The organism is uncultured Sphingomonas sp. (assembly GCF_934560975.1).
Lineage (GTDB): Bacteria > Pseudomonadota > Alphaproteobacteria > Sphingomonadales > Sphingomonadaceae > Sphingomonas_I.
The window spans coordinates 163,991-207,198 of record NZ_CAKTFO010000005.1 but is presented as its reverse complement, the minus strand read 5'-3'; the positions used below and the strand labels follow the sequence as shown (position 1 = coordinate 207,198).

The window sequence follows — 43,208 nt, the reverse complement described above, 5'->3', positions numbered from 1 at the left end:
GCCCTGCTGCCGACGACGCAGGTGACGGGCGGTATCACTTATGGTCGCGGCGCTATCGGCCAGACCGGGCTCGGCGCCGCGATCGGCAACAACGGGGCGATCGGCAACGGCGGCGGGACCGGCACGGGCACGGGATCGGGCGGCGGCACCGGGTCCGGGACCGGGGGCGGCACCGGAACGGGCGGCAGCGGCAATGCGACCGGCACTACCGCCAACATCAACAGCACCCGCACCATCTATCGCGGCGGCTTTCAATTGTCCTACGAGGTCGACCTGTTCGGGCGCATCCGCCGATCGCTGGAGGCGGCGCGGGCCGACGTGGCGGCGGCGGAGGCGACGCGCGACGCGACGCGGGTGACGGTCGCGGCGGCCACCACCCAGGCCTATTTCGACGCCTGCCTGCTCGGCCGGCGGATCGATGTCGCGCGCCAGTCGACCGCGCTGGTGGAGGAAAGCTACGAACTGACCCGCCGCCAGGTGAATCTGGGCGCGGGATCGGACTACGAACTGAGCCGGGTGGGCGTGCTGGTGGAGCAGACCCGCGCCCAGGCCGAACAGCTGGAGGGGCTGCGCAACCAGGCGCTGGCGGACCTGTCGGTGCTATTGGGCCGGCCGGCGTCGCAGGTGCCGCAGGCCGCGCTCGCCTGCCGCGCCGCGCCGCGCCTCGTTCGTCCGATCCCGGTCGGCGACGGCGCGGCGTTGCTGGCGCGCAGGCCGGACGTGCGCTCGGCGGAGCGGACGCTGGCGGGCGACACGGCCCGCATCGGGCTGGCCACGGCCGACCTGTTCCCGACCATTTCGCTCGGTGGATCGGCCAATGCGATCGGCACGTCGCTGTCCGGCGCGACGTCGCGGCAGGGCCTGTCGTTCGGGGTAGGGCCGCTGATCAGCTGGTTCTTCCCCAACATCGCCGCCGCCCGCGCCCGGATGGAGCAGGCGGGGGCGCAGGCGCGCGCGTCGCTGGCGCGGTTCGACGGCACGGTGCTGACCGCTTTGGGTGAGGTGGAGCGCGCGCTGGCCGGCTATGACGCGGAGATCCGGCGCAACCGCGCGCTGGTCCAGGCGGTCGCCAACAGCGAGCGCGCCTATCAGTTGAGCGGGGTGCGCCTGACCTACGGCACGATCAGCCAGCTGGAGCAGATCGACGTGCAGCGTGACCTGATCTCCGCCCGCGCCGCGCAGGCGGAATCGGACGCGACGCTGGGGCAGACACAGGTGACCCTGTTCCGCGCGCTCGGCGGCGGATGGCAGGATGTACCCGCGGTGGACGAGCGTCCCCGCACGGTCGGCGCCACCATTCCCGGTCGGTAAACGGCGTCTTCAGCGTCATCCCGCCTTCCCCTCGCATCGCCGCCAAGCTACGATTTCGATAGGGGTAGCTTGGGGGAGTAGGCATGGCGGACCAGCAGCCGACACCACGATTGTGGGTTCCGCCGGGCAGCGCCGTGGGGGCGCTGATCGCCGCCCTCGACGGCAACACGCCGCTCGGGCCGCCTGCCGGCTGGCATCCCACGCTGGTCCGCACGCTCAACATGATGCTGGCGGCGCGGACGGAGATCGTGCTGTTCTGGGGCCCGGATTATGTCGCGCTCTACAATGACGATTATGCCCCCACGATTGGGGTGAAGCATCCGGCCGCGCTCGGCCGCCCAGCGCGCGAATATTGGGCGGAGCTGTGGGACGACCTGCGGCCGATGCTGGACCGGGTGCTGCATGGTGGCGAGGCGGTCAGCGCCAAGGACCGTCCCTTCTACATCGAGCGCGCGGGCTATGGCGAGGAGGTGTGTTTCGACATCTCCTATTCGCCGGTGCGCGAGGATGACGGGGCGATCGGCGGCGTGCTGTGCCTGGTGACGGACACGACCCAGCGGGTCCGCGCGGAACGCCGCGCCCATGCCGACCGTGACCGGCTCGCCCAGATGTTCGAGCAGGCGCCCAGCTTCATGGCGGTGCTGCGCGAGCCCGGCCATGTGTTCGAACTGGCCAATGCCGCGCACCTGCGGCTGGTCGGCGGGCGCGAGGTGGTGGGCCTGACCCTGCAACAGGCGCTGCCCGAACTTGCCGAGCAGGGGGTGGCGGATCTGCTGGACGAGGTGGTCGCGAGCGGCAAGCCTTTTTCCGGCCGGGCCGTGCCGCTCCGCCTGCGTGGGGTCGGCGGCAAGGCGGCGGAGCACCTGCTGGACGTGATCTGCCAGCCGATGTTTGACGACCAGGGCAGGGTTACCGGCATCTTCGTGGAAGGCAACGACGTATCCGAGCGGGTGCGGGCGGAGGCGCAGCTGACGCTCAGCCGCAGCTCGCTGGAACTCGCCGCCGACGTGGCGGAGATCGGCACCTGGGACGTCGACCTGGTGGCTAGGACGGTCGACTGGTCGGACCGCACGCGCGCCATGTTCGGGATCGCGCCGGGCGTGGCCGTGACGCTGGAGGACTTCTTCCGCGGCGTGCATCCCGACGACCTGGCGGATGCGCGCCGGGCGCTGTCGGGCACGCTCGACCCCCATCAGGCCGCGCCCTACGACGTCGAGTTTCGGACGATCGGGCGCGAGGACAATGTGGTCCGCTGGCTGTCCGCGCGGGGGCGGGGCTTCTTCGATCCGCATACCAACGCCTGCATCCGCGCGATCGGCACCGTGCTGGACATCACGCCCCGCAAGCTGCAGCAGGAGGCGCTGCGCGAAAGCGAGCAACGCTTCCGCACGCTGGCGGACAGCGCGCCGGCGCTGATCTGGATGTGCGACCAGGCCGGCGCGCTGATCTTCGCCAACCATTGGCATGAGGAGATGTTCGGCCGCGCGATCGACGAACTGATGGGCGGGGGCTGGCAGCAGATCATCCACCCCGACGACCGGGCCGCCTTTTCCGGCGATTTCGACCGGGCCTTCGCCGCGCGCGAACCCTTTACCCGCGACGTCCGGGTGATCGACCGCCACGGGGAAGTGCGCTGGCTGCATTGCGAGGCGCGGCCGCGCTACACCGACGACCACTTCGTCGGCTATGTCGGCTGCGACGTCGACACCACGGACGTTCACCTGGCGTCGGAGGGGCAGGAACGCGCCATCGCCGAACGCACGCGCGAGCTGGCCGCGACCAACCGCCAATTGTCGGCCCAGATGGAGGAGCGCGAGCGGGTGGAGGCGACGTTGCGCCAGATGCAGCGGCTGGAGGCGATCGGCCAGCTCACCTCCGGCGTGGCGCACGACTTCAACAACCTGCTGACCGTGGTGCTGGGCAATGTCGACCTGGTGACGCGGGCGGCGGAGGAAGCGGGGCTGGACGAGCGGACGCGCAAGCGGCTGGGCTACATCCGCACCGCCGCCGAGCGCGGGGCGGCGCTGACCGCGCAATTGCTGGCTTTCTCACGGCGGCAGCGGCTGGAGGCGCGGCCGATCGACCTCAACGGCACGGTGGCGGGGATGCGCGACCTGCTGCAAAGCTCCATGGGGGGATCGGTGAAGCTGGATACCCGGCTGCGGCCGGACCTGTGGCTGGCGCTGGTGGATCCGACCCAGATCGAACTCATCATCCTCAACCTGGCGATCAACGCCCGCGACGCGATGGAGGTGGGCGGTTCGCTGACGGTGGAGACCGACAATGTGACGCTCGGCCCGCCCCGCCGACCCGAGGAGCCCGCGCCCGGCGACTATGTCCTGATCGCGGTGACCGACACGGGCAGCGGCATGCCGCCGGCGGTGCTGGAACGCGCGTTCGAGCCGTTCTTCACCACCAAGCCGGTGGGCAAGGGATCGGGGCTGGGCCTGCCCCAGGTCTACGGCTTCGCCAAGCAATCGGGCGGGGGCGTCGCGATCGAGACAGAGGAGGAGCGCGGCACCAGCGTGCGCGTCTACCTGCCGCGCGCGCAGGACCGGCGGCGGGTGCCCCGCGTGGGCCCGAACCATGCCGCGCCGGACCAGGACGGCGATGTGCGCGGGCGGTGCGTGCTGGTGGTGGACGACGACGCGCCGGTGCGCGAGATCACCGCCGCCGTGCTGCGCGGGCTGGGCGCGGAGGTGGTCGAGGCGGGCAGCGGCGGCTCCGCTTTGGAATGGCTGACCGGCAAGGGCGGCGAGTGCGACATGATGGTGGTCGATTTCGCCATGCCTGGCATGAACGGCGCGGAGCTGGCGGCGGCGGTCGCCAAACGCTGGCCCGACATCATGATCGTCTATGCGACCGGCTATGCCGACCTGACCGCGATCGCCGGCGTCAGCGAGGAAAGGATCGTGCAGAAGCCGTTCCTCGGCGGCGAATTACAACGCAAGGTCGCCCGCCTGCTGAACGTGCGGGTCGGCTAGGGTCGGACATGGAGAGGGGCGAGTAGAGGGACGGGGAGCAGCGGCCGCCCTTGCTTCCGCCGGAGCCTGTTCCACCCGTCGCGCAACGTCCTTGTGCTCCCGCGCAGGCGGGAGCACGGGCGGAGGGTGTCCGGTCACTCCTCGTCGGGATAGGGGCCCTTGCCGCCGTCGGCGATGAAGCGGTCGATGCGGGCGGTGAGGATCGGCAGCGGCACCGAGCCCAGGTCCAGCACCACGTCGTGGAAGGCGCGGACGTTGAACTTGGCCCCCAGCGCGCGCTCCGTCTTGGCGCGGGCGTCGCGGATCGCCATCATGCCGAGATAATAGGACAAGGCCTGCCCCGGCCAGCTGATGTAGCGGTCGACCTCCGTCGTGACCTCATGCTCGCTGAGCGCGGTGTTGTCGCGGAGGAAGGCCTGCGCACGGTCGCGGGTCCAGCCCTTGGCGTGGATGCCGGTATCCACCACCAGCCGGCCGGCGCGCCACATTTGGTAGCTCAACATCCCGAACCGCTCATACGGCGTGGCGTAGATGCCCATTTCGTCGCCCAGCCGCTCGCAATAGAGCGCCCAGCCCTCGCCATAGGCCGAGATATAGAGGTGCTGGCGGAAGGCGGGCTGGCCCTTGTTCTCGGCCGCGAGCGGCATCTGGAAGGCGTGGCCGGGCGCGCTTTCGTGCAGGGTCAAGGCCGGCAGCTGATAGAGCGGGCGCGACTTCAGGTCGTAGGTGTTGACCAGATACTGGCCGGGTCCGCCGCGCCCGGCGGTGTAGAAGGGCGCGATGTCGTCGGGCACCGGCACGATCGCGAAGCGGCGGCGCGGCAGGTGGCCGATGTAGAGGCCGACCTTGGCGTCGACCTGCTTGGCGGTCCAGGCGGCGCGATCGAGCAGCGCCTGGGGCGTGGTGACGTAGAATTGCGGGTCGGTGCGCAGGAAGGTGAGGAAGGCGGGCAGGTCGCCCTTGAACCCCGTCTCGCGCATCACGGTCTGCATTTCCGCCTTGATGCGGGCGACCTCGGCCAGGCCGATGGCGTGGATCTGGTCGGCGGAGAGGTCGACGGTGGCGAAGGCGCGGATCTGGTCGGCATACCATGCCGTGCCGCCGGGCAGCGCGTCCGCCGCCAGGGTCGTGCGCGTATGCGGTACGTAGTCGTTGCGGAAGAAGGCGAGCAGCTTGGCGTAAGCGGGCTGGGCCTGCCCGGTGATGGCGGCGCGCGCCTCCTGCTTCAGTGCGGCCTGGGTCGCCGCAGGGATGTTGGCCGGCATCGTGCGGAAGGGCTGGAAGAGCAGGCTGTCCTCCGGCGACTTCGCGTCGGCCACCTGGGCGATGGCGGCGTCGCGCGCCTCCAGCGTGATGCGCGGCGGGGTCCAGCCACGGGCGAGGCCGGCGCGCATGTTGGCGATCTGATCGTCGAAGAAGCGCGGCACCTCGCGCAGCTGGGTGATCCAGTTGCGATAATCGGTTTCGGTGCGGAACTGGCCGCGCGCGACATAGCCAAGGTCGCCCCACGGCGAGCTGTCGGAATTGGCCGGCATCTCGTAATCGCGGGTGCGGAGTGCGGCGACGCGCCGTTCGATGTCGAAGCGGTAGACGGCATAATCCACCGCCGCCGCCTGCCCCAGGCTGGCCTTGGGCAAGGCGTCCAGCTGCCTCAGCACGCCTTGCAGATAAGCAAGCCGCGCGGTCTGCGCGGCGGGGCGCACGTCCGGCAGGTGGGCCGCGACGCGATCATTGTCCTCGCCGCCCGACTCCTGCGTTTCGCGCCACGCCTGCTCGCTGGTGTAGATCGCCTTGAACCGGGCATCGGCGGGGAGGGGCGCGGCAATCGCCGGGACGAAGAAGGCGCTGGCCGACAGCGCGAGCAGGAAGGATCGCATGACCGGCAGCGTAGCGAACCACGCGGCGCTGCCAAGCCCGTGGCGCGGCGGGCGCGCAAAGCCGCGATTGACTTGGCCCCTCGCCCGGCCCCAAGCGCCAACCATGCGCTTCTTTTCCGACAATGCCGCACCGGTCCACCCCGCCGTCCTGAAGGCCATGGCCGCCGCCGATGCGGTGGATACCGCCTATGACGGCGATGCGCTCAGCCGGGGGCTGGCCGCGCGCTTTTCGGCATTGTTCGGGCAGGAGGTCGCGGCCTTGTGGGTGCCGACCGGGACGGCGGCCAACGCGCTGGCGCTGGCCGCCTTGTGCCCGCCTTACGGGGGCACGATCTGCCACCGCGACGCGCACGTGCAGAATGACGAATGCGGCGCGCCGGAATTCTTCACCCATGGCGCCAAGCTGCTGCTGGCGGACGGCGAGGGCGCCAAGCTGACGCCCGACAGCGTGGCGGCGGTGGCGGATGCGATCGCCGACGACGTCCACCGGGTGCAGCCGCATGCGCTGTCGATCACCAACGCGACCGAATATGGCTGCGTCTACACGCCGGACGAGGTGGCGGCGCTGGCGGCTTTGGCCAAGGCGCGCGGCTGGGGCCTGCACATGGACGGGGCGCGCTTCGCCAATGCGGTGGTGCACCTCGGCTGCACGGCGGCGGAGCTGACGCGGGGCGTGGACGTGCTGAGCTTCGGCTTCGTCAAGAATGGCGGCATGTCGGCGGAGGCTTTGGTGTTCTTCGACCCCAAGCTGGCCGACGCCACCCGGCGGCGCCGCAAGCGCGCCGGGCACCTGCTGTCCAAGGGCCGCTATTTGGCGGCGCAGATCCACGCGATGTTGGACGACGACGTGTGGCTGGACACGGCGCGCGCCGCCAACGCCGCGGCGCAGGCGCTGGCCGGGGCGGCGGGCGCGCGGCTGATCCATCCGGTGCAGGCCAACGAATTGTTCCTGCGGATGACGCCGGAGGAAGCGGCGACGCTGCGGGCCGACGGCTTCGACTTCTACGACTGGGCGGCGGGCGAGGTCCGGCTGGTGACGCATTGGGCCAGCCCGGCGGACGAAGTCGCGGCGCTGGCCCGCGCCATCGCCGCCCTGTGACGAAGACCCCGACGGGCACACCGCCGCTGGATGCGGGCACGCAGGGGCGGATCGCGCTGCCGTTCGCGCTGGTGACCCTGATCTGGGGATCGACCTGGCTGGCGATCCACAGCCAGTTCGGGCCGGTGCCGACCGCCTGGTCGGTCACCTATCGCTTTGCGGTGGCGGCGGTGGCGATGTTCGGGGTGGCGCTGGCGATGCGGGCGCCGCTGAGGATGGATCGTACCGGGCATGGCATCGCCATCGCGATGGGGCTGTTCACCTTCGCGATCAACTACAACCTCGTCTACCTGGCCGAGCTGCACATCACCTCCGGGCTGGTGGCGGTGCTGTTCTCGCTGCTGGTGCCGTTCAACGCGGTGTTCGCGCGCCTCTTCCTGAAGCAGGGGCTGTCGCGGCCGTTCCTGATCGGATCGGCGGTGGCGATGCTGGGCGTCGCCTTGCTGTTCGCGCACGAGCTGGGCGCGGCGGATAGCAGCCGCGACGATGTGGTGCGCGGGATCGGCTTCACCGTGGTGGCGGTGCTGTTCGCCTCGTTCGGCAACGTGTTGCAGGGCAGCCGGCGGGCGCGCGCCTTCACCATGGCGACCCTGCTGGCGTGGGGGATGGGCTGGGGCGCGCTGCTGGATGCGGCGATGGCGTGGGCGACGTCCGGGCCGCCGGTGTTCGAGCTGCGCGCCGGCTATGTCGCGGGGCTGCTCTACCTCGGCATCGTCGCGTCGGCGGTGGCGTTCACGCTGTATTTCACCCTGATCCGGCGGATCGGCGCGGCGCGCGGCGGCTATGTCAACGTGCTGATCCCGGTGATCGCGATGGGCTTTTCGACCCTGTTCGAAGGCTATCGCTGGACCGGGACGGCGGGGGCCGGGGGTATGCTGGTGCTGGTGGGGCTGGTGCTGGCGATGCGGGCGCGGGGTGACGCGGCCGCGCCGAAGCGAGGTCAGGCGGCTTGATTCCCCCGCTTGGATGGTTTCCATTGAAACGATCCAAGGGCGAGACAATGACCCAGTTCGACCTGACCGAGGATCAGCGCGCCATCCAGGACATGGCGCAGCGTTTCACCGCCGATGCGATCACCCCGTACGCGGCCGGGTGGGACGAACGCCACCATTTCCCGCGCGACGTGGTGAAGGCGGCGGCAAACCTCGGCTTCGGGGCGATCTACGTGTCGGAGGAGGCGGGCGGGATCGGCCTGGGGCGGCTGGAGGCGGCGCTGATCATGGAGGCGATGGCCCATGGCTGCCCGTCGACCAGCGCCTTCCTCTCGATCCACAACATGGCCTGCTGGATGATCGACCGGTTCGGTTCGGACGAGCTGAAGCGCCGCTATCTGCCCGACATGGTGACGGCGGAGCGGCTGGGTTCCTATTGCCTGACCGAGCCGGGATCGGGATCGGATGCGGCGGCGCTGACCACGCGCGCGGTCCGGGACGGCGACGATTATATCGTGACCGGCAGCAAGGCCTTCATCTCCGGCGGGGGCGAGAACGAGGTCTACGTCACCATGGTCCGCACCGGCGGGGAGGGGGCGGGCGGCATCTCCGCTTTGGTGATCGACAAGGACATGGCGGGCGTCAGCTTCGGCGCGAACGAACGCAAGCTCGGCTGGCGCTCGCAACCCACCGCGCAGGTCAATTTCGACGGGGTGCGCGTGCCCGTCGCCAGCCGCATCGGCGCGGAGGGCGAGGGCTTTCGCATCGCCATGGCCGGGCTGGACGGCGGGCGGCTCAACATCGCCGCCTGCTCGCTGGGCGGCGCGCAACGCTGCCTGGACGAGGCGATGCGCTATACGCAGGCGCGTCGCCAGTTCGGCCGCGCCATCGCCGACTTCCAGGCGACGCAATTCGCGCTGGCCGACATGGAGACGGAGCTGCAGGCGGCGCGCGCCCTGCTCTATGCGGCGGCGGTGAAGGTGACGGAGGGCGCGGCGGACCGCACCAGGTTCGCGGCGATGGCCAAACGCTTTGCCACCGACACGGGCATGGCGGTGGTCGACCGCGCGCTGCAACTGCACGGCGGCTACGGCTATTTGCAGGATTATCCGATCGAACGCTTTTTCCGCGACCTGCGCGTTCACCGCATCCTGGAAGGCACCAACGAGATCATGCGCGTCATCATCGCGCGGGAGATGCTGAAGGCGTGAGCGAGCCGGTTCTGATCCTGATCGAGGGCAAGGTGGGGCGGATCCGCCTCAACCGGCCGCAGGCGCTGCATGCGCTGACCGAGCCGATGTGCCGGGCGATGATCGATGCGCTGGTGGCGTGGCGCGGCGATCCGGCGGTGGAGCTGGTGCTGATCGACCATGCCGAGGGGCGCGGCTTCTGCGCGGGCGGGGATGTGCGCGCGGTGGCGGAGAGCGCGGCAGGCGACGGAGTGGCGGCGCGCGCCTTCTTCCGCGCGGAATATCAGCTGAACCACCTGTTGTTCACTTTCGCCAAGCCGGTGGTGGCGGTGATGGACGGGGTGGTGATGGGCGGGGGCGTCGGCCTGGCCCTGCCGGCGAGATACCGGATCGCGACCGGGCGGACCCTGTTCGCCATGCCGGAGGCGACGATCGGCCTGTTCCCCGACGTCGGCGGCGGCTGGTACCTGTCGCGCCTGCCGGGGCGGATCGGCGCCTATCTGGCGCTGACCGCCGCGCGACTGGACGGGGCGGAGGTGACGGCGCTGGGCCTGGCCACCCATCATGTCGCGGCAGAGGCGGTGGAGCGGGTCAAGGCGGACCTGATCGCCCGCCCGCGGGAGGCGCAGGCGGTGCTGGATGCCGCCGCCGCTGATCCGGGCGGGGCGGCGATCCTGAGCCATCGTGACGCGATCGACCGGCTGTTCGCCAGCGAGGAGCTGGAAGGGGTCGTGGCGGCGCTGGAGGCGGACGGCGACGATTGGGCGCGCGAGACGCTGGCGACGCTCCGCGCCAAGTCGCCGCAGTCGGGCAAGATCGCGCTGCGCCTGCTGCGCCAGGGCGCGACCCACACCGACTTCGCGGACGAGATGCGGGTGGAATATGGCGTGATGTGCCACGTTTCCATGCGGCACGACTTCGTCGAGGGCGTGCGGGCGCTGCTGATCGACCGGGACAATGCACCGCGCTGGAACCCGGCCACGCCGGAGGATGTGACCGACAATATGCTCGACACGATCTTCGCGCCCTTGCCTGCCGACGAGGCGTGGGAGCCGGTGCGGGCATGAACGGAAAAGGGGAATAAGGGCGTGGCGGACTATCAGACGATCCTGACCGAGCGGCACGATGCGGTGACTTTGGTGCGGATCAACCGGCCGCAGGCGCTGAACGCGCTCAACAGCCAGGTGCTGGGCGACCTGATCGCGGCGTTCGCGGCCTATGACGCCGATCCGGCGCAACGCTGCCTGGTGCTGACCGGCAGCGACAAGGCGTTCGCAGCCGGGGCCGACATCAAGGAGATGCAGGCGCAGGGCTTTGCCGCGATGTATGCCGGCAACCACTTCGCCGGGTGGGAGCGGGTGACAGCGACCCGCAAGCCGTGGTTCGCGGCGGTGGCGGGCTTCGCGTTGGGCGGCGGGTGCGAGGTGGCGATGATGGCGGACTTCATCCTCGCCGCTGATACCGCCCGCTTCGGCCAGCCGGAGATCAAGCTGGGCGTGGGACCGGGCATGGGCGGGTCGCAGCGGCTGGCGCGGGCGGTCGGCAAGGCCAAGGCGATGGAAATGTGCCTGACCGGGCGGATGATGGGCGCGGACGAGGCCGAACGCGCCGGGCTGGTCGCGCGGATCGTGCCGGCGGCCGAGCTGCTTGACCGGGCGCTGGCGCTGGCGGCCGAGATCGCGGCGATGCCGCCGCTGGCCGCGATCGCGGTCAAGGAGATGGTCAATACGGCGTTCGAGGGCGGGCTGGCGCAGGGTATCGCCTATGAACGGCGGCTGTTCCACGGCCTGTTCGGGACCGAGGACCAGAAGGAAGGCATGGCCGCATTCGTGGAGAAACGGCCGGGCCGGTGGAGCGGGCGCTGACCGGGTGCTGACCGGAAGGGCCCGCAACAGCCGGAGATAATCGCCGCCTCCACCGTTGGTGGCGGGCGGGCCGCGCCCAAGCCGGTTCATCCGGCCCGCGCCGGCCCGCCGGGCAAACAGGATAGGGTGGCGGCATGGCGCGGATCGGCTTCATCGGACTCGGCAACATGGGCGGCGGCATGGCGGCGAGCCTGGTGCGCGCGGGCCATGCGGTGCACGCCTTCGACCTGGCGCAGGCGGCGATGGAGCGGGCCGGTGCGGCCGGGTGCACGCTGGCGCGATCGGCGCGCGACGCGGCGGCGGAGGCGGACGCGGTGGTCACCATGTTGCCCGCCGGCCCGCAGGTCGACCAGATCTATCGCGAATGCGTGGTCGGCGCCGCCCCCACGCGCGCGGTGCTGATCGACTGTTCCACGATCGACGGACCCACCGCCCGGGCGATCGCCGCCTATGCCGCCGACCAGGGATACAAGGTGGCGGATGCGCCGGTATCGGGCGGGATCGCCGCCGCCCGCGCCGGCACGCTGACCTTCATGGTTGGCGGCACGGGCGAAGCGTTCGCGGCGGCGCGGCCGGTGCTGGCGGGGATGGGCAAGGCGGTGGTCCATGCCGGGGCGAACGGCGCGGGGCAGGCGGCCAAGATCGCCAACAATTTGCTGCTGGGCGCGACCATGATCGCGACGTGCGAGGCGTTCCTGTTGGCACAGAATCTCGGCCTCGACCCCCAGACCTTCTACGACATCGCGTCGGAGGCGAGCGGGCAGAGCTGGTCCATGACCGGTTACTGCCCGGTGCCTGGCGTAGGGCCGGACAGCCCTGCCGACCGCGACTATGACGGCGGCTTCGCGGCGGCGCTGATGCTGAAGGACCTGAAGCTGGCGATGCGGGCGGTGCAGGAGACCGGCACCAGCGCGCCGATGGGCGCGGCGGCAGAGGCCTTGTACCAGTTGTTCGTCAATCAGGGCGGGGCGGCGAAGGACTTTTCCGGCATCATGCGGATGTTGCAGGGGGCGGGCAGGGCGTGATGTCGGGCGGCTAGGGTCGCCGGCTGGTCGGCTGACTGACATGGCGGCAAAGCCGGTGGTGCTGGGGACAGGGCACCGAGAGACTCGGCGGCCGCGTTTCGGACCACCCGGTAGGAACAACATCCGTACTCCCGCGCAGGCTGGAGCCGAGCAGCCTCATGCGACGCCCTCCCGATACCTGGGCTCCCGCCTGTGTGGGAGCACGAGTGGTGGTTCGGGATGGCGGCGGGCTGGCTGTCCCTATGGGGAGGATGCCGGGCGGGGCGGGGCGGGGCCTGCGGTGCCGCGGCGCGGATACGTCGGAGGCGCCCCTGGCGGAGTCGCCGGGGCGTGGTTTGGAGTAGCCTTGCGTGCAAAGCGTTGCGACCGACGCGTTCCGTCGCCTGCCGGTGACGGTGGGGGACGTGCGGATGACTGCCTGAACCGCGAAGGTTCCGAACGCCGCCCCGCATGCCCCGATGCGCGGCGTCCGACAGGATCGTGCCGCAGCGCGAAGCATGCGGAAGAGACGGACTCTTTTGGGCGAAGCTTCTGGTTCAAGCACCAGCAGGACTCCGCGTCGGTCGTTCTCCCCTGCCGAAGCGGGGGAGCAGGCTTTATCCCGCAACTCGGCCGATGCCACGGAACGGTCGGGTATGTACCCTATATGTTCTCATTTGTCAAGGACGGGTCGTGCGTCACCAAAGAAATCGACCTGCGTCACGAACGGCGCGGGAGGCTCCAGCATTTGCGGATGGACGATGCTTTCGACGATGCGGGGACGATACGGGACAGCAGCGTATCGGCAAGCTGCATCGTGGTCATGGATCGGGCCTGATCTAGCATCGGTTCGACAGGCTGCAGCGGGATGGCCGCAGCCAGCGCCAGGAGCATCAGCATAAGGCGATCCCTAGCGTCACCCTCTTACCCCAACGCCTTCTGTCGGCGGCGCTGGACGGAGGAGCCGAGGCCGATCGCCTCGCGATATTTGGCGACGGTGCGGCGCGCGATGTCGAAGCCCTTGGCCTTGAGGATCTCGACCAGTTTGTCGTCGGACAGGATGTCCTTGCCTTCGTCGGCGATCAGGCGGGCGATGTGGCTCTTCACCGCTTCGGCCGACACGCCTTCGCCATCGGCATTGGAGATGCCGCTGGTGAAGAAATATTTGAGTTCGAACAGGCCGCGATCGCACGACAGATATTTGTTGGAGGTGACGCGGCTGACGGTGGATTCGTGCATCTCGATCGCGTCGGCCACGGTGCGCAAGGTCAGCGGGCGGAGGTGGGCGACGCCGTTGCGGAAGAAGCCGTCCTGCTGCTTCACGATTTCAGAGGCGACCTTGACGATGGTGCGGGCGCGCTGGTCGAGCGCCTTGACCAGCCAGTTGGCGCTGGCGAGGCAATCGCCCAGCCACGCCTTGGCCGCGCGATCGCCGCCCGCCGCCAGTTCGGCATGGTAGCGGCGGTCGACCAGCAAGCGAGGCAGGGTGGCGCTGTTCAGCTCGATCGACCAGCCGCCGCTGCGCCCGCGCGCGACGAACAGGTCCGGCGTCACCGGGGCGGCGCGCTCTCCGCCGAAACGCAGGCCGGGCTTGGGATCATAGCCGCGCAGTTCGCGCAGCATGTCGCCGAAATCCTCCTCATCCACCCCGCACATCCGGCGCAGTTGGGGCAATTGCCCGCGGCCGAGCATCTCCAGATTGTCGAGCAGGCAGGCCATGGCGGGATCGTGGCGATCCGCCTCGCGCGCCTGCAAGGCGAGGCATTCGCCGAGTGAGCGCGCGCCCACACCGGTGGGGTCGAAGCCCTGGATCACGGCCAGCACGCGGGCGATCTCGGCATCGGGGACGTTCAGGCGCAGGGCGATGTCGTGCAGGGCGTCGGCGGGCAGATAGCCGGCATCGTCGATCGCATCGATGATCTGCCCCGCCAGCACCATGTCGCGCGGCGCGAAGGCGGTGCCGGCCTGGGCGAGCAGATGGTCGGCGAGCGAGGGCGCGTCGGCGGCGAGTGCGTCGAGGTCGGGCCCATCCTCCGGCAGCGCGCCGGACAGCCCGTCCATGCCGAGCCCGGCACCCGCGCCGCCGGCCATGTCGGCGGGTGAGTCGTGGTGGAAGGTCTCCGCATCATAATCCACGTCGAGCGGGGCGTCGGCGGTGGCGTCGCCATGTTCGACCAGGAGGTCGGCGGTGATCGCCTCTCCGCTCTCCATCGCGGCGGGGGCAGGTTCGGTCGGGGCGGCATCGCCGTCGCCGCCATCGATGCCGAGCAGCGGATTCTTCTCCAGCTCCTCCGCGATGACGCCTTCCAATTCGAGGTTGGACAAGGCCAGCAGCTTGATCGCCTGCTGCAGCTGCGGCGTCATCACCAGCGACTGCGTCTGGCGCAGGTCGAGGCGGGGGGCGAGGCTCATCGCGCGCGCCCAAGCCCCGCGTTGCCGCCCAGGACGAAAGGGGATCCTGAGGCGGGGCGCGGCATGGCCTAGAGCTCGAAACTTTCGCCGAGATAGAGGCGGCGGACGTCCTCGTTGGCGACCAGGTCGGCGGGGCTGCCCTGGAACAGCACGCGGCCGTCATAGATGATGCAGGCGCGGTCGACGATGTCGAGCGTTTCGCGCACATTGTGATCGGTGATGAGGACGCCGATGTCGCGCCGCTTGAGATCCTTCACCAGATCGCGAATGTCGGAAATGGAGATGGGATCGATGCCGGCGAACGGCTCGTCCAGCAGCATGATCGACGGGTCGGCGGCCAGCGCGCGCGCGATCTCGGCCCGGCGGCGCTCACCACCCGACAGCGCCAAAGCGGGCGAATCGCGCAGGTGGGTGAGGTGAAATTCGCCGAGCAGGCCGTCGAGTCGCTGCTGGCGCGCGGCCGAGTCCGGCTCCGACAATTCCAGCACGGCCATGATGTTCCTGGCGACGGTCAGCCCGCGAAAGATCGACGTTTCCTGCGGCAAATAGCCCAGGCCGAGGATGGCGCGGCGATACATGGGCAGGCCGGTGACGTCGTTGCCGTCTAGCAGGATGCGCCCCTCGTCCGGCTTCACCAGCCCCATGACGGAGTAGAAGCAGGTGGTCTTGCCCGCGCCGTTGGGGCCGAGCAGGCCGACCACCTCGCCCCGCGCAACGTCCAGGCTGACGTCGCGCAGCACCTGGCGCTTGTCATAGCTCTTGGCGATGGAGACGATCGACAGGCCGCAGCCGTCGTCGTTCGACGTCTGGCAGCTTCCCGGATCGGTCAAGGCGGCTTGGGTCATACCCTATCGTCATGTCCTCTTCGGCCCGGCGCAAGCGTTGGTTGCGCGGCGGGCCCGGTAATCGGCGGATAAGTTCAGCGCGGTGGGGTGGTGGTGGCCCGCTGCGGAACGGTGAAGCGCCCGGTCACCCGGCCGCCCTTGCCGGCGGTGGCGCCGCCGACGGCGCTGCCGTCGATGGTGGAGCGGCCGCTGGTCAGGTCGATCACCAGCCGCGCGCCGCGCACCGTGTTGGCGGCGCGGGTCAACGTGACGTTGCCGATCAGGGTGATCAGCCGGCGGTTGAGGTCGTAGATGCCGTAGCTGCCCTGGGCGCGCTCGCTGGGCGAGGTGACGGTGACGCCGCCGGATGCGTCGATGCGGTTGATCTGCGGATCGGCATTGGGCGTGGGCGGGCGCGAGTAGGCGACCGTCATGCGGGCCGCGTCCATGGTCAGGTCGCCCTGCGTCGCATGGACCCGCCCGCTGAAGATGGCGCGGTCGGCCTGATCCTGCAACTCGATCCGGTCGGCGGAAATGTCGGCCGGGGCATCGGAATTGTGGCCGCGCAACGCCGACAGCGCCTGCGCATCGGCGGACGTGGCGGCGAGCAGGCCCAGGAACAGGCCGGAAAGCGCGGAGGCGGGGGCGCGGATCATCGCGCGCCTCTGGCGTGGGCCTGCGTGATATGCAAGCGGGCACGACCGACCAGGTCCACCACGCGATCGTCGAAGCGGGCCTGCAACCGGTCGGCGGAGAAGCGGCCGAGCGGCATGGTGCCGGTCACGGGCTTGCGGCTGCGCATGTTGCGGTCGTTCAGATTGACCAGCACGTCGGCGGTGTCGACATGGAAGCCGCCGGCGCCGTTCAACTTGACCGGACCGTCGATCGCCAGCCTTTGCGTATCCAGGTCGTAGCGGCCGCGCCGGGCCACGATTTCGGTCGGCCCGCGACTCTGTCCGATCTCGGCGGTGAGCGCGTTCATGTGGACGATCGGATCGCGCGAACTGGCCTGCACCGCGCTGGCGGCGTCGAGGCGGAAGGGGTCGCCGCGCGAATCACTGCCGCGATAGACGGCGCGGGTGACGCGCATCCGCTCGCTCGCCACGTCCACCCGGTCCTTGGAGAGGACGAAGCTGATGTCGCGCCCGACCGTCAGCGGCGCCACCGCCAGGAATGCGGCGAGCACGCCGATCGCCACCGGCAGGACGATGCGGAGCGTCGCGATCAGGCGATCGTGCCGGCCCCCGGCCGCCGCCCATTCGCGCCGATTGCGCCGTTGCCGTTCGGCGAGCTGCGACATGGGGATCAGACGTGCGCGAAGATATCGACCTCGGGCCAGCCGGCGAGGTCGAGTTCGGCGCGCGCCGGCAGGAAATCGAAGCAGGCCTGCGCCAGGTGGGTCCGATTCTCCCGCGCGAGTCGCTCGTCCAGGATCGTGCGCATCTGGTGGAGAAAGCGCACGTCGGAGGCGGCATACTCCTTTTGCGCATCGCTCAGCTCGGCAGCGCCCCAGTCGGACGATTGCTGCTGCTTGGAAATGTCCTGGCCCAAAAGCTCGCGCACCAGCTCCTTCAGGCCGTGGCGGTCGGTGTAGGTGCGAATCAGGCGCGAGGCGGTCTTGGTGCAATAGACCGGCGCCGCGACCACGCCGAGATAATGGCGAATCGCCGCCAGATCGAACCGCGCGAAATGGTAGAGCTTCAGCCGATTCGGGTCGGCCAGCACGGCGCGCAGGTTGGGCGCGGCATAATCGCTGCCGGGCGCGAAGCGGACGAGATGCTCGTCCCCGCCGCCGTCCGAGATCTGCACCACGCACAGCCGGTCGCGCGGGGTCAGCAGCCCCATGGTCTCCGTATCGACCGCCACGGGCCCTTCGCCGAGCGCGTCCGCCGGCAAATCCTCTTGATGCAAGTAAACCGTCATGCCTCGCCAGATAGGCGGTGCGGCAACCCGGCTCAACCGGGGAAACGGCTATGGCGAGAATAGGGCAAAAGGGCTCGCCCCGAGTTGAAATTTTCTGTAAGGGTGCAAATTGGCTTGGGATGGCTTGTCCGGGCCGCGTTCGCGAGTGACCCCCCGTCGCACGCGAACTTGAATGAACAGGGGCGAAGTCGGGAAGATTTTGACGGCATGAGTTTCGATCGAGGGCGGCGCGGGCAGCGCGGCGGCAGGGACAAGCGCGACGGTTTTGGCGAAGACAACAGCTTCGGCGAATCCGGCGGCGGCTATGGCGGCGGCTACGGTGGTGGCGGCTTCGGCGGCGGCGGTGACCGCTTCGGCGGCGGTGGCGGCGGCTATCGCGGCGGTGGCGGCGGCGATCGCTTCGGCGGTGGCGGCGGCGGCGGCGGCGGCTTCGGCGGCGGCGATCGCTTCGGTGGCGGCGGCGGCGGCGGCGGCTTCCGTGGCGGCGGTGGTGGTGGCGGCTTCGGCGGCGGCCGCGGCATGCCGGCGCAGGTCGTCGGCGAGGCCAAGGGCACCGTCAAGTTCTTCAACGGCCAGAAGGGCTTCGGCTTCATCGTCCGTGACGATGGCGGCGAGGACGTGTTCGTGCACATCTCGGCCGTCGAGCAGGCGGGCCTGTCCGGCTTGGGCGAAGGCCAGAAGCTGGCGTTCAGCCTGGTCGATCGCGGCGGTCGCGTGTCCGCCACCAACCTCGCGCTGGAAGGCGACGTGGTCCCGGTGAGCGAAGGCCGTGCGCCGGCCGAGAATACCGGCGGCCCGCAGCGTCAGCTGACCGGTGAGCGCGCGAGCGGCACGGTGAAGTTCTTCAACGCCATGAAGGGCTTCGGCTTCATCCAGCGCGACGATGGCCAGCCGGACGCGTTCGTGCACATCTCCGCCGTGGAGCGTGCCGGCATGCCGACGCTGAACGAAGGCGACAAGCTGGAGTTCGAGCTGGAAGTCGACCGTCGCGGCAAGTACGCCGCCGTGAACCTGTCGCCGGCCAGCTAAACCCGGCCACACGGCGCAAGAATCAGCCCGGTCTGCCTCGCGGCAGGCCGGGCTTTTTCGTATGTGGCTTTTGGGGGCGAGGCAGATTGTAGCCGACACCGTCCTTCGCCCCGTGAGTGGGGCGACTTACCCTACTGCCCTAATCAGGCTTTTTACCTTGAGGGGCCACAGGACCTGCAAAGGCCTTGAGCGGCCCGGGATCAGGATAGGCCAGGACCCATGCGGGCGTTCGTGAAGATCGCAGCAGCTGAGACCTCTCTTCTCCAAGATGGCGCCTGTTCACGAAAGCGGGCCCGAGGTAGCGTGCTTAAGCAAAGCGGCGCGGGCTTTCATAAGAAGAATGGCCTCAATTACCCAATTAACTGCAACGACCGCAAACATGTACGTATGCTATTTTCAAGGTCTAGAAAGGATGACGACTGGCGGAGGGCATGTAGGCGCTGTCGTTGCGCGACTGCTGGGAAGATAGTATAAATATTCGGTCGTTTACGCCGACCAGAGATTATGCCTACAGCAGTGCTCAAAGTGTTCTTGGGGTCAACAAGGCGCTCCGCCTCACGTGCATTTGCCGGAAGTCCTACATCGGTAGGATCGCCCCTGTAGCCCAAAGCGTCAGTTACTGCCGCACCGTCGGCAAGCAGCCATGCTTCCGTTTCATGCCGCGGTGTAATGGTAACGCATCTGTCAGAAGGCCAATTGCACCGCTCGCTTAGCGCCCCGCAGTACGCATCCGCACGGCGGCTTAGACCCTGCTCTAGGCCTCTACCACCCGCGTCGGCGTGGACGAAGATGACATCAAAGGCCTTGCTAAAGTCACATGCCTCCCTTGCTACTGCATCTATCCAACGGTCTTTGGCGCCGACCTTAACAGCAGGTAAGTCAGCCACCTCAACCAGGCTGGTCCCTTCTCGAAGGATTAGATCTCTCACGATCCTTGGAAGCAGCACATCCAAATACATCCCATCCGACGATCCCTCGTAGAACACTGCCCAGCTAAGATACCTCATCCAGCGTCACCGGAGCGCTGTAGAAGTCGGTCCACTTCCGCGCGGACGAGATAACGGTCCGGCTCAATCAAGTCCCCGCTTGGCTTAACGCCCGAGCGCATCCGCGTACGCGAAGTTCCCTGCTCGTGCGCGGGATCAATTCTGGTAACAACATCAGCTGCGACAATCTCAGTGTCCTGGAGCGCCGCCATCACTTTAGGGGAATGCGTATTAAGTATGACCTGGAAGGTTGGATAAGCGGGGTCCGGATCAATCTCAGTGGCAGCTCTCAAAAACTGAATCAGGGTAGGAATGCGTCCTTCGTGCACGCCATTTTCAGGCTCCTCAAAGCAGAGTGTCCCTCTCCGATCAGGGTCATTAAGGATCGTCAACAGTGCCAAAATACGAAGCGTGCCATCTGATATCACCCGTGAGCTAAAGCTCATGTCGCCGGCGAAGCCAACGCTAAAAGAATATTGCTTTTGATCATCAGCTTGCACGCGCACGTTGCATACGGACGGTATAAGCGATGAAAGATCAGTCGCAATGTCAGCAAGCACGCCATCAGGGCGACGAGCAGTTCTTGTCTGATCACGAAGCCTATTTAAGACTGCCGCCAGATTTGATGCGTTTGGATGAAGCGTCGTTTTTTCAAATCGATCATTTGCGCTTCGTGCAGCATTTGGATTTATTTCCAGGAAACGAAGCGCGCGCAGAGTTTTGCGTAAGGCGTAAAGATGGGGAAATTCAGCTGTGGCAATTGTAGACAAAGCTGTGCGGGAAGCCTCGCGAAGTGACAATCGCATTGGACTGCCGCTCTTGCTGGGTCCATCCTGACGAACAAGTAGCGCGTCACCATTATCATCCCTTCGAATAAACGGTGTTGTGTACCGTCCATAACTCGGCTTGCGAGATTCCAGATAATCTGCGTTGTCGTCTGCGCGCTTTATCGCAACGCAGTGTTCGTTCTGAACGAACACGCCGCGGGGGCCGCCATCATGACCGTCCTTCATACCCAAGGTCAACTCGTAGCGCAGACGCTGCGCCGGAACCTTATATGCACGGCCAAAATCATCCGTCCCGTCGGCATCGAGTAGCACTTCAACAGCAAACGAAATTCTATCGCTTACAGTATCGGCAGTTTGTCGGAAGAATTCTTCCGGCTCACCTCGAAGACCTTGCATTGCGCTATGGATGTCATGGTCAGTCAGAGCCGCTAGCAGTTGCATGGCGTCGAAGAGGTTCGACTTGCCGCTCGCATTTGGCCCGACAACGGCCGTGAACGGCCGAAGATCGAGTTCGAACTTTTCGAACGTCTTGAATCCATCAATCTCAATGCGAGTCAGCATTCGTTGTTGCTACTTACGGTACGGAGAATCGGCAAGCGGCGCTGATTATCCCGCCTCTGCGATGGCGTCGTGCACAAGGGCGGATCAGCCGGAGAGGCGCTCGTCTTCGGTCAGGGCGTCGATCAGCAGGGCGCGGATGGCGCGGAGGTCTTCCACTCGGCCGGTTGTTGGGGCCGGGGGAGTGGGAGCGGGCGCGGATGATGCCTCCGGGGCGGGCAGGGGCGCGGGCGCGGTGCCTTCGTCCAGCAGCTTGCGGACGCCCTTGACGGTATAGCCTTCGCGGTTGAGCAGGCGGTCGATGCGGCGGACCAGCTCGACATCGGCGGGGCGGTAGTAGCGGCGGTTGCCGGCGCGCTGGAGCGGGCGCAGCTGGGGAAAGCGGGTTTCCCAATAGCGCAGGATATGCTGCGGCAGGTTCAGCTCGGCCGAAACCTCGCCGATCGTGCGGAACGCGCCCGCGCCCTTGGGCGTCGCGTCCTCCGCCACCTCAGCCCGCCTGGACGATCCGGTCGCGCAGCGTCTGGCTGGCCCGGAAGGTGAGCACGCGGCGGGGTGCGATCGGCACCTCGACACCGGACTTGGGATTGCGGCCGACCCGTTCCGCCTTGTCGCGCAGCACGAACGTGCCGAAGCCGGAAATCTTCACGTTCTCGCCCTTGGCAAGCGCGCCGCACATGTGGTTGATCACGTCCTCGACGATGGTCGCGCATTGCGATCGCGGCAGGCCGATATCACCGTGCAAAACTTCAGCAAGATCCGCGCGCGTCAACGTGGTCGATTCGGACATTTCAATCCCCCCGAATTGGGGCCTCTAACGCAATTCCGGTCGCCATAACAAGTGATTGCCACACGTCAGTAGCGGGCGACGGCAGCGCCCCAGGTGAAGCCGCCACCCATCGCTTCCAGCACGATCAGGTCGCCGCGCCGGATGCGGCCGTCGCGCACCGCCACGTCGAACGCCAGCGGCACCGACGCGGCCGACGTGTTGGCATGTTCGTCCACCGTCACCACCACGCGTTCGGCGGGCAGGCCCAGCTTGCGCGCGGTCGCGTCGAGGATGCGGGCATTGGCCTGGTGCGGCACCACCCAATCGACGTCGGTGACGGACAGGCCGGCCTTGTCGATCGCCTCCCGCAACACGGCGGCGAGGTTGACCACGGCGTGGCGGAACACTTCGGAGCCCTTCATCCGCAGCTTGCCGACCGTGCCGGTGGTGGACACGCCGCCATCGACATAGAGCAACTGGTTGTGGCGGCCATCGGCGTGGAGCGCGGTGGCGAGGATGCCGCGATCGCTGTCGGCCTCCGCCGTCAGCACCATCGCGCCGGCGCCATCGCCGAACAGGACGCAGGTGGTGCGGTCCTCCCAGTCGATGATGCGGCTGAACGTCTCGGCCCCGATCACCAGGGCCGTGCGCGCGCCGCCGCCGCGGATCATGTTGTCCGCGACGCTGAGCGCATAGAGGAAGCCGGAGCAGACCGCCGCCACGTCGAACGCCACGCAATCGACGATGCCGAGCGCATCCTGCACCTTGGTGGCGGTGGCGGGAAAGGTCTGGTCGGGGGTGGCGGTGGCGAGCACGATCAGGTCGACGGCGGCGGCGTCGATCCCGGCGGCGGCCAGCGCCTTGCGGGCCGCCGCCGTCGCCAGCGTCGCGGTGGTTTCGCCCTCGCCGGCAATGTGGCGGGCGCGGATGCCGGTGCGCTCCACGATCCAGGCGTCGGACGTATCGACGGTCTGCGCCAGCTCGTCATTGGTGACGCGGCGGACGGGCAGGGCCGACCCGCTGCCGGCGATGATCGCCCGCACGGTCACGCCGCCACCGATTCGCGGATGCGGGCGAGGTCGTCGGCGATGCGGTGGGTGATGCGGCCGCGCGCCAGCTTGGCCGCGACCTCGATCGCGTTGGCGAAGCCGGCGGCCGACGTGCCGCCATGGCTCTTCACCACCGTGCCGGTGAGGCCCAGGAAGACCGCGCCGTTGCGGGTGTTGGGGTCGAGCCCGCTGCGCAGCAGGGCGATGGCCGGGCGCGACAGCAGGAAGCCGAACTTGGAGCGCAGCGAACTGGTGAAGGCGCGGCGAATCAGGTCGCCGATGAAGCGGGCGGTGCCCTCCGCCGTCTTGAGCGCGATGTTGCCGGTGAAGCCGTCCGACACGATCACGTCCGCCTCGCCGGTGCCGAGGCCATTGGCTTCGATGAAGCCGTCGAAGCGCAGCGGCAGATGATCGGCGGCGCGCAGCATGGCGGCGGCGTCGCGCAGGGTTTCGGTGCCCTTCATCTCTTCGGTGCCGATGTTGAGCAGGCGTACGCGCGGTTCGTCCAGTTCATGGAGGATGCGCGAATAGGCAGCGCCCATCACCGCGAACTCGAACAGGTTGCGGGCGTCGCATTCCGTGTTGGCGCCGAGATCGAGCATGACCAGGTCATGCGTGCCGAGCGTCGGCAGCAAGGCCGCCAGCGCCGGCCGGTCGATGCCGGGAATGGTGCGCAGCGACACCTTGGCCATCGCCATCAGCGCGCCGGTATTGCCGGCGGAGATGGCGGCATCCGCCTCCTCCGCCTTCACCGCCGCGATCGCCATGCCCATCGAACTGGTCTTGGCACGGCGCAGCGCCTGAGTCGGCTTGTCCTCGCCACTGATCACGTCGGCGGCGTGGACGATCGTCACGCCATCGCCCAAACCGCGATGACGTGCGACCTCGGCACGAAGCTGGGCCTCGTCGCCGAACAGGATGAAACGCAGCGCGGGATTGCGCGAAAGGGCACGCGCGACTCCCGCGATCACGATCGCCGGGCCGCCGTCGCCGCCCATCGCGTCAATCGCGAGACACGGCCCTCCGCGCATTATCCCGCAATCCTCCAGGCTTATTCGGCGACCGGGAGGATCTCGCGACCGTTATAATGCCCGCAGTGACCGCACAGATTGTGCGGCTGCTTGAGCTCGCCACAGTTGGAGCATTCCTGAAAGGACGCCGCCTGCAGCGCATGGTGGCTACGGCGCATGTTCCGCCGCGACGGCGAGGTTTTTCTCTTGGGGACTGCCATCTCGGCACCTGTCTTCTAGGACTGAAACAAAAGGACGCGCCCTGCCTTCGTGCCGAACGACCATGTGGCCGCGGGCCGATGGGCCGGACGCGTCGCGAAGGCCCGGGGCTATAGCGATTTCCGCTCGCCTTGCAAGTGCATGCGGGGCATGAGGCCGCGAAAGCCCAGGAGAAACGCCCGTGCAGATTGCCGCCGCCCCCGTTATCACGCTGATTATCGCCGCTGCGATGGGTCTACTCAACCTGTGGCTGGGGCTGCGGGTGGCGCAGGTGCGGGTGGCCAAGAAGGTGATGGTGGGCGACGGCGAGGTGCCGCAGCTGCTGGCGCGCGGGCGGGCCCACGCCAACTTCAACGAATATGTGCCGATCGCGCTGATCCTGATGCTGCTGGTCGAGCTGCGGGTCGGCGCGTCGCCCTGGCTGTGGGCGGCGGGCGCGGCGTTGGTGATCGGCCGGGTGCTGCACCCGTTCGGCATGGAGCGGCCGGCGCCGAACCCGTTGCGGCTGAGTGGCATCCTGCTGACCTGGGCGACGATCGCCGGGCTGGTGCTGTGGGCGGTGCTGATCGCCTATGGGGTCGCGCGCTAGGCCCAGCCGAGGGCGCGGTCCGATACGTAGGGATTGCTTTGCCGTTCATGCCCGAAGGTGGACATCGGGCCATGGCCGCAGATGAAGGTCGTGTCGTTGCCCAGCGGCCATAATTTGCCGGTGATGGAGGCGATGAGGTCGTCATGATTGCCGCGCGGAAAGTCGGTGCGGCCGATCGACCCCTGGAACAGCACGTCGCCCACCTGCGCCAGCCGTGAGGGCGCGTGGTGGAACACGACATGGCCGGGCGTGTGGCCGGGGCAGTGATAAACGTCGAGCACGAGGTTGCCGACCGTGACCGTGTCGCCGTCGGTGAGCCAGCGAGTCGGCTCGAACGGCATCGCCTCGATCCCGAAGCGGGGGCCGTCCTCCTTGAGGCCGGCGATCCAGAAGCGATCCTCCTCGTGCGGGCCCTCCACCGGCACGCCAAGCTCCTGCGCCAGCGCCGCCACTCCGCCGCAATGGTCGGCATGGCCGTGGGTCACCAGCAACTTTTCGATGGTGACGCCCGCCTGCGCCGCCGCTGCCCTGAGTCGCGGCAGGTCTCCGCCGGCGTCGATAAAGGCGCCGCGCATGGTCGTGGTGCACCAGATCAGGGTGCAATTCTGCTGAAAGGCCGTGACCGGAATGATCGCGGCGCGGAGCGGGGGGTGCGAACTCATGCCCCCGGCATGGCAATGGAGGGAGCCGGCAGCAAGACCGGACGCATCCGATCGCACGGTTCGCGCGTTCGGTCGCGGCCAACAGGCCAGAGAGTCTAGGAAGGATTGTCCATGATCACCCGCACGCACAGCGTCTTGGCCGTCACGGCCGCGATGTTCATCGCCGGCGCAGCCGTCGCCGCCCCCGCGCCCCCAGTGTATGTCAGCAAGGCCGGCGCCAGCGACATGTATGAGAAGAAGTCCAGCCAGCTGGTGCTGGCGACGACCAAGAATGCCGACATCCGCCGCTTCGCCGACCAGATGGTGAAGGACCACACGACCAGCACCGCCGAGGTCAAGGCCGCCGCCCAGAAGAGCGGCCTGACGCCCAAGTCGCCGAAGCTGGACGCCAAGCAGACCCGGATGGTCAGCGACCTGACCCGCGCCAAGGGCACGGAACGCGACCGCCTGTATATCGAGCAGCAGCGTGCCGCCCACCAGGAGGCGCTGGCGCTGCACAAGGATTATGCCGCGACCGGCACGGCCGCGCCGCTGAAGGCGGCGGCGGCGAAGATCGCGCCGGTGGTGCAGCATCACATCGACGAATTGTCGCGCATGTCGATGTAAGCCGGTGACGAGCGGGCGTGGCCGATTCGCGCCCGCCAATTGCCGGACACGTGCCGACACGGCAGAGGGCGGTCCATGCTTCGCGCCGGATCGCCCTTTGTGCTGCTCGACGATGCCAGGCCGGGCGGGCGGCGGATGCTGTTCCGCGATCCGGTGGAGATCGTCGCGGCCTATGAACCCGCCGAGGTGCGCGACTCGCTGGGGCGGGTGCGGGCGGCGGTGGCGGCCGGTCATCATGCCGCCGGCTGGCTCGCCTACGAGGCGGGTCATGCGCTGGAAGCCCGCCTGGGTGGCCTAAGCGAGCCCGCGGGCCGCCCGTTGTTGTGGTTCGGGCTGTTTGCCGGGCACCAGCCGTTCGACCCCGATTCGCTGCCCGATGCGGCAGGCGCGTGGGCGGGCGCGCCCCGGCCCCAGGTGACCCGCGCCGAGTATGACCGCGCGATCCGGCAGGTGCTCGACTGGATCGCGGCAGGCGACATCTACCAGGCCAATCTGAGCTTTCGCGCCGCCGTGCGCATCCATGGCGATCCGCTGGCGCTCTACGCGCGGTTGCGCGCGGCGGGCGGCGCGGGCTGGGGCGGGATCGTCCATGACGGGCGCGACTGGCTGCTGTCCTTTTCGCCCGAACTGTTCTTCGCCCTGGAGGACCGGCACGTCCTGACCCGGCCGATGAAGGGCACGCGGGTGCGCCATGCCGACCCGGCGGAGGATCGGGCGGCGGCGGCGGAACTGGCCGCCGCGACCAAGGACCGCGCGGAAAACCTGATGATCGTGGACCTGCTGCGCAACGACCTGGCGCGGGTGGCGCGGCCGGGGAGCGTGCGGGTGCCGGCCCTGTTCGCGGTGGAGCATTACCCCACCGTCCACCAGATGGTGTCGGAGGTGACGGCGGAGCTTGCGCCCGGGCGCGACGCGGTGGACGTGCTGGAGGCGCTGTTCCCCTGTGGCTCCGTCACCGGCGCGCCCAAGGTTCGGGCGATGGAAATTATCCATGCCGTGGAGGCGGATAGGCGTGGAGCCTATACCGGCTCCGTGGGTTACATCTCCCCTGGCGGACGCGCCGCCTTCAACGTCGCGATCCGCACTTTGGTGCTGGAGGAGGGATCGGATGAGGCACGGATCGGCCTTGGTTCGGCGGTTGTCGCGGACTCCACCGCCGAGCAGGAATGGGCCGAATGCCTGGCAAAGGGGGCGTTCGTGACCGCGCCCAACCGCCCGTTCGACCTGATCGAGACGATGCGGTTCGATCCGCTGGACGGGCTCGTCAACCTGGAGGCGCATGTCGCCCGGCTGGGGGCGAGCGCCAGCCGGTTCGACTTCCAGTTCAACCGCCACGACGTGCGCAACGAGCTGCACGCCGCGACCTTCCGCCTGACCGAATTCGCGCGGGTGCGCCTGCGCCTGAGCCCGAGCGGTTCGGTGGCGATCGAAACGAGCGCGCTGCCGCCGGTCGCAAACGGGTCGGTGGGGGTGCGGGTGGTGCCCCTGCCGGTGGCGGCGGAGGATTTCCGCCTGCGCCACAAGACCAGCGACCGCAGCTTCTATGACGAGGCGCGGGCGGTGGCGGGCACGTTCGAGGTGGTGTTCGTGCGGCCCGACGGGCAACTGACGGAGGGTAGCTTCACCAGCATCTTCGTCGCGCGGGACGGGCGTTACCTGACGCCGCCGATCGCGTCCGGGCTGCTGCCCGGCGTCCACCGCGCGCTGATGATCGAGCGGGGCGAGGCGGTGGAGGCGGCGCTGACGGCGGCCGACCTGTGCGGCGGCTTCTTCCTGGGCAATGACGTGCGGGGGATGATGCCGGCGCATCTCGTCTGATCGCCGGCGCACGAATGTTGCGCGCATGATGCCGTCCAGGCACGATCCTCGCCATCGCGCCGGTTCGTGACAATTGGGTCGTTGCCCGGTGCGGCGCGCGCGGGTTGCCCAATCGCGGACGCTGCGGTTATAGCCGCGCCGCCTTCTTGCCCTTCAGCGGAAAGACCCGATCCATGAGCCTCCTTTCGGCCGCGCTTGGCCGCATCAGCCCGTCGCCCACGCTTGCCATGACCAGCCGCGTGCTGGACCTGAAAGCGCAAGGGATCGAGGTGATCGGACTGGCCGCGGGCGAGCCGGACTTCGACACGCCCGATTTCGTCAAGGAGGCCGCGATCGAGGCGATCCGCGCCGGCAAGACCAAATATACCAACGTCGACGGCACGGCCGAGCTGAAGGCCGCCATCGCCGCCAAGTTCAAGCGCGACAATGGCCTGGACTACCAGCCGGGTCAGATCAGCGTCAACGTGGGCGGCAAGCACACCCTGTTCAACGCTCTGGTCGCGACGGTGGAGGCGGGCGACGAGGTGATCATCCCCGCGCCTTACTGGGTCTCCTACCCCGACATCGTGCAATATTGCGGCGGCACCCCGGTGATCGTCGCGGCGGACGCGGCGCAGGGTTACAAGATCACGCCCGCGCAACTGGATGCCGCGATCACGCCCAACACCAAGTGGCTGATCCTGAACTCGCCCTCCAACCCCACCGGCGCGGCTTATTCCGCGACGGAGCTGAAGGCCCTGGGCGAAGTGCTGCTGAAGCATCCGCACGTATGGGTGATGGCGGACGATATGTACGAGCATATCGTCTATGGCGATTTCCAATTCGCGACCATCGCCCAGGTCTGCCCCGACCTGTACGAGCGCACGCTGACGGTGAACGGCTGTTCCAAGGCCTATGCCATGACCGGGTGGCGGATCGGCTTTGCCGGTGGGCCGCAGCAGATCATCAAGGCCATGTCCAAGCTGCAGTCGCAGTCGACCAGCAACCCATGCTCGATCGCGCAGGCGGCGGCGACGGCGGCGCTCAATGGCGACCAGGGCTTCCTGGCCGAACGCAATGCGGCGTTCCAGCGGCGGCGCGACCTGGTGGTGGGGATGCTGAACGCGATCGAGGGGGTGCATTGCCCCACGCCCGACGGCGCCTTCTACGTCTATCCGGACGTGTCGGGGCTGATCGGCAAGGCGACGCCCGGCGGCAAGCGGATCGACAATGATGCGGCACTGATCGACTATTTCCTGGACGACATCCGGGTGGCGGCGGTGCACGGGCAGGCATTCGGCCTCGAACCCGCGTTCCGCATCAGCTACGCCACGTCGGAGGCGGTGCTGACCGAAGCCTGCACCCGCATCCAGCAGGCCTGCGCGGCGCTGCGCTGATCGGGCGCCCCGCCGGCAGGGTGCTGCGTGACCCCCTGGGCTCCCGCCTGCGCGGGAGCACAAGGTCGTCTGGCGCCTGCTCGCGTCAGCTGAGCGTGTGATCCAGCGTGATTTCCGCATCGAGCAGCTTGGAGATAGGGCAATTGGCCTTGGCGTCGGCGGCGATCTCGGCAAAGCGATCCGCGTCGATGCCGGGCACGCTGGCCTGGAGGGTGAGGGCCGACCTGGTCACCTTGAACCCGTCGCCGTCCGGGTCGAGCGTCACCGCCGCCTTGGTGTCGAGCGTGCCCTGCTCGAACCCCGCTTTCGCCAGCGCGAAGGACAGTGCCATGGTGAAGCAGCTGGCGTGCGCGGCGGCGATCAGCTCTTCCGGATTGGTGCCCTTTTCGTCGCCAAAGCGGGTGTTGAAGCCATAGGCCGTGTCGGACAGCACGCCCGACTGGCTGCTGACATGGCCCTTGCCGGCCTTGCCCAGCCCTTCGTAGCGCGCGCTTGCGGTGCGGACGGTCATGCGGGATCCTCCATCGATTGAGTCCGCCCGCCAACGAGCGTGCCGCCCTTCCGGTTCATCCGCTTGTTCCTATATCAGGACGATCAGAGCGGAGTTCGCGTATGAACCGTGTTGCGTCTCGTTTTCTGGCCGGTGCGGCTATGCTCGGCTCGGCTGTCGCCCTGGTCGGCGGCGCATCGTCCTTGTCCGCCGAAACGGCCGTGCCCGCGCCCGCTGCGGTGGTGACCACGCCTGCCGCCACCGGTCGCGAGACGGCGATATTCGCCGGCGGCTGCTTCTGGGGCGTGCAGGGCGTGTTCCAGCATGTGAAGGGCGTGGAGAGCGCCGTGTCCGGCTTCACCGGCGGCAGCGCCGCGACCGCCCATTATGAGCGCGTGTCGGAGGGCGACACCGGCCATGCCGAATCGGTACGGGTCGTGTTCGATCCGCGCGTGGTGAGCTATGCCGACCTGCTGCGTATCTATTTTTCGGTGGTGGCCGATCCCACGCAGCTGAACGCGCAGGGGCCGGATACGGGCACGCAATATCGCTCCGCTCTGTTTCCCAGCGATGCACGGCAGACGCGGGTGGCGCGAGCGTATCTGGAGCAATTGCGCCAGGCCAAATTGTGGCAGCGGCCGATCGTGACGCAGATCGAGCGGGCCCAGCCCTTCTACCCGGCGGAGGGCTATCATCAGGATTACCTGACGCTGCACCCTGATTCGCCCTACATCCGGGTGAATGATCTGCCCAAGGTGGTGGCGCTGAAGCGGATGTATCCGCAATCCTGGCGGGCGCGGCCGGCTCTGGTGCGCGGCTGACCGCCCCGGCGGGCAGGGCGAGCAGCTAGGCGGCGAGGGGAAAGCGCAGCAGGCGGTTTTCGACCGGGATCAACGCGTGCGCCTTGCCCCCCCCGATCGCGCGCAGGATCACCGGATCGTCCGCATCCATGCCGCCGGTGAGCGCCCCGAAAGCCGGCAGGATCACCTTGGTCCCGCTCGCCACGAAGCAGCGCCGGGCGACGTTGCGGCCGCGTACGGACAGGCGCAGCTTGGGATGGAAATGGCCGGACAGTTCGGGGCGGCCGTCGCGCGCATCCGCCTCGTGCCGCAGCACCAGGCCGTCCACCGCGATCTCGTCCACCACCTCGCCCCCGCAATGGTCGATGATCTCCGCATCGTGATTGCCGGTGATCCATGTCCAGCGGGTGGCGGCGGTGAGCGCGACCAGCCGCGCGCGCGCGTCGGGCGACAGCCGCTCGCACCCGCGCCGGTCATGGAAGCTGTCGCCCAGGCACCAGATCTCGCCCGCCCCGGTCGCCTGGCGGACCGCGTCCAGCGCGCTCAGGGTCGCGACGGAATCGTACGGCGGCAGCATCTGTCCTCGCGCGGCGAACCAGCTGGCCTTTTCCAGATGCAGGTCGGCCACCAGCAAGGCGTTCCGGGCCGGCCAGTAGAGCGCGCCGGCGGGCAATGCGGCCAACTCGACACCGCAGAACGAAAAGCGAACCATCGCCGCCGCCATAAGCATGATCGGCCACCCCATGCAACCGCCGTGGCGGGAACGCCGACCCCCTCCTATATAGTCAAATGCGGCGCAGCTTTCCTTTTTGGCCCCCAAAGGCTAGGGGGGCACCGCTTTTTACAACATTCCGACAATGTTAGAGGACTTCGCTTGGCGAAAGAAGAATTGCTGGAAATGCGCGGGCAGGTGGTTGAGCTTCTGCCCAACGCCATGTTCCGGGTACGGCTGGAAAACGATCACGAGATCCTGGGCCACACGGCCGGCAAGATGCGCAAGAACCGCATCCGCGTGCTGGTGGGTGACGAGGTGCTGGTCGAATTGACCCCCTATGACCTGACCAAGGGCCGCATCACCTATCGCTTCAAGTGATCGCGTCGCGTCACGCGATGGCGTGCGCCCGGTGACGGAGCCGGCGACGATGCGCCTGATCCTCGCCTCCTCGTCCCCGCGCCGGCGCGACCTGCTGGCCCGGATCGGCGCAGCGCCGGACCGGATCGAATCGCCCGCGATCGACGAAAGTCCGCGCAAGGGCGAGGGGCCGCGCGCCTATGCGCTGCGCCTGGCGGTGGAGAAAGCACATGCGGTGGCGCGTGGCGAGGGCGAGATCGTGATCGCCGGCGACACCACGGTCGCGCTCGGCCGCCGCATCCTGCCGCCGGCGGAGACGGAGGCGATCCAGCGCGACCTGCTGTCCCGCCTGTCCGGCCGCCGCCACCATTGCCTGTCCGCCATCTGCGTGATCGGCGCGGACGGCGCGGCCCGCACCCGGCTGGCCGACACGATCGTCGCGTTCAAGCCGCTGTCCGAGGCCGAGATCGACGCCTATGTCGCCAGCGGCGAAGGCCTGGGCAAGGCGGGCGGCTATGCCATCCAGGGCCGGGCGGAGGCGTTCGTCCGCTTCCTGGCGGGCAGCCATTCGGGCGTGATCGGCCTGCCCTTGTTCGAGACACGCGCCCTGCTGCTGTCCGCCGGATATCCGCTTGGCTGAATGGCTCCACGAGGCCGGGATCGGCGAATGCCGGGCGGCCTTGGTGGAGCACGACCGGATCGTCGAAATGGCGATCGAGCGCGACGACGATCCGCGCCCGCGCGCCGGCGCGTTCCTCGACACGCGACTGAACAAGCGCGCCGACGCCTCCGGGCGCGGGGTGGTGATGCTCGCCGGCGGGGTCGTGGCACGGTTGCAGCCGGTGCCCAAGGGCCTGACCGAAGGTGCGCCCCTGCGGGTGGAGGTGGTGCGCGAGGCTTTGCCCGAAGCGGGCGGGTGGAAGCCACCGGTGGTGCGGCCGGCAGCCCCCGACGCCTTGCCTGGCGACGGCCCCGATCTGCTCGCCCGCCTGCGCGCTGCCGGACATGCCGTCCGCACCACCACGCCCGCCGCCGGATTGCTGGAGCAGGCGGGCTGGTCGGAAGCGATGGAGGAGGCGGCGAGCGGCATCGTCGCCCGGCCCCAGGCCATGCTGCGCATCGCCCTAACCCCGGCGATGACCCTGATCGACGTCGACGGCGCCACCAGCGCGGCCGAACTGGCCCGCGCCGGCGCAGGCCTGGCGGGAGCGGCGATCCGGCGCTTCGGCATCGCCGGATCGATCGGGATCGACCTGCCGACCCTGCCGGACAAGGCCGGGCGGCTGGCGGCGGCGGAGGCGCTGGACGCCGCCCTGCCGCAGCCGTTCGAGCGCACCGGCGTCAACGGCTTCGGCTTTCTCCAGATCGTGCGCCGGCGCGAGAGGCCGTCGATCATGGAGCGGATTGCCGCCGATCCCGTCGCCACCGCCGCGCTGGCGCTGCTGGCACGGGCCGAGCGGGCCGGCGGCCATGGGCCGGTGACCTTGGAAGGGCATCCCCAGGTGATTCGGCGGCTGGCGGCGCGGCCCGCCTGGCGGGCCGCGCTGGCGATGCGAATCGGGGCGGAGATATGCTTGTCGGAGCGGCCGGACCTGCCCATATCGGCCGGACATGCCATCCGCCTCCCATCCTGATCGCGCCGCCTGCCCCGGCTGCGGCAAGCCCGCCACGCCCGCATTCAAGCCGTTCTGCGGCCGGGGATGCCGCGATCGCGACCTGATCCAGTGGCTTTCGGACGGATATCGCATCCCCGGACGGCCGGTGGAGGCGGATGAACAAGATTCTGATCGCAACGGGCTGGACAGTTAAGCCAAACACCCCCTATAGGCGCGCCTCCCAACGTTGCCGTGCCCAGGTAGCTCAGTTGGTAGAGCACGTGACTGAAAATCACGGTGTCGGCGGTTCGATCCCGTCCCTGGGCACCATATTGCTGCGGGCTTTCACGAAAAGCTGCTCTTCTTTTCAGTTGCACCGCTCAAGCCGACGGATTGCGGAAATTTCCCTGAACGACGACCACATCGCCGCTCTCGAAATGCGTCCGTGAGCGGGATGCGTCTTTGGGGTCCAATTGCTCTGCTTCGTCCGTGAAGGATCTCGCCCTTTCCTGATCTCCTGGATCGGGACTATCCGCGAGAAAGTGGCCGAGTGCTCTCAACGCCCAGACGTGCCGATGCCCCTCCAGGGTTTCCATCGCTTCCATGTCTTCTGCGTCGTCCAGGCGGGATTGCAACTGATCCTTGCTGGTTCGCACGGCTTCACGCAGCAGCGCAGACCGTACAGGTCGAACGTCGACGGTCTGCGACAGCGCGAGAAGACCGTCTGTCGCATGAGGGTTCATCCTCAGGGCATGAAGAGCATGCTGGGCAGCCGCGACATCGTCGTCGTCTTCCAAAGCGTCCCACGCCCTTTCGATCCAGAGCTCTGCCATCGTCTTCATATTGGCCACGTTCCTAGCTCTTTTCCCGCAGCGACCCGGGCTTCCGGCTGATCGCCCGCCCATCCATGAAAGGGATTTCGCATGCGTTACGAGCGTCCAGAAACGTCTCCGCGAAATACTTGAGCAGCCGAGACTCGCGCATCACATCAATGTCCCCCGGCAAATGGTTGATTACCTCCTGGCTCGCCAGCACGACCAGTTTCGCACGCGGCCTGGATGCCATGACGTTGAAGCGGTTCAAGGACAGCAGGAATTCGTCCTCGTCTGCGATGGCATCGGGATCACCGAGAGCATACCTGGAGACGTCTTGGTTCGGCGTACCGTAGCCTCGGCGGCCGAACCGCGTCGGAACAGGCGTGTTCTCCGCCGCAACGTGCCCGTCAGCTCATCGGCATCCATCTGGCAGCCAAAGAGGCTCGAATGTCGCCCGATACGCTGATCGGCGTCTGGAAGACGGGTGCCGTTACGCCTCACCAGAAGCCCTTCGGCGATCGCATGATGCCGGCATTCAAAAGGACCGAGCTGTCGCGGCTGGCCGAGGAATGGCACGATGGCATCGAGGTACAGGCGTTCGCCAGCCGTCAGGGTCTTTCCTTCCACGGCGTTGAACAGCTGATCGTGTCCGGCGTCCTCGCCGCCACGGCGCCGAGCCTGCCAGATATGCCCCCCAACATCTCGTCAGCTGACGCTGCTGACTTTCTTCGTAGGGTCGATGCCGGCTCCTGCCCCGCCGTGGGCGACCCGATCACCCTCAGACAGGCGATGCTCGCGGTCGGTGGACGCCAGAAGCCCTGGGGGCCGGTCTTCGAAGCATTGCTGGAGAGCGAGATCGATTTCATGCTGCTGACTGGTGCCGCACTGCTCGTCGATCGCATCCTTATCCCAAGGTCGTTGGCAAAGCAGTTCGGAGGGCTCCATTTCGGTCGAGCCTCGTTCCCGCACTTTCGGTTCTCCGAGTTCATGGTCCAGCGCGAAGCATTGGCCACCCTCAACATCAGCGCCACCGGCACGCGCGTCCTGAAGGGACTGCCCGTCTCCGGGACCACGACGCAGATCTATCGGGTCGCTGACGTCGAGCAGCGAGCCCGCGAGATCATCACGCTTTCGGAGATCGCGTTCGCCATGGAAGTCACGGTCCCGCAGGCGCTCCGCCGTCTGCGGAAGGCTGGCTGGGAACCCACCATGCCAGGCGCCTGGTCCCGCCGAGAGACGGAGCGGGAGCTGCATCGATTGTAGGGTGCGCAGTTGAGCATTTTTATCTGAAAAGAGCTGTGCTATGAAAGTCGCGTTCGGACAAAATCAGCCGCTCAGTCGTGAAAATATGCCCCTTTCGGGGTAGGTTAGGCGAGCGGCTTCTGGTGAAATCCGGCAATTGCGGACTGACCTGGCCCATTGGAGGGCTGAGGAAACCCAGCAAGAGCCTTTGAAGCGCGGCAAGAGCCGTCGGATGCGGTAACACGCTTGCTGGTGCTCGCGGCATGTTGCGCGATTGGGGAAGCGGTCGGCGATACTGATGTGCTTGCCAGCGTCAGGATCAGACGCAGCAGCCTGCCGATGTTCTCCAGAGTCTACGAAATGTCAGAGTTTGGTCATTATGCGACGACGCATGGAGCGGATGCCCGCGCCTGTGCCGAACAAGGCTGACGCAAGGCACGCCTGCACAAGTTTCATCAAGGGCCCGGCCGCAAGAGTCGTCGACAGACTTAGCGGGCGCTCCTGCGGCCCGGATCTGACGATCAGGTCAAGCACGCCGCGCGCAGCGTGGGGTGATCGAACAGCGGCTTCGGATAGGTGAGGCAGGCACGGCTTGGCGGCCGCGCCTGCTTCAGAATGTCGTGTCGCCCGCGGGCGACATGGTCGGGCGTCAGAGCCAGCGCACGCGCCCGGTGGCGAGTTCGTAAACCGCGCCCACGACCTTCAACTCGCCCTGCTCCTGAGGGGTAAGGAGCATCGGCTCGGAAAATGTCCGCAGCCGCTCAACCATGCGCCGGACATTCTCTTCCACCGACCTGGCCACCAGATTCTCTTCCCCCACCTCCCGACGGGCCACGAGCACGGCCGGAATGATGGGTTCGATCATCCGCCCTATGCTGCCCGGGAAGCGCGTGTCCTTGGTGACCACGTCGGTCGCCGCCGCCACCGCTCCGCAGCTATCGTGGCCCAGCACGACGATCAGGGGCACCTTCAATACGGCAACCGAATATTCGATCGACCCCATGCCCGCGGTATCGACATTGTTGCCGGCGGTGCGCACGATGAACAGTTCGCCCAGGCCGGCGCCGAAGAGCTGCTCGGGGCCGACGCGGGAGTCCGAACAACCGACCAGGGTGGCAAACGGCTGTTGACCCTCGGCAAGTTCCAGTCGGCGCTCGCGCGACAGGTCCGATGGCAGCGGCTGGTCGGCCACGAAGGCGTCGTTGCCGTCGACCAGGCGCTGCAATGCCTCATCGGGGGTCGGCTGTGCGGAAAGACTGCTGCTCGTCGCCATTGATGATCCTCCTTCTTTTTCCCAACGATCACGGAAAGTGGGATGCAAAGCTCACGAACGCATCGCTCATTTGTAAGGATCGGTTTCTGCATGCCGGCGGTTAGCATTCGCTTACCTGATGGAGCAGTTCAGCACGCCCACCAGCAACCATGCGGGCGAGATAAGGCCCAGGGGTCAACCGGGTCTGATCGCCGCCCCCGGTGCGCGCCGATACCCAGCACGGCGGGGCGGCGCCCGATCAGGATGCCCGCCCGCCTCTGCGCGTCGACGGGGAATGCCTGCCCGCCGATGCCGCGCAGGGATGATCGGGCGAGGACGGGAAATGGACAGCCGAAGCCGGAGCGGGAGGAAAGAGCCCGCATGACCGCATCCGGCCTCGTTGCTGCGCCCGACGTGTCAAAGAGAACGTCGGGCGCAGCGTGACCGTTCAGGACGGCTGGTTCAGCCGTGCGGGCGCATCACGACCTTGATAACGCCATCCTCCTTGTCGCGGAACCTGGCGTACATTTCGGGTGCGTCCTCCAGGCTGGCGGGATGGGTGATCACAAAGCTGGGATCGATGTCCCCGGCCACGATCCTGTCGAGCAGCGGCTGGGTATAACGCTGCACGTGGGTCTGGCCGAGCTTGATGGTCAGTCCCTTGTTCATGGCCGCGCCGATCGGCAATTTGTCGCCCATGCCGACATAAACGCCGGGCACCGACACCGTACCGCCCTTGCGGCAGCTGATGATCGCCTGCCGCAGCGCATGGACGCGATCGGTGGCGAGCATCACGCTTGCCTTGACCTTGTCCAGCACGGCGTCCGCGGCACCGTGAGCGGCGGCTTCGCAGCCGACGGCATCGATGCAGCTGTCGGGGCCTCGCCCCTTTGTGCGCGCCTGCAACTCGTCATAAACATCGGTCTCGGCGAAGTTGATCGTCTCGGCACCGCCGGCCTCGGCCATGGCCAGGCGCTCAGGCACCTCGTCGATCGCGATCACGCGACCCGCGCCCATCATCAGCGCGGAGCGGATGGCGAACTGTCCGACCGGGCCGCAGCCCCAGATCGCGACGGTATCGCCCTGCTCGATCTGAGCATTCTCGGCGGCCATGTAGCCGGTCGGGAAGATGTCGGACAGGAACAGCGCCTGCTCGTCGGTGACGCTGTCGGGGATCTTGATCGGGCCGATATCCGCCATCGGCACGCGGAGATACTCGGCCTGGCCGCCGCAATAGCCGCCCAGCATGTGGCTGAAGCCGAACAGTCCGGCCGGCGAGTGACCCATCGCCTTGGCGGCCATTTCCGCATTGGGGTTGGTCCGGTCGCATGCCGCGAACAGACCCTTGCGGCAGAACCAGCAGTCGCCGCAGCTGATGGTGAACGGCACCACCACGCGGTCGCCGATCTTGAGGTTTGTGACCTCGGACCCGAGGGCTACCACCTCGCCCATATTCTCATGGCCGAGGATGTCGCCAGCCTCCATGGTGGGCTGGTAACCGTCCAGCAGGTGAAGGTCCGACCCGCAGATGGCGCATGCGGTGACCTTGATGATCGCGTCACGCGGATGCTGGATCTCCGGATCCGCAACCGTGTCGACGCGGACGTCCCCCTTACCGTGCCAACATAGTGCGCGCATGCTTCTTCTCCGTTCTCTTGAGCAGGGGCTCCACCGCAATGGGACAAGCGCCTGTTCTTGCTTAACGCCCCCAATCGGGGAATGGGTTCGGTATCCCGCGGCTTTCCATGGCAACAATTTTCCGGTGCGAGCGGCGACGCGTTCCGATCCGGGGCCTGGGCGTCGGCACACCGATCGGACAGCGGCTGTTCTCAACGATCCGATCCGCCCGAACTTCCGGCCGGCAAGGAGGCAGTAGCGTCTTCAACGGCGTTTTGCCGATCAGCCGCCCGTAATCCCTCCATCCCGACCATGTGGCCTCTCGAATGCCATCCGGGACAAGGATGAAGGTTAATTTGGATAGGCGAATATCAAATAAATGCATAATTAATATGCATCTAAGGCGGTTGCGTAATGACTTTAAAGATCAACAACGAACGAAACGGACATTTGTGTTTCAATCCACATCAAGGCAGCGGCTATAAATAATTTACAGGTTTTTTGACGGATTCCTTGGATGTGAAACGTTGGGGGCGGAGTATATTATGCTGGAGTGTCCCATGTATTATCATGACAGCCGCCTCCAATATCCGGTCGTGGTCGAAAAGCCTGATCCTGCATTTGCTACCCTGCTTCAGCAGGCGATAGGCGGAGTGGAGGGTGAGATACGCGTCTGCATGCAGTATTTCTTCCAGGCATGGGGTAATCGCGCGCCGACCACCAAGTATCGCGACATGCTTCTTCACACCGCCACCGAGGAGATCGGCCATATCGAAATGCTCGCGACCGCGGTTGCGCTCAATCTCGACAAGGCACCGACTTCGCTGCAGGAGGAGGGCGCCACCGACGGCATCGTCGGAACGATCATGGGCGGCGGCAACGGCCGGGGCGCGATCGAAGGCATGATCCACAAGAACCTGCTCTCCGCGGGTCTTGCGGCCATGCCCATGGATTCGGACGGCGTGCCGTTCAACATGGGCCATATCTACGCCAGCGGTAACATCGCAGCGGATATGTACTGCAACGTGGCTGCCGAGAGCACGGGCCGTGTGCTTGCCGTGCGGCTCTTTAACGCGACGGATGACATGGGCATGAAGAAGATGCTCCACTACATGATCGCACGCGACACCATGCACCAGCAGCAGTGGCTCGCCGTGGTCGAGGAGCTGGGCGGGCATGAAGGCACGTTGCCGATCCCCAACTCCTTCCCGCAGAGCGAGGAGGACCAGCAGAACAATTACAATTTCTACGCGACCTCCGTCGATGGTTCGGTGCCCGAGGGGCGCTGGACGAGCGGCCCGTCGATCGATGGCAAGGGCCAGTTCACCGTGTTCCGCAACGAGCCGCTCGGCGATACGCCCGTGCTCGGCGCGGCGCGGCCGGACAGCGGTGCCGAAACGCAGCAGATCGGGTAAGAGATTGCGGGTCGGGCATCCACCCGGCCCGCATTTCATCGGGTGCGACGTCGGTATCGTCCCAGGCGCAATCGTTGGCCGCGCCGATGCCGGGCATGGCAATGCACCGCCCTTACCTCGATGAGCGACTTTCCTGATTTTAGCAGGCAAGCGGCGATTTTCGGGCAAGCTTCGAGGTGTTATGCGGGTCGGAGGCAAGAATGTTCCCGGATTGTGCGAGGCCGCGCTGACGGCGATCACGGAAGCCGTGGTGATTACGGAGGCGGTCTTGACACGGCCCGGGCCGACGATCGTTTATGTAAATCCCGCCTTTGAGGCGATGACCGGATACGCCGCCGACGAGGTGATCGGGCGCACGCCCCGCATGTTGCAGGGACGGGCGACGGACCGCGACGTGCTTGACCGGCTTCGTGAGGGTCTCGAACAGCACGGATACTTCCATGGCGAGGCGATCAACTACCGCAAGGACGGAACCCCCTACGTCGTCGAGTGGGTGATCTCCGCCATACGGGGCGAGGATGACGACGTGACCCACTGGGTGGCGGCCCAGCGTGACATCACCGTGCACAGGGCGAGTGCCGATCACCAGCGTGCGCTCTATGCCGACGTCGTCCAGCAGATCAGGAGCACCACCTCCAAGCTCAGGGATCTCGTCGAGCGGGCTCGCTGAGCAGGCCTGCGGGTCGAGCGGGATATGGCGACCATTCAGGCAGCCACGACCAACAGCCTGCAAGCTGCCGGACTTTCACCGGCCATGCCACGTCGTTCAGCCGGAAAGGCAGGGCGTCGCAGACCAAGCCCGACCTGTCGACCTTGGACGCAGCGATCGGCGGCAACGGGCGGCTAGAGGCCGATCGCCTCCAAAGCGGCGGTCAGTTCCTGATCGGCCATCAATGCTTCGCCCTTTGGCGTGATCCGGTTCAAGGCCGTGCGCAAGCGGGTCTGCGCGACCTGAAGAGTCTTGTGGCGCACCTCACGCGTCAGGTTGGTTCGCCACGAACTGCTTTCACCCAGCAAAGCCGACCATTTCGCCTCCTCCGCGGCGAGCACCGCGAGCGCCAGCCGGAGCCCGTCGCGTCGACCCCGCGCATAATCGTCCACAGGGCCGCTCGTAGCGCCGCTCGTGTTGCCGTTCCGCATGGAGGCTGAACGCGCCGCGCGCGTCCGGGTCTCACGCAATTGTCGCTGGGGCGGGAGCATGCCGCGGCGTGAAGCCGTGTGGCAGCGGCTTCGGCATCCTTGCGCGTCTACAAACGGGCCTGCGGTCAGTGTCACCCAGGTGCCGCACGGTCCCTGCGAGGAAGGCCGCAAGCGGGCGGCCGTGGCGTGAAGCAGCCGATCGGTTCGCATTCCAAGGGCGCCGCCTGCCTTTTCCTGCTTGACCGCTGAAGGGGCGCTGGTCACCCATATGGTCATGACCATGCGTTTCCGGCCCGCCGCCAACCTCGCTCTCGCAACGCTCGCCTTCACGCTTCCGGCCACCCAGCTTTCCGCCCAGAAGGGGGCGGCCGCGCCAACCGATACCATGGCGAACGAGCAGGTGAAGACATACGACTGGGTGCGCCCCCAGGCGGACTTCGTGCGCCGGGTCGCGATGATTCCGATGCGCGACGGTACCAAGCTGTTCACGGTCATCGTCTTCCGCAAGGGCGTGACGGATGCGCCGATCCTGCTGAGCCGCACGCCCTATGACGCGAACAAGGCGACCTCGCGCAATCGCAGCCAGCGCATCGAGGAGATCCTGCCGGTCGCCGACGCCGCGTTCGTCGACGATGGCTATATCCGCGTCTATCAGGACGTGCGCGGCCTCGGCGGGTCGGAGGGCGATTATGTGATGAACCGGCCGCTGCGTGGTCCGCTCAACCGGACCCAGGTCGATCACGCCACCGATGCCTATGACACGATCGACTGGCTGGTGAAGAATGTGAAGGAGAGCAACGGCAAGGTCGGGATCACCGGATCCTCCTACCTCGGCTTCACCTCGCTGATGGCGCTGATCGATCCGCATCCGGCGCTCAAGGCCGCCGTGCCGCAGAGCCCGATGGTGGACGGCTGGATGGGCGACGACTGGTTCCACAATGGCGCGTTCCGCACCTTCGGCTTCGACTATGACCTGGGCCAGACGGTGGGCAAGGGCGGCGGGGCGGTGCCCAAGGGCACAGGCGACGAATATGCCGCCTATCTCGAAGCCGGATCGGCGACGGATTATGCCAGGCTCTACGGCCTGATGGACCTGCCGGTCGTGCGCAAGGTGCTGGAGCATCCGAGCTATGACGCATGGTGGCGGGGGCAGGCGGTCGACGCGCTGCTGGGCGCGCGCAAGCTCACCGTTCCGACCATGCTGGTCGTCGGCCAATGGGATCAGGAGGACAGCTACGGCGCGCCCGCCGTCTACCAGGCGCTGGAGAAGCAGGATGCCAACAACGACATGGTCAGCCTGGTGATCGGCCCCTGGCGCCACTCCCAGGTCAATTACGAGGCGCGGGAGCTGGGCCCGCTCAAGTGGGAGGGCGATACCGGCCTGCAATTCCGCACCCGCTACATGAAGCCGTTCCTGGACTGCCACCTCAAGACCAATCCGGCCCCGTGCGACACGCCGCCGGTGCTGACCTACGCCACCGGCAAGGATCGGTGGGAGGTTTCGCGGCAATGGCCGGCCGGCACCTACACGCCGCTCTACCTCGCCGGGGATTTCGGCCTGTCGTGGAACAAGCCGCCGGCCGGCAGCGACAGCTACGTCTCCGATCCGGCCAAGCCCGTGCCCATGCTGCCCCGTCCGATCCACATGCAGGGGGAAGAGTGGAAGACCTGGCTCGTGCACGACCAGCGCTTCGTCGACGGCAGGCCCGATGTGCTGAGCTACACGGGCGGCGTGCTGGACAAGCCGGTGCACATCAAAGGCGCGCCCAAAGTGGACCTGCGCGCCGCCACCACCGGCCGGGATGGCGATTTCGTGGTCAAGCTGATCGACGTCTATCCCCAGGAAAACTCCGTCGATCCGATCATGGCCGGCTATCAGCTGGCGGTCGGGATCGAGATCTTCCGCGGGCGCTATGTCAACGGCTTCGCGACACCCGCGCCGCTGGAGCCGGGCAGGACCTATGCCTTCACATGGTCGCTGCCCAACGTCGATCACGTCTTCCTGCCGGGGCACAGGATCATGGTGCAGGTGCAGTCGAGCCTGTTCCCGCTGTATGACCGCAACCCGCAAAGCTGGGTGCCGTCGATCATGGCGGCGAAGCGGGCCGATTACGTCAAGGCGACGGAGACGGTCCATCGGGGCGGCGCGGCCGCCAGCGCCGTGTGGCTTCCCATTGCCGGCGAGTGAGGCGGCGGCTTGGCTGTTCACAGGCGTGCCGGCAGGTTCTGCTGCGGGTGACGGACCTGCGAAGCGCCCGTTCCGGTGATGGTCGTGTCTCGGTGTGCGGAGACCCCTTGCCCGACCGGACGGCTTTGGGCAGCATCCGGCGCATGAACCCCGCTGTCCGCCGCTTCGCACCAATGTGTCTTCTCGCACTAGCAGCCGCGCGGCCGCTGCCGTCCGATCCCGACACACGGGCGTGGTGGGCGACGACAGCCGCGCTGTCGGATGATGCGATGGAGGGGCGGGATACCGGCTCCGCAGGTTATGAGCGCGCGGCCCGGCTGGTTGCCGAACGCTTCGCCAGGGCGGGGCTCAAGCCGGCGGGCGATGAGCGCGGCTATCTGCAACGCGTGCCGATGGAGGAGTTGCGCGTTGTGCGGGCGTCGGTCAGCGTCGGCGGGCGGCCACTCCGCTTCCTGCACGACATCATGATGAACCCGGCGCCGGGCGCGCCGGACACGCTGAACGGCGCACTCGCCTATCGCGGCTATTGCGCGGCTGACGCGCTTGGTGATGTCCGAGGCAAAATCGTGATCTGCCACGGCACTCACCGCCCAGGCCTGCCAAGCGAGGTCGAGCGGGTCGCCACGGTGGAAGCGGCGGGCGCTGCCGGCCTCCTGACCATCGCCGATCCGGGTTTCACCGTGGAGCCGCCGCGCTGGCCCT

Annotated in this window: 44 protein-coding genes and 1 tRNA gene (1 of these 45 cut by a window edge); 24 read left to right on the top strand and 21 right to left on the bottom strand. The window is 67.5% G+C overall.

Features of this window, described 5'->3' with window-relative positions:
- A partial coding sequence (locus tag Q0D93_RS06330; RefSeq protein ID WP_294392104.1) for a TolC family protein occupies positions 1 to 1,311 on the top strand: 1,311 nt, incomplete at its 5' end.
- 83 nt (positions 1,312 to 1,394) lie between these two features.
- The gene (locus Q0D93_RS06325) at positions 1,395 to 4,295 is read left to right on the top strand and encodes a PAS domain S-box protein (RefSeq protein ID WP_294392103.1); all 2,901 of its coding nucleotides are present in this window, start codon (positions 1,395 to 1,397) and stop codon (positions 4,293 to 4,295) included.
- Between the two features lie 134 nt (positions 4,296 to 4,429).
- Here Q0D93_RS06325 and Q0D93_RS06320 read toward each other — a convergent pair whose 3' ends face one another.
- Positions 4,430 to 6,172 (bottom strand): DUF885 family protein, encoded by a 1,743-nt coding sequence (locus Q0D93_RS06320; RefSeq protein WP_294392102.1) that lies wholly within the window; start codon positions 6,170 to 6,172, stop codon positions 4,430 to 4,432.
- 103 nt (positions 6,173 to 6,275) lie between these two features.
- Here Q0D93_RS06320 and Q0D93_RS06315 point away from each other — a divergent pair, with 103 nt between their 5' ends.
- The 6 genes from Q0D93_RS06315 to mmsB all read left to right on the top strand — a co-directional run bounded on the left by Q0D93_RS06315 (position 6,276) and on the right by mmsB (position 12,283).
- Complete coding sequence (locus Q0D93_RS06315) at positions 6,276 to 7,271, top strand: beta-eliminating lyase-related protein (protein ID WP_294392101.1); 996 nt, start codon at positions 6,276 to 6,278, stop codon at positions 7,269 to 7,271.
- Positions 7,268 to 8,224, top strand: coding sequence for a DMT family transporter (locus Q0D93_RS06310; RefSeq protein ID WP_294392100.1), 957 nt, complete (start codon positions 7,268 to 7,270; stop codon positions 8,222 to 8,224). Before Q0D93_RS06315 ends, Q0D93_RS06310 begins: the two co-directional genes overlap by 4 nt.
- Positions 8,225 to 8,271: 47 nt before the next feature.
- Positions 8,272 to 9,414 (top strand): acyl-CoA dehydrogenase family protein, encoded by a 1,143-nt coding sequence (locus Q0D93_RS06305; RefSeq protein WP_294392099.1) that lies wholly within the window; start codon positions 8,272 to 8,274, stop codon positions 9,412 to 9,414.
- Entirely contained in the window at positions 9,411 to 10,460 is a 1,050-nt protein-coding gene (locus Q0D93_RS06300) for an enoyl-CoA hydratase/isomerase family protein (RefSeq protein ID WP_294392098.1), read from the top strand. The genes Q0D93_RS06305 and Q0D93_RS06300 overlap by 4 nt, the downstream gene beginning before the upstream one ends.
- 21 nt (positions 10,461 to 10,481) lie before the next feature.
- Positions 10,482 to 11,258 carry an enoyl-CoA hydratase-related protein gene (locus tag Q0D93_RS06295; RefSeq protein WP_294392097.1) on the top strand — a complete coding sequence of 259 codons (777 nt, stop codon included), beginning with the start codon at positions 10,482 to 10,484 and terminating at the stop codon, positions 11,256 to 11,258.
- A 134-nt stretch (positions 11,259 to 11,392) separates the two neighbouring features.
- A complete protein-coding gene (gene mmsB / locus Q0D93_RS06290; RefSeq protein WP_294392096.1) occupies positions 11,393 to 12,283 on the top strand; it encodes a 3-hydroxyisobutyrate dehydrogenase in 891 nt (296 codons plus the stop codon).
- Between the two features lie 699 nt (positions 12,284 to 12,982).
- On the opposite strand, the gene Q0D93_RS06285 is transcribed toward mmsB, so the two are convergent.
- The 6 genes from Q0D93_RS06285 to Q0D93_RS06260 all read right to left on the bottom strand — a co-directional run bounded on the left by Q0D93_RS06285 (position 12,983) and on the right by Q0D93_RS06260 (position 17,421).
- Positions 12,983 to 13,162, bottom strand: coding sequence for a hypothetical protein (locus Q0D93_RS06285; RefSeq protein ID WP_294392095.1), 180 nt, complete (start codon positions 13,160 to 13,162; stop codon positions 12,983 to 12,985).
- 24 nt (positions 13,163 to 13,186) lie between these two features.
- Positions 13,187 to 14,674: an RNA polymerase factor sigma-54 gene (rpoN, locus tag Q0D93_RS06280; RefSeq protein WP_294392094.1), complete on the bottom strand. Its 1,488-nt coding sequence runs from the start codon at positions 14,672 to 14,674 to the stop codon at positions 13,187 to 13,189.
- Between the two features lie 68 nt (positions 14,675 to 14,742).
- The gene (gene lptB / locus Q0D93_RS06275) at positions 14,743 to 15,519 is read right to left on the bottom strand and encodes an LPS export ABC transporter ATP-binding protein (RefSeq protein WP_294392093.1); all 777 of its coding nucleotides are present in this window, start codon (positions 15,517 to 15,519) and stop codon (positions 14,743 to 14,745) included.
- 74 nt (positions 15,520 to 15,593) lie between these two features.
- Entirely contained in the window at positions 15,594 to 16,154 is a 561-nt protein-coding gene (locus Q0D93_RS06270) for an LptA/OstA family protein (protein WP_294392092.1), read from the bottom strand.
- The gene (gene lptC / locus Q0D93_RS06265; RefSeq protein ID WP_294392091.1) at positions 16,151 to 16,798 is read right to left on the bottom strand and encodes an LPS export ABC transporter periplasmic protein LptC; all 648 of its coding nucleotides are present in this window, start codon (positions 16,796 to 16,798) and stop codon (positions 16,151 to 16,153) included. The genes Q0D93_RS06270 and lptC overlap by 4 nt, the downstream gene beginning before the upstream one ends.
- Positions 16,799 to 16,803: 5 nt before the next feature.
- Positions 16,804 to 17,421 (bottom strand): ribonuclease D, encoded by a 618-nt coding sequence (locus Q0D93_RS06260; protein WP_294392090.1) that lies wholly within the window; start codon positions 17,419 to 17,421, stop codon positions 16,804 to 16,806.
- 207 nt (positions 17,422 to 17,628) lie between these two features.
- Between Q0D93_RS06260 and Q0D93_RS06255 the strand changes: the two genes are divergently transcribed.
- Positions 17,629 to 18,450 (top strand): cold-shock protein, encoded by an 822-nt coding sequence (locus Q0D93_RS06255; protein WP_294392089.1) that lies wholly within the window; start codon positions 17,629 to 17,631, stop codon positions 18,448 to 18,450.
- A 1,003-nt stretch (positions 18,451 to 19,453) separates the two neighbouring features.
- Here Q0D93_RS06255 and Q0D93_RS06250 read toward each other — a convergent pair.
- From Q0D93_RS06250 to rpmF, 6 genes are all read right to left on the bottom strand, one after another.
- Entirely contained in the window at positions 19,454 to 20,785 is a 1,332-nt protein-coding gene (locus Q0D93_RS06250; protein ID WP_294392088.1) for an AAA family ATPase, read from the bottom strand.
- A gap of 84 nt (positions 20,786 to 20,869) precedes the next feature.
- Positions 20,870 to 21,271 (bottom strand): MerR family transcriptional regulator, encoded by a 402-nt coding sequence (locus Q0D93_RS06245; protein WP_294392087.1) that lies wholly within the window; start codon positions 21,269 to 21,271, stop codon positions 20,870 to 20,872.
- Position 21,272: 1 nt separating this feature from the next.
- Entirely contained in the window at positions 21,273 to 21,572 is a 300-nt protein-coding gene (locus Q0D93_RS06240; RefSeq protein WP_294392086.1) for an integration host factor subunit alpha, read from the bottom strand.
- A gap of 65 nt (positions 21,573 to 21,637) precedes the next feature.
- Positions 21,638 to 22,600: a beta-ketoacyl-ACP synthase III gene (locus tag Q0D93_RS06235; RefSeq protein WP_294392085.1), complete on the bottom strand. Its 963-nt coding sequence runs from the start codon at positions 22,598 to 22,600 to the stop codon at positions 21,638 to 21,640.
- On the bottom strand, positions 22,597 to 23,631 hold the full coding sequence (gene plsX / locus Q0D93_RS06230) for a phosphate acyltransferase PlsX (RefSeq protein WP_294392084.1): 1,035 nt from the start codon (positions 23,629 to 23,631) through the stop codon (positions 22,597 to 22,599). The genes Q0D93_RS06235 and plsX overlap by 4 nt, the downstream gene beginning before the upstream one ends.
- A 20-nt stretch (positions 23,632 to 23,651) precedes the next feature.
- Positions 23,652 to 23,831: a 50S ribosomal protein L32 gene (gene rpmF, locus Q0D93_RS06225; RefSeq protein ID WP_294392083.1), complete on the bottom strand. Its 180-nt coding sequence runs from the start codon at positions 23,829 to 23,831 to the stop codon at positions 23,652 to 23,654.
- 179 nt (positions 23,832 to 24,010) lie between these two features.
- Between rpmF and Q0D93_RS06220 the strand changes: the two genes are divergently transcribed.
- The gene (locus Q0D93_RS06220) at positions 24,011 to 24,418 is read left to right on the top strand and encodes an MAPEG family protein (RefSeq protein WP_366510257.1); all 408 of its coding nucleotides are present in this window, start codon (positions 24,011 to 24,013) and stop codon (positions 24,416 to 24,418) included.
- Here the strand turns inward: Q0D93_RS06220 and Q0D93_RS06215 are convergent.
- Positions 24,415 to 25,080: an MBL fold metallo-hydrolase gene (locus tag Q0D93_RS06215; protein WP_294392082.1), complete on the bottom strand. Its 666-nt coding sequence runs from the start codon at positions 25,078 to 25,080 to the stop codon at positions 24,415 to 24,417. The genes Q0D93_RS06220 and Q0D93_RS06215 overlap by 4 nt on opposite strands.
- A 111-nt stretch (positions 25,081 to 25,191) precedes the next feature.
- Between Q0D93_RS06215 and Q0D93_RS06210 the strand changes: the two genes are divergently transcribed.
- The 3 genes from Q0D93_RS06210 (at position 25,192) to Q0D93_RS06200 (ending at position 28,880) form a co-directional block, all read left to right on the top strand.
- Positions 25,192 to 25,686 carry a DUF4142 domain-containing protein gene (locus tag Q0D93_RS06210; RefSeq protein ID WP_294392081.1) on the top strand — a complete coding sequence of 165 codons (495 nt, stop codon included), beginning with the start codon at positions 25,192 to 25,194 and terminating at the stop codon, positions 25,684 to 25,686.
- A 75-nt stretch (positions 25,687 to 25,761) separates the two neighbouring features.
- Positions 25,762 to 27,504: an aminodeoxychorismate synthase component I gene (gene pabB, locus Q0D93_RS06205; protein ID WP_294392080.1), complete on the top strand. Its 1,743-nt coding sequence runs from the start codon at positions 25,762 to 25,764 to the stop codon at positions 27,502 to 27,504.
- 173 nt (positions 27,505 to 27,677) lie between these two features.
- Positions 27,678 to 28,880 (top strand): pyridoxal phosphate-dependent aminotransferase, encoded by a 1,203-nt coding sequence (locus tag Q0D93_RS06200; RefSeq protein ID WP_294392079.1) that lies wholly within the window; start codon positions 27,678 to 27,680, stop codon positions 28,878 to 28,880.
- Between the two features lie 85 nt (positions 28,881 to 28,965).
- Here Q0D93_RS06200 and Q0D93_RS06195 read toward each other — a convergent pair whose 3' ends face one another.
- A complete protein-coding gene (locus tag Q0D93_RS06195; RefSeq protein WP_294392078.1) occupies positions 28,966 to 29,391 on the bottom strand; it encodes an OsmC family protein in 426 nt (141 codons plus the stop codon).
- Positions 29,392 to 29,492: 101 nt separating this feature from the next.
- On the opposite strand from Q0D93_RS06195, the gene msrA reads away from it, so the two are divergent.
- Complete coding sequence (msrA, locus tag Q0D93_RS06190) at positions 29,493 to 30,191, top strand: peptide-methionine (S)-S-oxide reductase MsrA (protein ID WP_294392077.1); 699 nt, start codon at positions 29,493 to 29,495, stop codon at positions 30,189 to 30,191.
- A gap of 25 nt (positions 30,192 to 30,216) precedes the next feature.
- Here the strand turns inward: msrA and pdeM are convergent, their stop codons facing one another.
- The gene (gene pdeM, locus Q0D93_RS06185; RefSeq protein WP_294392076.1) at positions 30,217 to 30,882 is read right to left on the bottom strand and encodes a ligase-associated DNA damage response endonuclease PdeM; all 666 of its coding nucleotides are present in this window, start codon (positions 30,880 to 30,882) and stop codon (positions 30,217 to 30,219) included.
- Positions 30,883 to 31,044: 162 nt separating this feature from the next.
- On the opposite strand from pdeM, the gene infA reads away from it, so the two are divergent.
- The 5 genes from infA (at position 31,045) to Q0D93_RS06160 (ending at position 33,167) form a co-directional block, all read left to right on the top strand.
- Positions 31,045 to 31,263, top strand: a complete 219-nt coding sequence (gene infA / locus Q0D93_RS06180) for a translation initiation factor IF-1 (RefSeq protein WP_003049127.1) — start codon at positions 31,045 to 31,047, stop codon at positions 31,261 to 31,263.
- A 49-nt stretch (positions 31,264 to 31,312) separates the two neighbouring features.
- Positions 31,313 to 31,882, top strand: a complete 570-nt coding sequence (locus Q0D93_RS06175; RefSeq protein WP_294392114.1) for a nucleoside triphosphate pyrophosphatase — start codon at positions 31,313 to 31,315, stop codon at positions 31,880 to 31,882.
- Positions 31,875 to 32,876, top strand: coding sequence for a ribonuclease (locus tag Q0D93_RS06170; RefSeq protein WP_294392075.1), 1,002 nt, complete (start codon positions 31,875 to 31,877; stop codon positions 32,874 to 32,876). Before Q0D93_RS06175 ends, Q0D93_RS06170 begins: the two co-directional genes overlap by 8 nt.
- The gene (gene yacG / locus Q0D93_RS06165; protein ID WP_294392074.1) at positions 32,854 to 33,051 is read left to right on the top strand and encodes a DNA gyrase inhibitor YacG; all 198 of its coding nucleotides are present in this window, start codon (positions 32,854 to 32,856) and stop codon (positions 33,049 to 33,051) included. The genes Q0D93_RS06170 and yacG overlap by 23 nt, the downstream gene beginning before the upstream one ends.
- Positions 33,052 to 33,091: 40 nt before the next feature.
- Positions 33,092 to 33,167, top strand: a tRNA-Phe gene (locus Q0D93_RS06160).
- 50 nt (positions 33,168 to 33,217) lie between these two features.
- On the opposite strand, the gene Q0D93_RS06155 is transcribed toward Q0D93_RS06160, so the two are convergent.
- Complete coding sequence (locus Q0D93_RS06155) at positions 33,218 to 33,688, bottom strand: hypothetical protein (protein ID WP_294392073.1); 471 nt, start codon at positions 33,686 to 33,688, stop codon at positions 33,218 to 33,220.
- Positions 33,689 to 33,692: 4 nt separating this feature from the next.
- Positions 33,693 to 33,920, bottom strand: a complete 228-nt coding sequence (locus Q0D93_RS06150; RefSeq protein WP_294392072.1) for a hypothetical protein — start codon at positions 33,918 to 33,920, stop codon at positions 33,693 to 33,695.
- 179 nt (positions 33,921 to 34,099) lie between these two features.
- Between Q0D93_RS06150 and Q0D93_RS06145 the strand changes: the two genes are divergently transcribed.
- Positions 34,100 to 34,915 carry a hypothetical protein gene (locus Q0D93_RS06145; protein WP_294392071.1) on the top strand — a complete coding sequence of 272 codons (816 nt, stop codon included), beginning with the start codon at positions 34,100 to 34,102 and terminating at the stop codon, positions 34,913 to 34,915.
- A gap of 628 nt (positions 34,916 to 35,543) precedes the next feature.
- Here Q0D93_RS06145 and Q0D93_RS06140 read toward each other — a convergent pair.
- Both Q0D93_RS06140 and Q0D93_RS06135 read right to left on the bottom strand, forming a co-directional pair.
- Entirely contained in the window at positions 35,544 to 36,167 is a 624-nt protein-coding gene (locus tag Q0D93_RS06140) for a carbonic anhydrase (RefSeq protein ID WP_294392070.1), read from the bottom strand.
- Between the two features lie 441 nt (positions 36,168 to 36,608).
- Positions 36,609 to 37,784 (bottom strand): zinc-dependent alcohol dehydrogenase, encoded by a 1,176-nt coding sequence (locus Q0D93_RS06135; protein WP_294392069.1) that lies wholly within the window; start codon positions 37,782 to 37,784, stop codon positions 36,609 to 36,611.
- Between the two features lie 539 nt (positions 37,785 to 38,323).
- On the opposite strand from Q0D93_RS06135, the gene Q0D93_RS06130 reads away from it, so the two are divergent.
- Positions 38,324 to 39,178, top strand: a complete 855-nt coding sequence (locus Q0D93_RS06130) for a manganese catalase family protein (protein WP_294392068.1) — start codon at positions 38,324 to 38,326, stop codon at positions 39,176 to 39,178.
- 181 nt (positions 39,179 to 39,359) lie between these two features.
- The gene (locus tag Q0D93_RS06125) at positions 39,360 to 39,848 is read left to right on the top strand and encodes a PAS domain-containing protein (protein ID WP_294392067.1); all 489 of its coding nucleotides are present in this window, start codon (positions 39,360 to 39,362) and stop codon (positions 39,846 to 39,848) included.
- A gap of 173 nt (positions 39,849 to 40,021) precedes the next feature.
- Here the strand turns inward: Q0D93_RS06125 and Q0D93_RS06120 are convergent, their stop codons facing one another.
- Complete coding sequence (locus tag Q0D93_RS06120) at positions 40,022 to 40,279, bottom strand: hypothetical protein (protein ID WP_294392066.1); 258 nt, start codon at positions 40,277 to 40,279, stop codon at positions 40,022 to 40,024.
- A 313-nt stretch (positions 40,280 to 40,592) separates the two neighbouring features.
- Between Q0D93_RS06120 and Q0D93_RS06115 the strand changes: the two genes are divergently transcribed.
- Positions 40,593 to 42,506, top strand: a complete 1,914-nt coding sequence (locus Q0D93_RS06115) for a CocE/NonD family hydrolase (protein ID WP_294392065.1) — start codon at positions 40,593 to 40,595, stop codon at positions 42,504 to 42,506.
- Between the two features lie 143 nt (positions 42,507 to 42,649).
- A protein-coding gene (locus Q0D93_RS06110; RefSeq protein ID WP_294392064.1) for a M28 family peptidase crosses the window boundary here: on the top strand, positions 42,650 to 43,208 show its 5' portion. Its footprint extends 956 nt past the window's final position; 559 of the gene's 1,515 nt are visible here — the first part of the coding sequence; its start codon is at positions 42,650 to 42,652; its stop codon lies beyond the right edge, outside the window.

Coding starts and splice junctions, on each gene's coding strand:
- Q0D93_RS06325 (WP_294392103.1), top strand. CDS start 1,395: ATGGCGGACCAGCAGCCGACACCACGATTGTGGGTTCCGCCGGGCAGC.
- Q0D93_RS06320 (WP_294392102.1), bottom strand. CDS start 6,172: ATGCGATCCTTCCTGCTCGCGCTGTCGGCCAGCGCCTTCTTCGTCCCG.
- Q0D93_RS06315 (WP_294392101.1), top strand. CDS start 6,276: ATGCGCTTCTTTTCCGACAATGCCGCACCGGTCCACCCCGCCGTCCTG.
- Q0D93_RS06305 (WP_294392099.1), top strand. CDS start 8,272: ATGACCCAGTTCGACCTGACCGAGGATCAGCGCGCCATCCAGGACATG.
- mmsB (WP_294392096.1), top strand. CDS start 11,393: ATGGCGCGGATCGGCTTCATCGGACTCGGCAACATGGGCGGCGGCATG.
- Q0D93_RS06285 (WP_294392095.1), bottom strand. CDS start 13,162: ATGCTGATGCTCCTGGCGCTGGCTGCGGCCATCCCGCTGCAGCCTGTC.
- rpoN (WP_294392094.1), bottom strand. CDS start 14,674: ATGAGCCTCGCCCCCCGCCTCGACCTGCGCCAGACGCAGTCGCTGGTG.
- lptB (WP_294392093.1), bottom strand. CDS start 15,519: ATGACCCAAGCCGCCTTGACCGATCCGGGAAGCTGCCAGACGTCGAAC.
- Q0D93_RS06270 (WP_294392092.1), bottom strand. CDS start 16,154: ATGATCCGCGCCCCCGCCTCCGCGCTTTCCGGCCTGTTCCTGGGCCTG.
- lptC (WP_294392091.1), bottom strand. CDS start 16,798: ATGTCGCAGCTCGCCGAACGGCAACGGCGCAATCGGCGCGAATGGGCG.
- Q0D93_RS06260 (WP_294392090.1), bottom strand. CDS start 17,421: ATGACGGTTTACTTGCATCAAGAGGATTTGCCGGCGGACGCGCTCGGC.
- Q0D93_RS06255 (WP_294392089.1), top strand. CDS start 17,629: ATGAGTTTCGATCGAGGGCGGCGCGGGCAGCGCGGCGGCAGGGACAAG.
- Q0D93_RS06250 (WP_294392088.1), bottom strand. CDS start 20,785: ATGCTGACTCGCATTGAGATTGATGGATTCAAGACGTTCGAAAAGTTC.
- Q0D93_RS06240 (WP_294392086.1), bottom strand. CDS start 21,572: ATGTCCGAATCGACCACGTTGACGCGCGCGGATCTTGCTGAAGTTTTG.
- plsX (WP_294392084.1), bottom strand. CDS start 23,631: ATGCGCGGAGGGCCGTGTCTCGCGATTGACGCGATGGGCGGCGACGGC.
- rpmF (WP_294392083.1), bottom strand. CDS start 23,831: ATGGCAGTCCCCAAGAGAAAAACCTCGCCGTCGCGGCGGAACATGCGC.
- Q0D93_RS06215 (WP_294392082.1), bottom strand. CDS start 25,080: ATGAGTTCGCACCCCCCGCTCCGCGCCGCGATCATTCCGGTCACGGCC.
- Q0D93_RS06210 (WP_294392081.1), top strand. CDS start 25,192: ATGATCACCCGCACGCACAGCGTCTTGGCCGTCACGGCCGCGATGTTC.
- pabB (WP_294392080.1), top strand. CDS start 25,762: ATGCTTCGCGCCGGATCGCCCTTTGTGCTGCTCGACGATGCCAGGCCG.
- Q0D93_RS06200 (WP_294392079.1), top strand. CDS start 27,678: ATGAGCCTCCTTTCGGCCGCGCTTGGCCGCATCAGCCCGTCGCCCACG.
- Q0D93_RS06195 (WP_294392078.1), bottom strand. CDS start 29,391: ATGACCGTCCGCACCGCAAGCGCGCGCTACGAAGGGCTGGGCAAGGCC.
- msrA (WP_294392077.1), top strand. CDS start 29,493: ATGAACCGTGTTGCGTCTCGTTTTCTGGCCGGTGCGGCTATGCTCGGC.
- pdeM (WP_294392076.1), bottom strand. CDS start 30,882: ATGGTTCGCTTTTCGTTCTGCGGTGTCGAGTTGGCCGCATTGCCCGCC.
- Q0D93_RS06175 (WP_294392114.1), top strand. CDS start 31,313: ATGCGCCTGATCCTCGCCTCCTCGTCCCCGCGCCGGCGCGACCTGCTG.
- yacG (WP_294392074.1), top strand. CDS start 32,854: ATGCCATCCGCCTCCCATCCTGATCGCGCCGCCTGCCCCGGCTGCGGC.
- Q0D93_RS06145 (WP_294392071.1), top strand. CDS start 34,100: ATGTCGCCCGATACGCTGATCGGCGTCTGGAAGACGGGTGCCGTTACG.
- Q0D93_RS06140 (WP_294392070.1), bottom strand. CDS start 36,167: ATGGCGACGAGCAGCAGTCTTTCCGCACAGCCGACCCCCGATGAGGCA.
- Q0D93_RS06135 (WP_294392069.1), bottom strand. CDS start 37,784: ATGCGCGCACTATGTTGGCACGGTAAGGGGGACGTCCGCGTCGACACG.
- Q0D93_RS06130 (WP_294392068.1), top strand. CDS start 38,324: ATGTATTATCATGACAGCCGCCTCCAATATCCGGTCGTGGTCGAAAAG.
- Q0D93_RS06125 (WP_294392067.1), top strand. CDS start 39,360: ATGCGGGTCGGAGGCAAGAATGTTCCCGGATTGTGCGAGGCCGCGCTG.
- Q0D93_RS06115 (WP_294392065.1), top strand. CDS start 40,593: ATGACCATGCGTTTCCGGCCCGCCGCCAACCTCGCTCTCGCAACGCTC.